This is a genomic window from Spirochaetota bacterium, assembly GCA_035477215.1.
Lineage (GTDB): Bacteria > Spirochaetota > UBA4802 > UBA4802 > UBA5368 > MVZN01.
This window is the reverse complement of sequence record DATIKU010000014.1, coordinates 173014-225683: the sequence shown is the minus strand read 5'-3', so window position 1 is coordinate 225683 and position 52670 is coordinate 173014. Positions and strand designations below refer to the sequence as shown.

Below are 52670 nucleotides of genomic sequence, written 5' to 3'. Positions count from 1 at the left end.
TCGGGGAGTACGGACATATCGTCGATCTTGCGGTCGATGAGCGATATCCCCTCGTAGAGTCCGAGAAGATCGCCGGCGTCGGTGTCGTCTTCATCGCCCACGCTTTTTAACTGCTCTGGAGACGGCCGGTCGGTGACGGCGAATATCACTTCCTCGGCCTTTGCGCGCAGGTCGGGAGGAAGCGACGCGACGATCCGGGCGGCGGTGCCGAGTACGAGATTGTCAAATTTTTCTGACGATATGTGCATTCAATAGGATCCGGCACATATACTGACACCAACGGCGGAGTCCTGTCAATTCGTTTTCGATTGCGGTTCCTGCACACCCAGGAAAACCGCAAGGCCCGCGAGAATGACCGACGCCGAAGCGATGAATAACACGGAATATCCGAAAAGGTCGATGACCAGCCCGCCGAGCGCGGGACCGACCAGGAGCGTCCCGTTCTGACAGGCCATGTAGAGCCCGACGAACCCGGCCGTATTCCCGCCGGGAAGGAGCCGCAGGAAGAAGGGATACGAGACGGCAAGGACCGCGCTGTACGAAGCGCCGGCGGCCACAAGGAAAGGTAGCGATGCGCTGTAGCCTCCGATCAATGGAGTAAAGGCCAGGCTTATCGCCAGCAGTCCGAGCCCGCAGGCAGTGACCTTTTTCATGCCGAAACGTATACCCAGAAGTCCCGCCGGGAGCGCCGACACGACAAAAGAGATGTTGAAGATAAGGAAGGCGGTGACCGCCAGCTCCGTCGATATCCCAAACACTTCGCGGTAGGCGATGATGAAAAAGGCGCTCACCATCCACAGACCCGTCCACCAGAGAATCATACCGGCATAGAAGCGAACGACCTCCCTTTGCCGAAAAACCTCCGGGAAGATACCACCGGCCCGATGTCGGATAGCTTCCCCGGTCCGTTCGCGAATCACCGCGAAGAGCACGACGTTGGCGAATATAATCCCTCCGACGGTCCAGAAAAACGGCCACAGCGGCGAGCTTTCATAAAAACGCGCCGCGAATAGCAGATAACTCAGGATTCCCGTGCCGCCGACCAGAAACATGACTCCGGTGGCCTTGCTGCGCTCTTCCGGGCGGAAGGTGTCGGCCAGCAGGGCGAAATACGGCCCCATTGCGGTAAAAAAGCCGGCGTAGGCAAGCACGAGCAGGGCAAGCAGCGCGGGCGTCGAACGAATGAAGGGTATCAGAAGCAACATGCAGCAGACCAGCGCCCAGCCGGCGGCGATAACCGGCTTTCGGCGACCCCACCGCGTCGAAATCCGGTCGGATACCATTCCCGAAACAACGGGAAGCACGATGCCGGTGATACCGGTCGTGGAAAGCATGATGCCGGTAACGGTGTTGGAACCGGCGAATTCCCGAAGGTACAGCGGCAGGGTTGCCCAGGTGAATCCCCAGAAGGTCTGCACCGCGAAAAGCCCCATGGCGAAACCGACCATGGGCCACAGTGGCGGGGAGGCTACTTTTCCCAAGGGGTGGCTTCAGATACCTGGCGATATGACCCGAGGCTTTCGCCGGCGGGAGGGAGCAATTTCCTATACATTAAAGTTTATTACTCAGCTGGTCATACAGCATTTTCGCTATTCCCACACTCGAGTTTTTCGACATGTTGAGCGCGTACTCGTCGTAGAGCATGTCCTCGAATATCTCCTCGGCGAAACCGCCGTTGAGCATCTCGCCCTTGTGCACTGTCTTGCGCATCTCTTTAAGCATCTTCGCCACGAAGAGCGATTCCATCTCGGTGCAGGCGTCCATGAGTTTCCGGTCGACCGCTCGTGGATGCGTCGCCCTGCCCTTCAGCTCTTCACGGCTTATCGTTTCATCGAGCACGTTCTGAAATCCCCGCGCCGCGCCTTCGGCGCGCCGTGAAATCTCTCCCGCGCGATCGTCCCTTCCAAGCTGCGCGGTTGCGCGCGCGTCTATGGCGTTTATCATTTCCGGTCACCTCACTATGAGTTCCGCATGGAGCGCGCCCGCGTCCTTGAGCGCCTTGAGGATCGAGATGATGTCCCTCGTCGGCGCGCCGATGAAGTTCAGCGAATCGACCAGATCCTTGACGGTCGACGAGGCCTTGATATGCGCCACCGAGGCTTTATCCGAACCCTTGTCCTTGCTCTTCTCGACCCGTATCGTAACGCCGTCCTTGCTCACCACGGCCTCGGAGATGCGCACATCGCCGCCCATCACGATGGTGCCGTCCTTCTCGTTCACCACCACGCGGGCGCGGTTGCCGGGCGTGATCTCGATGTTTTCCACCGTGGAGATGAACTCGGCGAAGGCCACGTTCTCCGGCAGGGACAGCCGTATCTTGCCGCCCTTTGCCATGGTCGGGTTCGCTCCCGGATACTTTTCCGCGATCGCTTTGATGATCTGATCGGCCTCGAAGAAGTCCCAGTTCTTCATTACGAGCGACACGCCGTTCTCCACCACTATTTCAGGTTCGATCTCGCGCTCCACGATGCCGCCGCTTATTATTCGCGCCGCGGTCTTCACACTTTTGCGCCCGCGCGCGGGCTCGTCGAACGAGAGCGTTCCCTGCGCTACCGCGTAAATGGCGTTGTCGGCGCCGCGAAGCGGCGACTGCACGAGAACCCCGCCCTCGAGCGACTTCGCGTCGCCGATCGACGAAACCGAAACGCTTATCTTGTCGCCCACCCTGACGAAGGGAGGGAGTTTTCCGGTAACGAGCACCGCGGCGGTGTTCTTAGACTTAATAATTTCATCCTCCAGTATGCCGACGTTTTTTAGAAGGTTTTTAAGCGCCGACTGGGTTAGCACCGACTGCGAGTCGCCCGTGCCCTGCAGGCCCATCACCAGGCCGAAGCCGAAGACCTGGTTTTCCTTCAGGCCGTCGATGAACGCTATGTCCTTGACCCTGACGGTAACCTCGGCATAAACCGCCGTTATGGCGAACGCACACCCGGCAAGGACAAGCAAGGCCGTCTTTATCAGTCTCATGGCTCAGCGCCCCATTTCCCGAAGCATCTTATTGAGGTAATCGACGATGATGCGCTGTTTCTCCTCTTCGGTGAGCGAGCTCGTCGCGCTCTCGTCCGGTCCCGGCGCGGGGCGGGTGATGTTGACGCCCGGGACCTCCTTCACCCCGCGTATGTCCAGCCGGAAGTCGGCGACGTCCCTGGAGTGTACGGTGCGCCCCTTCACCGATGCCGGATCGATTATGCCGCTCACGGCGAACTGGTTCGCCGCGCCGTTGAACGAGTACGAACGCACCCCGGCTATCTGGTACTTGCCGTCGTCCCTTCGCGCCGTTACGCGCGATCCTATAACGATCTTTAAATTGCCGCGGCCCGATACTTCGGTCTTGTCGGTATTTGTGATCTTTCGCTCGGAATTGACTTTTGGCAGGAAACCCGTTATACCGGCATCCGGCCTGGAGTTGAGGTTGAAGCTGTTGCTGTCCGCAAGCGCCATGGTGAAGCGCAGTTGCGAGATATCGTCCACCTGCACCGATATGATATCGCCCACCTGAAGGCTTTCGCCCGAGGAATAGATGTTCTTGTCGGTCCAGATGCTCTTCCCCGAGACCGTTCCGCAGACGAGAACGCCACAGAGGACGGAAAGTATCTTTATCCCGGTCGATAAACCGCTCATAACGCCAGCTCTATAAGGCTTTTCTGTACGACCCGCCCTTTGAGCGTACGGTTTCCCTTCAGCTTCACCGCGACCTCGTCGCCCCTGGCCCCGCCCTGGAGCGCGTTTCCGGAAAGCTCTATGATTATGCCGTTATTCTTCACGCGCACATTCACCGCATCGCCGGTGCGAACGAGCTGTTCGGAAACAACCGCGCTCCCTTCTTGCGCGGCGGGTTCTTCCCTGACCATACGGTTCACCCGCACAGCGTTGCCGTAAACAAGCACTCCCTCGCTCACCGCGGCGGCGAGCAGGTCCTCTACTTCGCGGCGGTCGACATATCCGTCCGAAAGGGCCTTCTCCGGAATGGCGAGGTTCAAAAGCATGTTTCTGATCCCGGGCGCGGCGTCAATACTCGCCACGTCGCCGAGTGCGGGCGCTTTGCTTAGCTCGGCGCGCGAAACGAGATACACGATGACGGCCGCGGAGGATGGAGCCGCCGAAGCGGCAATCAGCACGGCGACCGCCGTCGCGGTCAGGAGTTTACGCATGGCGCCTACCGCTTGAGCCCTATCGCCGTGGCGAGCATCGAATCCGAGGTCTGGATGGCCTTGGAGTTGATCTCGTAGGCGCGCTGGGCCACGATCATGTTTACCATCTCCTCGACCACCTTCACGTTCGACATCTCGAGGAAGCCCTGGTGGGTCTTCGCCATGCCGCCCATGCCCGGCTGGCCCGGTATCTCCTCGCCGGAGGCGGGAGTGGTCTTGAAGAGGTTTCCGCCTATGCTCGCAAGGCCGGCGGGGTTCACGAAGCGGTATATCTCGAGCTGACCGACATCGATCGGATCGTCCTCGCCGATGATCTTGACCGTAATCCGGCCATCCTGGCTTGTGGCCAGCGTCTCGTGAATGAAGTTGTCGGGAAGCACCACCGGAGGCTCGAGGAGATAACCGTTCGAGGTGACCAGTTGCCGGTTCGAATCGATCTTGAACGAGCCGTCGCGCGTGTAGGCGAAGGTGCCGTCGTAGAGCTGTATCTTGAAAAAGCCCTCCCCTTCAAGGGCGAGGTCGGTCTTGTTTTCCGTGGACTGCAGGCTCCCCTGATGGAAGAGCTTCTGTGTGGCCGCGGTCTTTACTCCATGGCCCACCTGGATTCCCGTCGGGACCTCCGACACCTCGGTGGCCGGGGTGCCCGCCATCAACAGGGTCTGGTAAATGAGGTCCTCGAACTCGGCCCGGTTCTTCTTGAAACCGGTTGTATTGACGTTCGACAGGTTGTTGGAGATGGTGTCTATATTGAACTGCTGGCTCACCATTCCGGATGCGGCTGTCCACAATGACCTCATCATACGAATCACCTCGCACGGTATAAAGGATCGCCCCCGGAACGGGCGGGCACGGTTTCGTCTCCTTTATTTTCGGCCGGTACGCGGCTTTTAAGAATTAAAATATTGACACACCGGGCAATTTTGGGCTACGATTACCGGGTTTCGCGGGCACATACGCCACCACATACATACGGCGTCCTGTCGAACCGCCCCATCCATCATGAAAAACGAGGAGCAGTGACCATGAACTACAAGAAGATCGTCGCCGTTATCGCGATCGCCTTTTTCGCGCTTTCGTGCAAATCCACCCCGAAAGACAAGGGCGCGGCAGGCGCGCCCGAGGGTACGAAAATCATCAAGGAATACTGGGAAGACAAGTCCCTGAAGGGCGAGGGCCCGGTCATGGGCAAGGAGAAACAGGGGAAATGGACCCTGCACCATAAGACATCGGGTGAAAAGCTCGGCGAGGGCGAATACCTCAATAACAAGCAGCAGGGAATGTGGACCTTCTACTACAAGAACGGCCAGAAGAGCACCGACGGCGAGTTCGTAGAGGACCAGCGGACCGGCGAATGGAAGGGGTATCACGAGACCGGCGAGCTGATGTGGAAGGCCAATTATGTTATCAAGGAGAAGACCGAGTCAGGATTCACCATGCCGATCGGAGGCATGGAGGGCGTCAAAACCTCCTTCTTTAAGTCAGGAAAGGTGTGGAAAGAAGAGGAGTTCCGCGACGGCGTGAAGAACGGCCGCTCGCAGGAATACTTCGAGGACGGCAAGCCGAAGGAGATCGCCTGGTACAAGAACAACCAGAAGGACGGCCAGGCGACCGAGTGGTATCCCAGCGGCAAGAAGAAGATGGAAGGCTCCAACGCCGCGGACGAAAAGACCGGCAAGTGGCGCTTCTACCACGATAACGGGCAGATGGCCGCCGACGCATCCTTCATGAAAAACAAGCCCGAGGGGGTCTGGCGCTTTTTCTCGCGCGAGGGAAAGCTCCTGAAAGAGGGCGCATACAGGGAAGGCAAGGAAACCGGGCTCTGGAATTTCTACGAGGGGTCCGGCCGCAAGGTCATGGAGCTCGCTCTTCTGGGCGGGATGGTAAGCGGCGGCGGAAACCGGCTGTATGAGAACGGCACGCTCATCGGCGAAGGCGACCTGCTCGGAATCCCCAAGGCCGTCTTCGACGTGATGAAGGACGGCAAGAGCGCAGGCACCATGGAGGCGGCGGAACCGCCCGCGGACGACGCGAAAAACAATACGAGCTTCCGCTGGTCGGGCAAATGGCTGGCCCTCAAGAAGAACGGCAAATGGACGGAATATTTCCCCGGAACCAGGACCGCGAAAATAGAGGGCACCTTCATGATGGACAAGCTGAACGGCCCGTACAAGGAGTATTATCCGAACGGAAAACTCAAGGCCGAGGGCGAATACATGACCGGCAAGAAGAACGGCGAATGGAAGTTCTATCAGCCCAGCGGCGCGCTCGATGCTGAGAATTCCGGCCGCTACATGCTTGACAAAAAGTCGAAATTTTAAGTCGGGATGCCCCGGCACTGTCCCCCGCTGACAACGGGGGACGGTAACCCGAAAAACATGATGGCCAAAATCGATTCAGCGCCACGGCCATCGATCGACCATTCCGGCGGGCCTCCACCGGTCGCTTCGCCTTCCGTACGGGGATGCCGTTTACTTAAAGTAGCGGACGGCGTTTCGGAACAAGGTCATCCCCTCGCTCTCTTCGTCCGGACGGGCCCCTTCCCTTTTAGCCTTCTCCCTTATATACGTCCAGTCATCGCGCTGGGTGAACAGGATGTTCCGCTCGGGATGGGGCATCATGCCGAGTATTCGGCCGCTCGCGTCCGATATCGCTGCGATATCGTCTAACGAACCATTGGGGTTGAACGGAAACTCCCCGTCCGCCGGCGATCCGTCGGGCCGCACATAACGCAGGGCAACGAGCTTCTTCTCCTCGATCGCCGCAAGCACCTCCGACGACGCGTAGAAGTTGCCCTCTCCGTGCGCAACGGGAACATGCAGGCGCTCCATTCCCTTTATAAAAACCGAGGCGTTTCCCGGACCTACGGCCAGGTCCACCCACCGGCACTGGTACCGGGCGGTGTTGTTGCGCTCGAGCGACACCTGGACGTCTCCGATAGTTTCGACCAGGGCCGGTACGATGCCGAGGTTCGCCATCACCTGAAAGCCGTTGCAGATTCCGAGCATGAGCGTGTCGCGCTCTATGAAGGAGCGAAACTCGTCCATGAGGTTGTTCTTTACGCGGTTGGCGAGCGCCTTGCCGCTTCCGGTGTCATCGCCGTACGAAAAACCGCCCGGAAACGCCACTATCTGAAAGTGCGCCATCATTGCCGGCGAGGCGATGATGTCGTTGATGTGCACGATGCGCGCGTCGGCGCCGGCGCGCTCGAAGGCGTAGCGCGTCTCCTCGTCGCAGTTTATTCCATATCCGGTGAGCACGAGTACGGCTGGTTTTGGCATGAACGTGACATCCCCTGTTGTTTTATGCGTCCAACGGCATACTAAAAATTCCTGAACGTCGCGCGATAACTCTCGAGGCAGCGGGCGACGTCGCTGGTAACGGCCGGTGCGCCGTCGCACCCGCGGATTATGATCGCCACGTCGCGCGTGACCCGCCCTATCCGCGCGCAGGGTAGGCCTGCGAATAGTCCCTCGAAGGCGGCGCAGTTCCCCGGCGCGACCGAAACTATAAGGCGGCCCTGCGACTCCGAATAAAGGATGACATCCTCGCGCAGGGCCTCGCCTCCGGGCACAAGGGCCAGGTCCACGTTCACGCCCAGCTCTCCCGCCATCGCCGAGCGCGCCATGGCAATGCCAAGCCCGCCGCGCTCCACCGACACCGACGAGGCCGCGAGTCCCCCGGCAAGCGCGCGTTCGAACGCGCCGTACAGCCGCGCATTGGCCGCGGCGTCCACGCGGGGCACCTCGCTTCCATACAGCGCGCCGCGGCGGTCGTTCATTACGGCCGTCATGGCCGTGTATTCGCTTCCCGCGGTTTCATCGTACGTATTGCCGATGACATAGATATAATCGCCGTCGAACTTGAAATCCATGGTCTGGCACAGCATGACGTCGCCGACGATCCCGATGGAGGAGACGAGGAGTGTCGGCGGCACGGAGATGCTCACCGGGTCGAAGTTTTCATCGAACCCCCGAAAGTCGTTGTACATGCTGTCCTTGCCCGAGATGAACGGCGTGCCGTAGGCGACAGCGTAATCGTAGCACGCCTGCGCCGCTTCACGAAGCTGCCACAGCCGCTCGGGATTGTCCGAATCGCACCAGCAGAAATTGTCGAGGAGCGCAAGCCGCTTCAGGCTTCCGCCCGCCGACACGGCGTTGCGCACCGCCGTGTCGATGGAGCAGGCGGCCATGCGATAGGGGTCGATCTCGCTGTACGATGGGTAAAGCCCCTGCGAGAGCACCACGCCCTTTCTCGAGCCCGGAATCGGCCGTATCACCGAGACGAGGGCGTTGACGCGGCCGCGGCCATGGAGCGGCTTGATGGCCGAATTGGCCTGCACCTCGTGGTCGTACTGCGTCGAGATGAACTCGAAGCCCGCGATATTGAGCCGCGAAAGCATCGCGTGGAATGCTCCGGTCATGTCGGCGGGTGCGGGAAAATCAGGGATGATCGCGGGTTTTGACGGCCGCGCCGTTTTCAGGTTCTTGCGCGGAAGCCCGTTGTGCAAAAAGTCCATGTCGAGGTCGAAGACCTTTTTGCCCCTGTAGGTGACGATGCCGCGCGGCGAGCCGGTGAAGCGGCCGATAATGGTGGCCTCCACGCCGCGGCTCTCCATGAGCGTAATGAACTCGTTGCATTTCTCCGGGGGCACGGCGAGCGTCATGCGCTCCTGCGATTCGCTCACCCATATCTGCCAGGGGGCCAGGCCCGGGTACTTCAGCGGCACCTTCTCAAGCTCCACCTCGAAGCCGCCGGCCTCCTTCGCCATTTCGGCGACCGAGCACGAAAGGCCCCCGGCCCCGTTATCGGTAATGGAATGATACAGGTCCTTTTCGCGCGCCTCTTTCACTATGGCATCGGACATCTTCTTCTGGGTGATGGGGTCGCCTATCTGTACGGCCGTGGCGGGGCTCCCCGAGTTGAGCGCCTCGGACGAGAAGGTCGCGCCGTGGATGCCGTCGCGTCCCACACGCCCGCCCGCCATGACGATGCAATCGCCAGGCATGGCCTTCTTTTCGGTCGAGGGCCTGCCGTTCACCTTCTTCGGCAAGAGGCCGATCGTGCCCACGAACACAAGGGGCTTGCCCTTGTAGCGGTCGTCGAAATAGACGAAGCCCTGCGGCGTCGGGATGCCCGAGCAGTTGCCTCCCACGTTGACGCCGTGGATAACGCCTTCCATGATTCGTCGCGGCGAGAGGAGTTTCGAGCCTTCGTCCTTCGCGCGGTACAGCGGCCGCTCGTCGAAGGGATCGGCGAAGCAGAAGCCGTAGCGGTTGGCGATGGGCCGGGCGGCCATGCCGAAGCCCATGGTGTCGCGGTTTACCCCCACTATACCGGTGATGGCCCCGCCGAAGGGGTCCAGGGCGCTGGGGCTGTTGTGCGTCTCGACCTTGTCGGAGACCACGTACTCGTCGTCGAACTCTATGCCGCCCGAGTTGTCCTCGAACACGGATACGCAGAAATCGTCCGCGCCCTTTTCGCGCCGCACGCGCATGGTGGCTTCGCGGATGAAGCGCCGGAAGACGCCGTCGTCGAGCTCGTCAAGGCGCGCGGCGAAGATGGTATGTTTGCAGTGCTCGGACCAGGTCTGCGCGATCGATTCGAGCTCGATGTCGGTCGGGTTGCGTTTTTCGTCCTCGCGGAAATAACGGCGGATTGCCTCGAGCGAAAGCATGTCGAGCGCGAGCGGCCCCCTGCGGCTTCCGTCGGCGTCGGGAATACCCTCCCTGCCCAGACGCCGAAGCTCGCCTTCGGAAAGATCCAAGCTCACCTCGTCCGCCTCGGGACGCTCATGGATATGCACCAGGGGAAGCGCCCGCCCCATTCCGCCCGCCAAGGAATATTCGGCCGCGTCGAGCGCCTTGATGCGCTGAATGAGCGGATTGTACAACTCCATACCGATGCGCCGTACCTCTTCCGGGGCGATCTCGCCGTCCAGGAAATAGCTTATCGAGGTAAAGACGGAGGTTTCGGGATCGAGCCGCCGCTTCAGTAAATCTTCTATCGATTCGCGCACGGTATGCGCGACGTTGTCGGTGACGCCGGGAAGAAAGCCGATCTCGAGCGCATGGCGAAACCGCGCCGGCACAAAGGGCTCGTTGATCGCGTACGCCTGGGTTACGGGGTTGGCGAGCATGCGGCCTACCGATTCGGCCTCTCCGCGCGAAAGCTCGACGTTGACCAGGTAGTTGTCGGTCGTCGTTACCGCCGACACGCGGCATCCGAGGCGCTCGAGTTTCGCTTTTAAAACCCCGCCACGATGATCATTTATTGTGGAATAGACTTCAATACGGTACCTGGATTCGCTCATTTTCCCCTCATGACACCGGGCATTTAACTCGTTACGTAAAAAATGTCCAGAATTTTATTTCTGCGCCCGTGTGAATTCATGTTGCAAGCACAAAGGAAAATAATTCCCCGGACGGCCCGCGGTTTTTTTAATTGACCCGGCTTGAATTCGGCCGTACGCTGAGAAACACTTCACAGGGGAGTGGGAGCGGTCCGCCCTTCCCGCCAAAGCAATCGCCGGAAAAAGTAAATAAGGAGGGGACGTGATGAAAACATCCGCATTCAAGTCGCTCAAGTGGCGCGAGTACGACGGCAACCCGATCATCGAGCCGCCGTTCCCCTCGCCCATCATCGCGGACCCGAGCTTTCTCACGCCGGCGGAATCGCCCGACGGCGCCTGGCATCTGTTCGCGCACTCGCTCATGGGAATACACCACTTCACCTCCGGCGACGGCAAAACGTTCACACGCCTTCCCGGTCTCGTCTGCGGGAGCGCGATGCGGCCCTTCATCCTCAGAGACGGCGACAGGTATTATCTCTATTATGAGCGGACACGTAAACACATTCTGTGGTTCTCGTGGCTTCCGATAAAATGGAAATCGCATATTGAATGCAGGGTGTCAGACGATCTCATGACATGGAGCGACCCTGTTGTGATACTCCGGCCCACGCTCGCCTGGCACCGCGACGCGAAGTTCGGCCAATCGGTCGGCAATCCCTGCGTGGTGAGGCACGGGAAGCGCTATCTTCTGTATTACAGCGCATCGCTGGTCTACATTCCCGACTGCGGGTTCAACGAGCCGCTCTACATCGGCGTGGCGGAGGGCGAAAGCCCCACCGGACCGTTCGTACCGCGCCCCGAGCCGCTCATCTCGCCCTCGCCGCAAAATACCTGGCGCAACCTCGGCGCCGGCGCCTTCAAGGTGGCGCGGCTGGAGGACGGATTCGCCGGTTTCGAAAACGGAATATACTGGAACGAAAAAACGAGGCACTCGGGCTCGGCAATACTCGTTTTCACCTCGAAGGACGGCATAAACTGGAAGCAGACCGTCGCGGAACCGCTGGTCAGGCCGGAAGGCGCCGGATGGAAGAAAAGTCATGTCTATGCGCTGGACGCACGGCCGCTGGATAAAAAAACGTGGCACCTTTATTACAATGCCCGCAGTGACTGGCACTGGACCCGCGGGCGTGAACGCATCGGGCTCCTCATCGGCTCGATTCCCAGCGAAAAAGCCTGACAGGGGAGCCCGACGTTAGACCCGCGCCGGGCGCACAAAAAGAAATGGCGCCGTAATGGCGCCATTTCAGGTTCAAACACCTTTAGCCGGTCGATTAATCAGGATGGGCTATACACTAAAGATATTATGACACAGACGGGGTAATCGACGTTCGATCTTCATGAGCTTCGTCCTGGTATCAGTATAGCGCGCTTGCGGGGCGCATCAAAAAAAAACGTCCGCGGGCGCCAAACCCCGTGTCGGCGGGAATATTTTTCTTGCAATAATCCGGTCTACCTTATTAGATAAAAGCGTCGCCGTCGGTCGCTCATTGACCGTCGAACCCGGACACCATCTCCAGCAATGCAAAAAAACCGGATCAGCATCCTCATCGCCGACGACGAGGAAAAGATACTCTCCCGTCTCGAGCGAATCCTCGTCAAGGAAGGGTATACGGTCGGCACCGCCTCCGACGGCGGCACCGCGCTCCGCAGGCTGGCCGGGGAGCGCTACGACATCGTTCTCACCGACATCAACATGCCCGATAAAAACGGCTTCGAGGTGATGGAGTTCATAAAGAACGAACGGATCGACACCCTGTCGCTGGTGCTTACCGGCTACGCATCGGTCGAGAGCGCGATCCGGGCAATGAAGCTGGGCGCCTACGATTTCATACAAAAACCGGTCGACGCCGAGACGCTCAAGCTTATCATCTACAGGGCCGCCGAGCGCGTCCTCCTCAAACGCGAGAACGAGCGCAACATGATCGAGCTCAAGAAACTCAACGACCTCAAGGACGAATTCCTCACGGTGGTATCGCACGATCTTCGCTCGCCCCTCTCGTCCATAGGCGGATATACCAACTACCTGCTCAAGAAGGGCCAGCTCTCGGACACCCAGCGGAGCTACCTGCTGATAATCCGCGAGATAGCGGACAACCTCTATTCGCTGGTAAACGAACTGCTGGATATTTCCAAAATCGAGGCGGGGATTATTCGGCTCGCCACGGAGGAGACGGACCTGACCGAGCTTATCGGCACAAGCATCAATAATTTCATACTGCTCGCCTCGGACAAGAACACGGCCATCCATTTCCACAACCTTCTCGACGACCCGCGCGCGGTTATCGACCGCATGAAGATACTGCAAGTGGTCAACAACCTCATAAATAACGCGGTCAAATTCACCGAAAACGGCGTCATCGATGTCAGCGCACAGCGGTCGGATGACGACAAAGCCATCGTCATCACCGTCCGGGACACCGGCACGGGAATGACGGCCGACACGCTTAAGACCATCTTCGAAAAGTATTCCTTCTTCAGCTCGGAGGGCACAAGGGGAGAAGGCGGCACCGGTCTCGGGCTTGTGATATGCAGGCGCTTCATTGAGCTGCACGGCGGGACAGTCGAGGCGGAAAGCGCCAAGGGCTGCGGCAGTGTATTTCGCGTAAGCATTCCACAGGAGAGAGGAAAATGAAAACGCGGGCGGGAATCTCAAAACGCTTTGTGATAGTAATCGCTTCGCTCGTTTCAGCGCTGGTGCTGATCCTCGCGGTCGCGTTCAACCAGGTGCTCCGCAGCAACCATTCAATAATCAAAAGGACGATCGTGAGCGGGCACGGGCGCCTGCTTCTCGACAGAGGCGAAAGCCTTGCCCGGGCGCTCGGACAAAGAAAGGCCGCGAAGACCGCCGAGCTTGCCCGGGAGATCAAGTCCCTGTGCCGGGAAGATGTTGACTGCCTTCACGCCATCGTCTTTACCCGGACCGCGGACGAGAACTACTTTCGCGCCGCCGAAATCATCCGGCAGAACCCGGCGGTCGAAACGGGTATCGCCAGGAATTCCGTCGTGCGCGAGGACGGAGAGGCCGGATATCTTAAAAAGGGCCTCTTCGAGCCTGCCGTCGACCCGCTTATCCGCGCTTCTACAGGAGCGTACTGGCAGAATGTCTACGTCCCCTTTTCTCTGGGGAAGAAGGAGGTGGTGCTGCAGTTCTCCTTTTCCTCGGCTGGACTGCAGGCGGCCCTGGACGAGTACACGGCGGAAATCGGCAGGATGAAAAAGATCGTCGCGCTGCTCGCCACCGCACTGGTGCTTGCGGTCTTCGGCGCGAGCTATCTTTTTATGCATAACTTCACCCTGCTCATCGAGGGGCTTTCGGCATCGATAAAGAAGGCCTCCGCCGGCGAGCTCGACGTAACCCTCAACGCCGGCGCGGACGAGGAACTCATGGAGCTCGCGACGTCGTTCAACAGCCTTGTCGGCGGGATGAGGGAACTCAAGGAGCGGGAAAAAATCCTTGGGGAAAAGCAAAAAATCCCGGAGGAGATGGAGAACAAGGACACACTCGGTGATATATTCAAATTCGGGGTCACGCTCCTCAAGGAGGGCAGGCTGGACGACGCGGCGGCGCTTTTCACCACGCTTACCTTCCTCAAGCCGGAAGGTTTCGGCAGCTATTTCAACCTGGGCGTGATTTATGCGCGCCGGAGGGAGTATGAAAAATCCATGGACATGTTCGAGCGGGCCCTGCAGGCGAACCCTGGAAACGAACTCACGATCCGGTATATGGAAAAAATAAGGAAACTGCAGTACGGCGATGAAACAACCGGAGACGAAGCTCCAGCTTAAGCTCGCCCGATTCCCCCTTCAGCCCGGCGTATATCTGATGAAAGACGACGCGGGCGGGATCATCTACATAGGCAAGGCGGGCTCGCTCCGGAAACGGGTGTCCTCATATTTCCGGAAGGCCGACCTGGACCCCAAGACCAGGGTGCTCGTAAGGAGCGTCGCCGATATGGAGTACATCATAACCGACTCCGAGGTCGAGGCGCTCCTGCTCGAAAATACGCTTATCAAACGGCATAAGCCGAAATACAACATACGCCTTAAAGACGATAAAAAATATCCCTACATAATGGTCAAGCTCGACGAGGAGTTTCCCCGGCTCGTGTTCACCCGCAGGCCCGCCCCGGACGGCAACCGCTACTTCGGACCGTACACCGACGCCCGGGCCGCAAGGCAGATGATCACCACCATCAACACCGCTTTCAAGCTCAAGACCTGCAACCGACCGCTGCCGCTGAAGGAGCATGAACGCTCGTGTCTCAACTATCAGATAAACCGATGTCACGGCATATGCCGCGGCGCCATGTCCGCGGAAGAATACAGCGCGATCATCGGAACCGCCATGCGCTTCCTCGAAGGTAACATCGACCCGGTCATCGACGACCTGAACTCCATCATGGACGGTTACGCCTCGCGACTGGAATACGAAAAGGCCGCTCGCATGAGGGACGCTATCGCTGACATCCGTAAAATCACCAGCGGACAGAAGGTGCTCGCTCCCGTCGGCGGCGACCAGGATTTCGTGGGGCTCGCATCAGGCGGCGACGAGGCCATAGTGCTCCTCTTCGAATTCCGGTCCGGGGCGCTTGTCGGTAGAAAAATCTTCATCTTTGAAAACGCCAGGTATTCCATGCCGGGCGAAATAATTCAGGCCTTCCTGGTCGAATACTACCGGGGCGCGGAGGTTCCTCCGCGCATCGTCGTTTCATCCGACATGGCAGATCGAAGCACCGTCGCCGAATACCTCACCTCGCTCGCTTCGCGAAAGACGGTCATATCGCCTCCCAGGACGGCCGACGAGCGGGGGATACTCCAGATGGTTCAGAAAAACATCGATCTGGTCGCAGCCGACCGGGAAGCGCACAAAAGGTTCGCCGACAAGGAGCGGGGACTATCTGAACTCGCCGACGCGCTCGGCCTCTCCGCCCCCCCCGAGGTCATCGACTGTTTCGATATCTCGAATATACAGGGTAATTACGCCGTCGCCTCGATGGTCGAGTTTCACGACGGCGTCCCCGATAAAAAAAATTACCGCCGGTTCAGGATTCGCGACCACGAAGGGGCGAACGATCCCGGCATGATACACGAGGTTGTGGGAAGGCGGCTCCAGCATCTGATGAACGAGGGGATTCCCTTCCCCGACCTGATGGTCGTCGACGGCGGAACCGCTCAGCTCTCCCGGGCCATGGAGGCGCGCGACGCGCTGGGAGCGCCTGTGGCGATCATCTCGCTTGCCAAGCGCCGCGAGGAGGTGTACTACGACCCTAAAGCGGCGCCGCTTCGGTTCGCCGAAAACTCGGCCGCGCTTAAAATTCTGCAGGCGGCCCGCGACGAGGCGCACCGATTCGCCATAGGCTATCACCGCTCGTTGCGTGACCGCTCCATGACCGCCTCGGTGGTGGATTCCATTCCGGGGATAGGCGCGAAAAAGAAGGCTCTATTGCTCAGGAACGTACCCGAGCCGGCGAAGATCCCGGAGATGACGATGGATGAAATCGCGCTTGTACCGGGAATCGGCGCGAAAACGGCGGAAACCATCTACCGCCACTTCCACCGCATGGAAGACGAACGATAACTCCGTCCCGGACTCATACTATCTTGAAGAGAATGGCCACGATGTCCGATTCCGGAGAAGCCAGGCCCAGGAATGATACGAAGCTGTCCTTTATCCTAGAGGTTATCTCCTCCGGCCGCTCCGACCGGTGTTCCTTTATTATGGTCCGGAGGTTGCCGATTCCGAAGGGCTCCCCCTTCTGGTTCTTCGATGTCACCAGGGCCCTGGAATAAATAAAACCGATATCGCCGCGCAACAGGTTGGTACGCCCCATCCCGTAGCTTGCTTTGGGATCGTAACCAAGCGGAATCCCCTCGGTATCGAGCGCGTCGAAATCGTTTTTATCGATGCGGTAGAGATCAAGCGGCGGAAAGCCCGCATTGGAATAAATGAGCCGCATCGAGCGCAGGTCGTAATACATATAATAGGCCGTAATCAGGCCGCTCTCCCCCGAGCCGTACTCGTAGACCGCGTTGTTCATCTTCTGTATCACCGAATACGCCGACGGGGCTTCCTCGATACACGACTGGAACGCCGAGCGCAGCACCACGGAATAGAGCGCGCTGTTGATTCCCACGCCCGCGATATCGGTGGCGACCACGCCGACACCGTGACTGCCGGGCCGCATGAAATCGAAATAGTCGATGCCCTCTCCGTAGCGCGGGATAACGAACGCGCCGAACTTGATGCCGATCAGATTGGGAAGATTCAACGGGACGGCCTTCGCGAGTATGTCCGAGGAGAGGTCCATCGTCCGGCTGATGAGCTGCTGGCGTTTCGATTCCTCATATATCAGGGCATTGGAGATGTGCGTGTTGCTTTCCGAGCGGAAGTAATCGAGCTTTTCGATCTCGTCGGGCTTGTACGAGGCCAGCGAGTCCTTATCGCCCAGGCAGAGTAGCCCCAGCACCCTGCGCTCGTGGTAAATTGGAATGACGATTCGTACGCCGCTTGCCGAGAAAAACTGCAGAAAATCGTCGCGTATCTCGGCGAAGCTCTTTTCATCGGTGTAAATCCTGTCTATGGGAAGCACCTCCTGGTTCCGTATAAACCAGCGGACCACCGGGGAGCCCCTCTCGAGCGGGGGCATCTCAACCGCCAATCCTTTCTGATAGGCGAGTTCATACCGCTTCGAATCGTTGTTAAATAGAATGAAATACGTGCTTTTTAAAAAGAGCGAATCGTGCAGGATATCCACCGAACGCTGGATTATGGTCGTAAAATCCTTCATGCCGCCGACATCCCGGATGAAGCTATCGATTATCGATTCGAACTCGTACTGTCGCCGCTTGAAAGCGTGGTCGATCGCCGGCTGCACGTAGACCGAAAAGAGAAGGAAGACGGCAACCACCACTCCCGCGATCAAAAAAAGCGGCGCCTCTCCGATCGACCAGATGTTCGAATCCCAGGCCCCGAGGATCAGGAATATAGGGATAAAGATCGCCATGGAAATTACGGTATAGGTGACCGTCTTGTGTACCGCGGTGGTGATGTCCATAACGTTATACGATATTATTGAATAGAAGAGCGACCCGAATGCGACGAACGAGGCGAGCGCCGGCCCCAGCACGTACAGGTCCGGATAATTGAAAAACCGCGGCAGGATGATCGAACAGACGGAGGCAGCCATTATCCCGATCGACGTTCCGACGAAAACAAAGCGCATCTGCAGCTTGAATATCCGAATGGTCGTCCTGAAGTATTTAATTATAAAGTTTGAGGTTCCGAGGAGCAGATATATAAAAACGGCCAGCGCATAAAAAGTATAGAAGAAATTAAACTCCCTGACGAGCTTTCCTTCTTTAAAGTATGCCGCGCTGATGTTCCAGTCGGTGAAATTGGCGATCACGCTGATGATGACGGTTGGAATGAATATCAAGACGATGTATTTGAAGGGGAAGCGTTTGTCCCCCTTCGGGAAAACAAGCGAAACGCCGAAGAGCGCGGTGAAAGTGAAGGCCGTCGCCGCCTGGGTGATTCTGTTTATCTCGGTAAGGAAGGGCGAGTCCGGAAACGCGTAGGTGATGAACATGGTGAAAAGGATTCCGAAACCCGAAAGTGTCAACACCGCATAGTAGCGGTGTACCTGGTCACGCCAGTCCTTGTACATCACGAACAGGGCCATGAAGGGCAGCAGGATGGACGCCACGAGCGACAAAATAATACTTATGGTAACCATAGCCTTCCCCGCTCGACAGATTTGCCCGGAACCGGCCCCGCGGACAGCCGCGCGAGCGGACCGGTAAAGCGATACAAGGACATTTCTAATGGATCGCGCGGGAAATTGCAATTAAATAAGAGGAATCGACCGGAATGCGCGGCCTCCTTATCTGAACAGAACCCTGAATCGAACGGTTCTGGACTGGTCCGCGGGCCTCTGGTGCATAAAGCCCGAGGATAAGATCAGGCTGTCCTGCATGCCGCCTTCAGTATAGCCGACCGCCGTGGCGAAACCGTGCATGCCCGTGGAGTAGGAGCCGTCACACTCGCGCTGAATATCATCGACGGAGCGCGAAGGGGCCTCCGCTTCGATATAACCGTCGGTTACCATGGTCACCCGCGCACGGTTTTTTCTGAGAATCGACATGGTCCTTCGCATATCGTACGCGCTGCCGATCTCCCGCGAAACCTCTCCGCTCCCGGCGTTCGTCGCGATCCTCGCGCCGCCCCGCCTCTCGCCTGACGGACCGTTTTGAAACTGGTCGATGCCCACCATAAAAATCACCATCGCCGCCACCGCTGAAGGAATCACCCGCTTGTAATAGAGGTGCTTTTTCCGTTTCCTTTCGCAGAGGAGAACCCGGGACATGGTTGCGCGGGCAAAATCATTCCCGGAGCGTATGCCGATCACGCGAAGGCATGAGACCATCCTGACCATGCGGCCAAGCAGCTCGAATTCGCGGCCGCACGCGGGACAGCCGCTCAAATGGTCCATGACCGATTCTTTCCGGGCGGCGCTCATCATCTCGTCGTGCAGGTCCGACAGCATTCCAAAAGTGATGTGTTCCTTCATCATAAGAGTCCCCTCTCAGCGAGACGTTTTTTCAAGAGTTCTCTTCCCCTGTGGATTCGCACCTTGACGTTTGAAAGATGTATCCCCAGTATCCTCGCTATATCGCCGTAGGCAAGCCCCTCGATATCCCTGAGCACGAGTATCTCCTTGTAATCGTCGGGAAGCGCATAGAGCTCCTCTTTCACTATGCGAAGCGTGTCCCCGGTGATGACGTCGTCCTCGGGAGTCTGGCGCTCGTCAGGGATGGGAATCTCGAACTCTTCCCCCCCCTCGGACCTGCTTAAGGCCACCAGCGGGAACCGGTCCCTTTTTTTCCGGTAGTTCTTGCAGTAGTTCACCATTATGCTGAACAGCCATGTGGAGAACTTCGCCTCCCGCCGGAACGAACGCAGCGCCTCCATCGCCATCAGGAAGACTTCTTGCGCGATATCGAGCGCTTCATCGTAGTTATAGACCCGGGAGTACGCATACCGAAAGATACGGTCCTGGTATTTCTCGATGATCGCGGAAAACGCCTCGATATCCCCCGCAAGCACTCTGTCTATTACTTCAAGGTCACTTTTATCCGACATGCCGGTATCCGGTGGGTTACAAAAAAATCAACCCCGTATCCTTATAAACCGGCGCTTTCCGACCTTGACTATGGCCTCACAGGGAAGCGGCAGTTCGAAATCCTCGCTCTCGACCTTTTGGTTATCCACATACACGCCGCCGCCCTTGATGAGGCGGCGGGCCTCGCCGTTGCTCGCCGCAAGGCCGGCGAGCACCAGGAGCTTCGCCATCCAGATCGAGCCCGTTGCCGCTTCCTCCGCGGGAACGGCGAATTCCGGGATTTCGTCCGGAAGGTCCTTGCGGACGAATATCTTGTTGAACTCCGCCTCGGCCTTCTCCGCGGTCCCGGCGTCGTGGAACTGGGCGCAGATCTCCCTGGCCAGGCGCACCTTTATATCGCGGGGATGGGCCGAACCGTCCCGCATCCCCTTCTCCATGGAGTCGATGTCGGCATAGGGGACGTCCGTAACAAGGCGGTAATAGAGAAACATGATCTCATCGGAGATGGACATCGCCTTGCCGAAAATCTCCCGCGGCGATTCGTTGATCCCGATGTAATTGCCGAGCGACTTGGACATCTTCTGGGCGCCGTCAAGGCCCACCAGCAGGGGAAGCGTCATGATCACCTGCGGTTCCTGGCCGTATTCCCGCTGAAGATCGCGGCCGACAAGAAGGTTGAATTTCTGGTCGGTTCCGCCGAGCTCGATGTCGGCCTTGAGCGCCACCGAGTCGTATCCCTGCACCAGCGGATACATGAATTCGAGGATGGATATCGGCTTGCCCTCTTTGTAGCGGTTGGCGAAATCGTCGCGCTCGAGCATGCGCGCGACGTTGTAGCGCGAGGTCAGATCCAGCACGTCGGCAAAGCCCATGGGCTGGCACCAGCGCGAGTTGAAATCGACCACGGTAACGGCGGGATCGAGTATTTTAAACACCTGCCGCTTGTAGGTCTCGGCGTTGGCGAGCACTTCTTCGCGGGTCAGGCGTTTTCGCGTCTCGGATTTTCCCGACGGGTCGCCGATCATGCCGGTAAAATCGCCGATCAGAAACACCACGGTGTGCCCCATCCGCTGGAAATGCCGCATCTTTCGAAGGAGTACCGTGTGCCCCAGGTGGATATCGGGCGCCGTGGGATCGAAGCCGGTCTTCACGATAAGGGGCTTCTGCTCCCTCTCCGAACGTTCCAATTTCCTGCGGAACTCATCCTCCGGGATTATTTCCTCCGTGCCGCGCATGAGAAGCTCAACGTCGTTATTAATCATACAGTTCATCCGTAAAGCGGTGATGTGCGGCGTTCGCCCGTGGCGCCCCTGCCGCCGGTTGCGGGAATAGAATGAAAACACTATACGCGACTGGGATGTCAACGATATTTGTTCGATATGCCGGTTTTTACGAAGGATTTGATTAAATACGCGCGGGGCCGCGGCCGGGCCCCACGCGGCAAGGATCAGTTATACGTGGCGGTGAGCATGATGCCAATTACGGAGCTTTTTACATCGTAGGCAGTGCTGTCACCCTTCACTTTGACCGTATCGCTTCCGCCGAATACAAACAGCGCCGCACCCAACCCCCAGTTGTCGGAAACCCACCACTCCTTGCCGATGGAGAGAGTGAGACCGCCGCCTGCCTCGGAGTCACCTTCGAGCGCAGCGCCATCGTATTCCGTCGCACTGAGGGAAAGCACCGGAGAGATGTAGATATTGTACGGCATCCAGTACCAGCTAATACCGATTCCAAAAGTCGAGACGGCAACATCGTTCTTCTTTTCCGCCTCGTCAACCGCTTTGGCCCATTTACTAATCTCGTCATATAATAGTTGCGTTATTATGAGACTGTAATAATATGTCCTGATGAAAAATGAAGATGCAAGAACATTTTCGCAAGATGCCCAGGAATTGTTACGGAAAAAAGCCGTAAAGATGATTATAAGAGGCGAAAAGCGGAAAGAAATAGCCGAGTTGCTCGGCGTCAGCACTGAAGCATTGAGAAAGTGGTTTTTCGCTTACAAGAACAAAGGAATAACTGGTCTCAAGAAACGCAAAAGAGGCCGTCGCCCAGGAGGAAAACTTAATAACAAAGAAGTGGCAATAATATGTAAGATGATACGAGATAAAGATCCCGACCAATTAAAACTGCCATTTTATCTTTGGACCGCTGAAGCAGTACGTGATCTAATTCATCGAAAGTATAATGTTTACTACGGTATACGACAGATTCAACGTTATCTTAAACAATGGGGTTTTACACCACAAAAGCCAAAACGAGTAGCCTATGAGCAAAACAGTGAAGAAGTTAAAAAATGGCTTACTGAGATATATCCGTCTATAGCGAAAGCTGCAAAACGTGAAAAAGCCCGTATTTATTGGGGTGATGAGATGGGATTACGATCTGATTACCAAGCTGGGCGATCGTATGCCGTAAAGGGGCAAACTCCAGTAATCAACGGGACAGGGAAACGATTTGGATGCAATATGATTTCAGCGATTACCAACAGGGGCGATATTGCATTCATGATTTTCAAAAAGAAATTCACGAGTCGGATGTTCATCAGATTTCTAAGGGGATTGGTTGCCGGGAACAAGAAAACGAAAATCTTTTTAATAATAGATTCACATCCAGTTCATCGCAGCAAAGTTGTTATGAAATGGGTTGAAGATAATAAAAAGTTGATTCGTGTATTTTTCTTGCCAGGATATTCTCCAGATTTGAATCCAGATGAATTTTTGAATCATGATGTTAAGGCAAATGCAGTTGGCAGGAAGCGCCCTGGTACACAGAAGAAAATGATGGGTAATGTTCGCAATCACCTAAATCGGTGTAAAAGAAAACCTGACCGGGTAAAAAAGTTTTTTAACGCGAAAAGCGTACGGTATGCGGCATGAAAAAATCACAACTGAATTACGACGCCCTTAGTAACTTTCGATTCCGGCATAACGCTCGCCCCGTTCTCGAGAAAAATGATAAAATTATCAAAGATGGCGTAGCCGAGCTGGAAATTGAAAGTTGTCGACGCACCACTGGTTTCAAAATCATCGCCCTGAAAATCCTCTATCACCGTGCCGCCGCTTCCAAATCCAAGCTGGGCACGCAAGAAAAAGCCATCATGCCGGTGAACCCCTTTTTTTTCGGATACGGCCGCCTCACCGGTCCCGCGGGACACAAGCGGCTTCTCGATCGGTTCGGCTCCCTCGTTCAGGTTTACAGTTTTTCCGCCGTCGTACACGATTTTCAGAATCTGCCCGCGGGGGAAAACGTCGAAGGGCTCGTCGCCCTCAGGATCGTATTCGATCGTCCGCTCGGTCACTTTGAGAATTTTACCGTGTATCACCTGGCCGTCGTTAAGATGAATCTCATCAGCGGCGAGAACCGGTCCCCACAGGACAATCAGAAAAGCGATCGCTGTTTTTTTCATGATTCACTCCGTATCATGGGACCGGCAGCCCGAGCATAAAACCGGTTTAAGATTTATCAGTCCAGCCTGACCAGCGCCACGGCCTGGGCGGCTATTCCTTCGCGACGTCCGGTGAAACCGAGCCCCTCGGTTGATTTCCCCTTGATACCTATCCGCTCGGGCGATAGTCCCCCGAGCGCGCGCGAGATCGCCGTCTTCATGGCGTCGACATGCGGCGAGATTTTCGGCTTTTCGCAGATCACGACCGAATCGATATTGATGATTTTTACGCCGCGCCCGGTGAGGAGTTCGAACACCTGTTTCAGAAGATCGAGACTGCCGGCGCCCTGCAGGGATGGATCGGAATCGGGGAAAAGCCCACCTATGTCTCCCAGCGAGGCCGCGCCCAGGAGCGCGTCGATAACGGCATGAAGCAGTACGTCCGCGTCGGAGTGGCCGAGAAGGCCAAGCGGGTAATCGAAGCCCACACCCCCGAGAACGAGCCTCCTGTTCTCCGCGAAAGCATGAACGTCAAAGCCGATTCCCACGCGCACATCCACTGATTACCCGGCTCCCGGCGATTACAGTTCAAAAACGTCCGAAAGCGAGCTCAGCTTGAGCACGTTCAGCACCTTGGTGCTGGCCTTTCGTATTTTGAGCGCCCTTCCCTTTTTCTTCTGGAGCTTGAGCAGGCTTATCAGCACACCGACGCCCGAGGAATCGATATATTCAACATTTGCAAGGTCAAGCTCGATGTCCTTCTCGGTCACCTGGCCGAGACCGAGGAGCTTTTCCTTGAAATCCTTGATGGTCATCATCTCAATGTCGCCGTTTACAATAACGCTCACCTGGGCGTCATTTTCTTTTACTTCGATGTTCATAGCACTTCCTCGAGGATATTTTCTCGCGATCGCAATCATTTCACCGTATCCGGAGTATTCACGGAAGTCAAATACAATTATTATCCGGGCCGCGAATATCCCGTTTTGCCTCGTCGGACTCGCTTTTACCATCCGAAATGCTTTTTATGAGCATCTGCGGTTTCCGTTCCCCGCGATACTCATTTATGGAAAGGGTATATAATAGATCCACCGCACCTTTTTTCGCCGCTTCCGCCATTTCGCCGGCCATTCCCCAGCCGACCGCCTCAATCCTTCCGGGGCCCTCTAATATGAACTTTCCGTGCGTTCGCCCCGCACCGATGGCCCTGAAAGCGGCGACACGAAATCCGCGCGACAGAAAAAGCGGCTCCTCGTTCCGGTGGCCGACCGGTTCGAAAATACGGAGGGAATCCACAAAATCAGTATTTATATCCGCAATCCTGTCCGGCCGGACATCAGCGAATACGGGAAGGTCCCGCTCTGTTCCGTGCAGCGGTGCGCACTCCAGTCCGGAGGCTATGGCGCTGCGGGCGTCGTCAAGCCTGTCAGTCCGGATCGAGAAGCCGAACGCCTGGGGATGCCCTCCTATTTTTTCGAAAAGCGACGACAAAGGAGCGACGCGCGAAAAAAAATCGAAACTCCCGCTCGCCCTTCCCGACCCCTTCACCACGTCGCGCCCTTCGGCAAGCGCGACCACGATCACCGGCCGCTTGAACGCGTCGGCGAGCCGGTTGGCCAGCAGGCCGCACAGGCCGTCGGGAACCTCGGAATCGCATACGAAATACATTCCGTCCCCGGCGCGGTGCATGCCGCCCGTACGACACTCTTCGTAAAGCCGCGCATACAGGACGGCAAGCTCGTCCTTGCGCCTCTCGTTCATATCGGTCATTTCGTCAATGACTTTCTTCAACTTGCTTTCTTCACGCTCAAGAAAAAAGCGGGATAGCAGGCGGCTTTTACCATACCGACCCGGCGTGTTGAGAAAGGGGGCTATCTTCCACGCCACGTCGCGCGCCGTCAATCCCCAGCCGTTTTTTTCGAGCAGCAGGCGCAGTCCCGCATGTTTCGTGTTGCCAAGCGCATCGAGCCCGTGGCGCACCAGTATCCTGTTTTCGTCCGTCAGCGGCATGATGTCGGCGATACTGCCCAGGGCCACAAGATCGAGCGACGATTTCGCGAATCCCGCCAGCGCGGTCGCGTTTCCGTAACATCGCTCTAGGAAAAGCCGGTTGAGCAGCCCGGCGCTGCTCGCATACAGGTCGGACCTTATCGAATAAGCGTCGCACCAGTCATCTATGGTAAGCGCCCGATCGGTCTCGCCCTCCGGTTCGATGAAACTGAGGAAGTGCTCGGCCGCAGCGCACCCCGCAGCGCGCAGATATTCAACGAAATCGCCGTCAAGGCCATGATGCAGAACTATATCGCAGTCGGCAAGCCCGATTGAGCCGGCATCCAGCGGCTTTTGAAACCTCCCGGACGACTCGATCACCATATTGCGTATTTTGGAAACGTATACCGCGCCATCCTCTTCGGATATGATCAGAAATCGCCGGTTGTAATCCGCCTCACGCGCATACAGCATCGCACAGCACAGCTTGAAGGCCACACCCACTCCCGCAAGCTCCCGGAAGGGATAGTGGCAGGTCTTTATTTTGGGATTGATTATAATCGCATCCGGCAGCACATCGCCGGGCTCGTGATGGTCACATATCAGTACATCCATGCCGAGTCCGCGCGCCCGGCAAACCTCGGCGACATCGCGGATACCCGAATCGAGCGTAACGAGGAGCGATACCTTTTCGGTGTTAAAATCCTCGACCGAACGCATGTTCAGGCCGTAATCTTCGTTTTCAACGGGGTAGCGTATCACACGGTCCGCCCGCGCGCCGATCGTATCGAGGAGCCTTTCCATCACCGCCAGTGCCGAAAGCCCGTCGAGGTCGGAATCGGCGAAGATGCCGATCCGCTCGCCGCCCATAACGGCCTTATCCAGGCGGACGACGGCATCCGCCATTCCTTCCATCAGGAAGGGGCTGTGCAGCATGGCCAGACTGGGATTGATATACGCATCAGTTTCCATCGCGTCCGAGAGTCCGCGACGAACGAGCAGCTGGGCGATCACCGGATCCAGGCCGAGCCTGAAGCACAACTCCGTGATGATATCCTGTTCCTCGCGGGGAGCTCCCATAAAAACCCGATCACCGCCTATCTGTTCTGTTCCGAGGCTTTTCTGGCCAGGTGATCGGCCTTATCGTTGAAGTTGCGCGTAACGTGCTCTATTTTGCAGCTGCTGAAGGCCTTTTTAAGCTTCATCGCTTCCTCGTAAAGGCCCTTTATATTCTCGTGGTTCACCTTGTATTCGCCTTTTATCTGTTTTACAACGAGCTCGGAATCGGTGCGAATCTTCAGCGTACGGGCTCTGAAATAACGTCCGATCCGAAGGGCGTGGATAAGCGCCGTGTATTCGGCATAGTTATTCGTCTGCACCCCGATGGGCAGTGAGACCTTGCCGACCTGCCGATTGTCGCCATCGTAAATTACGATTCCGATGCCGGCCGGGCCCGGGTTTCCCCGTGACGCGCCGTCGGTATACATAACCAGGGATGAGTCAAGCGGCACGGCAGACAGCTCCGCCCCGTCAAAAATCTCCCCGTCAGGGGTAATATCGGCCCCGGCCTCTTCCCTGGGCGCCGGAGATGGATCATCGGTCGGGTTCCTGCGCCGGATTATTATTTTCTTGCGCGAACGCGCCTTGTCGCTTGTTTCGAGAATGGCCCTCGCTTCTTCTATCACCGCGCAGACCTCCGCGACATCGACATCGGAAAGTTCCGCGATCTTTTGCACGCTCTTGCCTTCGGCCAGAAGCTGTAAAACCCTGTCAATACTCAGAAGCATATTCCCCTCTTAATTTTTAGCCCGGCGGTCCCTTCGCCGGCAGGCGCTTTCGAGGCGCCATGAAACCGCTTGCAACAATTACCGGGACCAAAGACTATCCGCTATGGATAAACCTTCCGCAATTGCTGCACGACACCACCCGGTCCGCCTTCGAAACGTCGCCCGCAAGGTGGACCGGCACCTGTACGCGGCACCCCTCACAGGTTTCCCCATCGATGCGCACGATGGCCTTTCCGTTCCCGGAGCCGGTGAGCTTCTGAAACTTCGGCCGCACGGAGGCGGAGAGTCCGGGGAGACCTTCGTCAAATTTTGCACGGTTTTCATCCATCTGTTTCCGGAAGCGTTCGATCCGTTCTTCGAGCATCGCGATATCCGCGCCGGATTGTTCCAAAGCGCCCGCGGCCTCTTTTCCCGCCTCCGCAAGCGAAGAGCTTTTCTCCTCGAGATCGTCCATGAGAAGCAGTATCTCCTCTTCGAGTCCGCCGCGCTCCGCCGATGCCATGGCGAGTTCGCTCTCAACGGCCGCGGCCTCGCGCTCGTTCTTCACCGCGTCCCTGCGAGTTTGAAGCTTCGCGATCTTTTCTTCCACGGAGGCGAGGTCGACCTCCTTCCGCCCGAGGAAGCTCTTCGCAAGCTTTATCGTTTCCTGCAGGGCAAGAACACGGTCATGGTTTTCCTCAAGCCGCTTCTTCCAGAACGTGATGGAGTTATCGCTTTTCTCGATTTCTTCGCGGCAGCGCAGCACCGTGTCCCAGTAACGCTGCAGTTCGATCATCCTGGCTATATCGTTGTTCATTTCCGGTCCGGCAGAAATACGCTGAAAGGATTGGTCTCCACGCGGGAAACGCAGGCCCTTATTTGCCCGGCAGTCGGCGTTTTTGTCAAGTAGTCTTGGATATCCGCACATAAAAAATCCAGCAAAATCCTTTCCGTGCCGTAATGACCCGCGTCGATGACCGCGACGCCGCGATCGAGCGCGATTTTTACGTCATGATAGCCTACATCACCCGTAAGTATGCAGTCGACTTCACATTCCCGCAGAATACGATCGATCGACCCGCCGGCGGCGCCACCGCTCACCGCACATCGCCGGACCGGTCCCGCACCGTTTCCCGCGTATACCAGAAACGGGAGCGCGAGCCGTTCGCATACGCGGTGCAGAAGCTCTTCGAGCGTGAGGGGAGGATTAAACTCTCCACGGGCTCCGAAACCGTATTCCTGTACTCCGCCGGGTCGTGGTGCGTCCGTTTGCACCAGAAGGCTCATTTCAGCAAGCCCGATCGCCGCCCCCAGCCGATCGAAGTATATCTTGTCCAGATTGGTGTGCGCTGAATACAGGCTCGTGCGACCCTCAATCAGTCCGAAAACCATCTCCGCGCGCGGCTCACCGCCGGTGAGGTTTCGAAGCGGACGGAAAAATATCGGATGATGGGTGACGATCAGGTTGCACCCCAGCGCCCGAGCCTCATCAATCACCGTGCGATCGCAATCGAGCGAGACAAGCACCCCCCGTAACTCTTCATCGGGGAACAGCACCTGCCCTCCCGCGTTGTCGTATTTTTCCTGCAGAGCGAGCGGGAAACGTCCGTCGAGAAAAGAGCATGCATCACGGACCTTCATCAATACCCTCCTTGGAACTTCATCCTGACCCGCCGCTCGTCCCCGAACTGGGAATGGCGACCGCCGTCTTTATTCACCCGTCACAGAATCAGCATCGCATCTCCGTACGAAAAGAAGCGATATCTGTTTGATACGGCCTCTCTGTACGCCTCAATTATTGAATCGTATCCGGCGAAGGCGGCAACCAGCATGAGCAGCGTGGAGCGCGGAGTGTGGAAATTCGTGAGCAGTGCGTCGACCGATCGCGGCACCATCGGCGGGTAAATAAAAAGGTCCGTCACGCCCTCGGCGGCCCGGTTGGCGCCATCATGGAAGGTGCTTTCAAGGACGCGGAGCGAAGTTGTGCCGGCGGCGATGATTCGACGCCGTTGGGAGCGGGCCCTGTTAATGACGGCGGCGGAGGCTTCGGGAAGGATGAAGCGCTCGCTGTGTATCCGGTGAAGCGCGATGTCTTCATGCCTCACGGGTTGGAAGGTCCCCCACGAGACAAAGAGAGTAAGGTATGCGAACTCGATGCCCCGCGCGGCGATATCCGAAAGAAGCTCCGTGGAGAAGTGGAGCCCCGCCGTCGGCGCCGCCACCGCGCCGCTCGCCCGCGCGTATACCGTCTGGTAGCGCTCGGCATCGAGCGCGGAATGATCCCGCCTGATATAGGGCGGCAGCGGCACCACGCCGATTGTGTTCAGCACATCGTCATCCAGCGCCACGCCGCTTTCAATCGTAAAATGGTCTTCACCCCGGGAAAGCACGCGGATCGTCACGGCTTCGTCGCCCTGTGCGCGGAGGGTTTCGCCGATTTTTATCCTCGAGGTTCTATCACAGATAGCCGTCCATCGAAGCTCATCCAGTCTTCCAGTAAGGATGAATTCCACGCGGGCGCCGCTCTGCCTGAGGAAATAAACGCGCGCCGGTATCACCCGGGCGTCGTTGAATACCAGCACATCCCCCTCGTGCAGGTATTCAACGATGTCCCGGAACATGCGGTGTTCAAGGCCGCCGCCACGCCGCATGACGAACAACCTCGACGCGTCACGCTCACTTACGGGTTCCTGCGCAATGAGCTCGTCGGGGAGATTGAAATCGAAATCGGAAAGCCTGTATGGTCGCTCGATCGTCATCGTGCCATCATGACACAGTGTCGCGGTTTTTTAACAACCATAATTTTACGGGGAATCGGATCAGTAGCGACGCTGTTTGTTCTGGGCAAGATTATTACCGGAGCCTGGTCGCGTCTTTTCCGCCATAATCATGAGCCTGGTTCCGCGATAATAATGCCGAAGAATATCGGCGTAGGCCGCCTTGCGTTCGGCCATTCCGTTCGCTCCCCACTGGCAGAGACCGACGCCGTGCCCCCATCCATGCCCCTTTAAAAGCAGCCCGTTCTTCGTTTTTACCGCCTCGAATAACAGGCTTTTGATTTTTTTTTCAGGGAAGAGCAGCCTGAAATCGTTACCGGAAAGCCGAACAACGCCATTCTTGTGGTCCACGGTGACGTGGCTTACCCGCCCGCCCTCTTTCCTGAACGCGATACCCGTCACCTGCCCCACACCGACATATTTTTTAGCAAGGTGAAGACGAATTTCATAAAGCGTGAGCATCTCCTCCCAGACAAAGTGGGGGGACTGAGCGCAATATTCGCATCGCACTTTACGCAGGTACTCCCTGCCAGCCCCCTTCCAGACCTTGTCGCCGTCGATGGTACTTCCACCGCATGTAGAATGGAAAAAGGCGAGGATCGGCTTGTTGTCAAGGGAGGCCACCTGACCGCTCGTGTCCCGCACCGCTTTGTTTGTTCGCTCTGTTTCCATTCCGGCGCCGCCGTAAACCTGAGAGCGGTTTGTCGCGTTGAGATCGAAAAGGGTATCGGTGCCGTTCATGATATGGTAATACGCGTAACTGCGGGCCGCAACCGCCTGGGCCCTCAATGCCTCGACGTTCCAGCCGCTCGATATTTCACAGGGCACAACGCCCGAGAGATACTCATCCATAGTCAACACGTTAATGACCAGGAGCCTCCCCATCCTCGAATGCAGCTCTATCGCGCCCCGGAACGGCGCTCCGTTAACCGAAAGCGGCGAATCCCATGATTCCACCACGACCGGCTCTTTAACCTTTTCCGGGTAGAAAAAAACGGACCGCCCCTTCCCGTCATAGTGCGTCCTCCTGTCCGACAGGCCGCTTATCTTCATGCGAGCGGGCGAGGCCACCGCGACACGCTTTGCTGTATTGAGCAGCAGCACGCGAACGTAACTCTTGTGCGCGCCGATTTCAGTGCTTTTTTTCAATAGAAATTCGCGGGAGGGCGCGCATCCTGCAAGAAAAGCGAGGAAAAGAACGCAGGCCGCCGCGGACATGACCGCGCGGCCGTTCGATCGGGGACGGCCTATATCTCTTCCCGACATAAGCGAACGTTTATCCCTTCGGATGGAATCGTCGGTGGATCTTTTGCATCTCTTTCCTGGCGAGATGAGTGTACACCTGGGTGGTCGATATATCCATATGGCCCAGAAGCTCCTGTACGGACCGTAAATCGGCGCCGTTTTCAAGCATGTGCGTGGCGAAGGAATGGCGCAGCGTATGCGGGGTTATATTTTTCTTAATCTGGGTGCGGTCAACGTACCCCTTCAAGAGCCTCCATACCGATTTCCTGTTGAGCCTGGAACCCTTTTTGCTGATAAAGACGAAATCGCTCAGGCGATCCCCGAGTATCTCGCCCCTGGAATGCTTCAGATATTTTCTGATAAGCCGCACGGCCTCTTCGCTTATCGGCACCATGCGCTCCTTGCCGCCCTTGCCCGTTATCGTAATGAACCTGTTTTCAAAATCCAGGTCATTCACGCAAAGCTCCACCGCCTCGGTAATCCGGAGGCCGCATGAATACAAAAGCTCGAATATCGCCTTGTCGCGGAGCTCAAACGGATCGCTTTCTGAAACCGAGCGAAAGAGCGTCTCGATTTCACGGATCGTCAGGAAATCCGGGAGTGTTTTTTCCACCTGGGGCGTACCGATACGGCTGGCCGGATTTTCGATACGCTCAACGTTCAGGGAAATGAAATTGTAGAACTGCCTGATCGCCGCCAGGGAACGGGCGAGGGTCCTGGAGGAATTGTGCTTCTTGTTTTTCTCGAATTTCAGAAATTGCTGAACATCCTCGTGGGTGGCGCTGAACATATCCTTGTCGGTCCGCGATAAAAAAGCACTGAATTTTTTCAGGTCGTAGGTGTACGAATAGATCGAGTTCGGCGACAGCCCCCTCTCGGTCTGCAGAAACCTCTTGAATTTCTTTATTGCCTGGATCTCTTTCAACGCTTTTCTCCTTGTCTTGCCGATTCGGCATTAGCTCGCGACACCCGCACCGGGGGCCTTACTGTTCCCCGGTTCTATGTCTCCACGAAGACGCCCAAACCGCCGGACTGCAAATTCATGCTTTATATATCGGACCGGGGCGGATTATGTCTTAACAGGGAAAAAAATAATTTATCGGGAAGCGGGAGTGCAAGACAGAGGGCTATTCGTAGCGAAGGGCGTCTATCGGCTTGAGGCTTGAAGCTTTTCGGGCCGGGTAATAACCGAAAAATATACCCACGGCACCCGAAAAGAGAAAGGAAATCGCGATGGAAAAAAGAGAAAAAAGGAACGACCATCCGACGGCGATGGTGATGATGAAGTATATGATGATGCCAAGTGTGATTCCGGCGATACCGCCGCCCGTGCTTAATGTCACGGCCTCAATCAGGAACTGCAGGAGTATGTCCTGCTTCCTGGCGCCGATCGCCATGCGTATGCCGATTTCGCGCGTCCGTTCGCTCACCGACACCAGCATGATGTTCATGATCCCTATACCGCCGACGATCAGCGAAATCGACGCGATGCCGGCGAGGAGAATGGCCAGCGTCTTCGCAATATACTCCGCCATCTCGAGTTTTTCGCGGCTGGTTTTGACGGTGAAATCTTCAGGCTGTCCCGGCAGTACCGATCTCTCTATCCTGAGGGAGCGGCGAATTTCACCGGCGGTTTTTTCCACCAGGTCCTCGGAATAGGTGGATGCGAAGATCTCGTTGAAATCCCTGCGTCCCTCTATCTTAAGCCCCGTCGTCGTGAACGGTAAAATGACGACATTGTCCTGATCGCGTCCCGAGAACGCCTGTCCGAGCTCTGAAAGTGAACCGATCACATGGAAGGGGACATTGTTTACAAGAATGATTCTGCCGACCGGGTTGGTATTCCCGAAGAGCGCGAGCCTGGCACTGTCCCCCAGTATGGCCACCTTCTCGTACGAGAGTATCTCCAGTTCGGTGAAATACCTGCCATAGGTGACCGGCCATTCCTGGATGCGAAAAAAATCGTTGTTGACGCCCCGGACCCGGCTTTCAAGGAAGCGGTTCTCATATTTCACGTTGATCGCTTTCCGCCCGGACATGGGTGTAATGTACTTTATATAGGAGGTCGTGCGCCGCAGGCGTTCGAGGTCCCGCTCGGTGAAGGGCCTTTCGGAGCTTATCGACATCGCGTTGGCACCGTAGGTGTATACTTTGTCCCGCACGGCCACCCGGGCGCTGTTTCCTATCCCCACCATCATGATGACCGATGCCACACCTATGATGATACCCAGGCTCGTCAGCGCGGAACGCATCTTGTTCTTACCGAGCGAGCGCAGTGCGGTAAGCAGAAGGTTGCTCATATTCATGTTGATTTCCCGCCCCGCCGGACGTTTTTTTTAATCGCGGTATCCTGAATAATAAGGCCGTCGCGGAAAACAATCTTGCGCCTTGTGTGGTCGGCGACCTCCGGTTCGTGGGTTACCAGTATAATCGTGATGCCGAGTTCCCTGTTTAGCCGGGTGAATATACCCATAATATCGGCGGTGTTACGGGAGTCCAGGTTCCCGGTGGGCTCGTCGGCGAGGATGATCGCCGGATCGTTGATGAGTGAACGGGCGATCGCCACACGCTGCTGCTCGCCTCCGGAAAGTCTGTTGGGGTGATGGTCTTCGCGACCGGAAAGACCCACCATGGCAAGAAGCCCCCGCGCCTTTTCGCGCACCTCCGAGGGCCGCGCCCCGCCTCGGTATATCATGGGAAGCTCCACGTTTTCCAGGGCAGACGTGCGCGAAAGCAGGTTGAACCCCTGAAAAACAAATCCGATCTTGGTGTTTCGTATTTCCGCTTTTCTGTCTTCGCCCAGGGAGGCCTGCTCCACGCCGTCGAGGAGATAACTCCCCGAGGTAAGCGAGTCGAGAAAGCCGAGGATATTCATGAAGGTCGATTTCCCCGAGCCGGAGGCTCCCATAATCGCAAGGAATTCCCCCTTATCCACCGAGAGCGAGATGCCCTTGATCGCCGGGACGCTGACATCATCGCTGATGAAATATGTTTTTACGAGGTCCCTGACCTCGATGACCCTGTCCATGGTTCCCCTGAGACATTATCACAGCTTGAACTTTTTTTCAATGCGCACAAGGACTTCATCATCGACCTTTATCTTATCGGAGGCTATTTCGGTAAACATGTCCCCTACAAGCCCCGTCTTGACGCCTATCTTCTTTACTGGAAGCTCATCGACCACGCGGCCCCTCTTCTTCCAGACGAACTGCCGATCAAAATCGCCCCTCGTCTCGACCGGCGAGACGATGAACGCCTCATTGTGCACCCGCAACACGTTTTCCTTTTTACCGACAACGACCGTGGCCGTCGCTGTCATTCCCGGTTTCAGCTTCATCTCGGAATTATCGCAGATCACTATGGCCTGGTACACAACGATACCCTGCTGCGTGGTCGGGTTAAGACGCACCTGGTCGATCTTACCCGCAAAGACGCTGCCGGGAAACGCGCTCACGGTGAAGGTCACACTCTGGCCCTTCGCGATCTTCCCGATATCGGACTCGTCGACATTTATGGTCAGGTACATTTTCCGTAAATCCTCGACGATCACAAACAGCGGCTTGTTGACGGAAACCACGTCCATAGGCTTAATGTCCATGGATATGACGACTCCCGAAGCGGGTGAAACAATACGGGCATAGCTTTTATTGCGCAGGGCAATTTCATATTCCACATGAAACTGGCGGTATTGCGCGGCGATCTTCTTATAATTGAGCTCGGCCTGCTCCAGGTCCTTTCTCGAAATAAGGTTTTCCTTGTAAAGGTCCTTTTTCGTATCGATATCGGCTTTCGCGCCCGACAGGTCCAGTCTCGCGCGTTCCAGCTGCGCCAGCACCCGGGACATCTCCTGGTCGATCTCGGTGGAATCGACGGTCGCGAGCAATTGTCCCTTTCCGACGACCTGGTTAAAATTCACCAGCACCCGGTTCACCACGCCGTTTATCTTGCTCATCACCCGATAGGAGTTCAGCACATCGAGGGTGCCTGTTACCGAAACCGTTTTTATCACATCCCCTTTGGTCACTTTTGCAAAACGGTAGACGACGTCCGAAGGCCCTGCACAACCACGAATAATCAGATAGATAAGGAGAACCGAAAGCGCTGCACCGCCGGCAATCGCCGCTTTTTTTCTGGGGATGAAGCTGCGAAAATTCACTTTCTGCATAGGTATTCCTCCTCGATACCAACGGTCTTCGACAAGCGGGCAAGGATGGTAAGATATTCGTAGCGCGCTCTCGCCGAAAACAACTCGGCGTCGAGAACCGCCGTCTGGGCGTCCTGAAGAGCCATCTGCGACCCGACACCGGCATCATAGCTCCTCTGTGCAAGCGCGAGGTGCTTTTCGGCGTTGATTTTCATCAGACGGGAGAGTTCAATCTGTTTTTTTATTTCTTCCATGCCCTGCACGTAATTGCGCAGAAGGGCCTTTACCCCAAGGAGAATCTGCTTCTCGCCGTATATCGATTTGCTGTATTCAGCTTCCGCGGCATTAACCCTGGCCGTTATCGCCCCCCCGGTATAGATCGGAATGCGGGCCTGTATACCGGCGTGAAATGTCGGCTCCCAGTTCGAAGTTTTAGCATTATCCTGAATTTTACCAAGACCCTCGAGGTTCTTGTTCTCGAAGCCAAGTGACGTCATCAGATCAACCCGCAGGCTTCCGGCCGAACGCTCCACCTCTATGTTGATGCGCTGGATCTCCCTGTTGAGCTTAGCTATACGCAGCTCCGGATGATTATTTTCCGCCAGGCTGTACAGCTCGGCGAAGGAGAAGCGTACCGAGGGAAGCACGTCGATTTTGAGCGTCTCGACGTCGATCTCCTCGTCCATCACCCCCAGCGCCGCCAGCAGTTCGGTCTTGGCGAGGTTTTCCTGGTTCCTTGCCTTTTCGTACTCGAGGGTGGCGGATGCAAGATCCACATCGGCCTTGGTGACGTCGAGGATGGGCCGCAGCCCGTTTCTGAAAAGAATAACGGTCGTCTCCTGCTTGACCCTGTATTTGTCCCGCAGCTTCTCGCGGAGCCGCACGTTCTCGATCGCCATATTGAATGCGTAATAGGCGGCTTTCGCATTAAAGACAATGGTCGACCGCTCCTTGATCTCGTGCATCTTGGACATGTCGATGGCGAGTTTGGCGGCCTCCTGTTTCTTGGAAATATTGGGGTCGATCAGGTTGTAGATCGCCGACGTTCCTGCAAAGATACCGATGGTGGTGTCCCTGCCGGGGACATTAAATCCCGACGATGAAGATTCGGGTTTAAGATACTCGGCGGTTTTAACCTCTCCGTTCACCTGAATTCTGTTGGGAGCTTTCGACAGGCGGTAGTTCGCCACCGCCTTTTTTTGCTCCTGGGCAAGGACCATCACCGCCGGATGGTTCTCAAGGGCGATCGTAACACAATCTTCCCTCGTCAGTTTCCTCGTTTCAGCATGTGACAAACCGGCGCAAAGAAACAGTACAGCACCGGCAAACGGAAGCAATCTCGCATTCATTCAGGCCTCTGCATCGGGACCGCTCGCCGCGGGGGCGTAAACTTAATTTCAACGGTTATCTGAATTCCCACGGAGAAAGGTTTTCTCAGCTTTATAAAAAATATCAAACGATATATAACCGGATAATCAGAAGGCATTAAAGCATCTGACGCGCACCACTGTCAATAATATATTATCGCATGCCCCGTTTCAGCGGTGCGGTATCTCTCTGTCGGGGGTTTTTCCAGTAGTGGTTTGAAAAAAAGTATTGACACTCGATTTTCATCAAATAGAAGGGTAGCATGTTGAGCTTGCTGGCGTAGCTCAATCGGTAGAGCAGCTGATTTGTAATCAGCTTGTTGGGGGTTCGATTCCTCTCGCCAGCTCACAGGTGAGGTTCCCGAGCGGCCAAAGGGAGCAGACTGTAAATCTGCCGGCGAAGCCTTCGAAGGTTCGAATCCTTCCCTCACCATCGAGAAACAACCAATAAAACGAGGCGGGGTCATTTAACCTCGCCTCGTTTTATCGCGATGGCCCTAATCTCATCCCGCCACGGCGTTCAGGTCCGACAGCATTCTGCTGATATCCGAGTCGTTCAGCCCATGGGCCCTGGCCCCCTGCTCGAGTGTTTCTATGGTCGCGATGTGGCACCCTATGCAATGAAGTCCATACCCCGCAAGGATTGGCCCGGCCTTGGGATGCTTTTTAATAAGCTCCCCGAACGTCATATCTTTCGTAATCGAATCCGCCATTTCATCTCTCCTGATGGTAAGGTTAGTAGGCAATATACCAACGAAGCGGCCATGTTGTCCATTTTTTTTCAGCGGTTAGAGACGCACGGCCGTGCGCCTCCAACCGCGACCGTGCGTCACGATGGACGATCAATCAAATATTTTCAATTAAGACCGCCGCGCCCATGCCACCGCCTACGCAGAGGGTCGCGATACCAAACCGAACATTCCGGCGCTTCATCTCATTCATAAGCGTGACGACAAGCCGCGCCCCGGTACAGCCTACCGGATGTCCAAGGCCGACGCCGGATCCGTTTACATTGACCTTCGTACGATCGAGCCCCAGGCCCTTTTCGCAGGCGAGGTACTGGGCGGCAAACGCCTCATTCGCCTCGATCAGACCGATGTCATCGAGTTTCATACCGGTCTTCTTTAAGAGCTTCTCGACGGCGGGGACCGGGCCGTATCCCATCAGGTGCGGTTCGACACCCACCAGAGCATTGGCGACGATCCTCACCACCGGTTTAGCTCCGAGCTCCTGCGCCTTCTTCGCGCTGGTGATCACAAGCGCCGCGGCCCCGTCATTCAATCCGGATGAATTCCCCGCGGTAACGGTCCCATTTTTATCAAAGGCCGGCTTCAGTTTGGCCAGACTTTCACGGCTTACATCGCGGCGTGGGTGCTCGTCGGTATCGAACATCTTCACCTCCCCCTTGCGTCCGGGAATGGGAACCGGTACAATTTCATCCTTGAATTTTCCAGAATCGATCGCGGCAAGTGCTTTCGAGTGGCTTTCAAAGGCAAGCTGGTCCTGCTCGTCACGCGAAATATTGTACTTCTTCGCGAGGTTCTCGGCCGTCTGGCCCATGATATAGGCCTCGCCAAGCAGGCCGCTGCCCGAGTGGAGCAGTTCCCACATCGCGTCGGTCATTTCACCGTGTGTCAGGCGTGCGCCCCAGCGGGCCTTTTTGAGTATGTACGGCGCGTTCGACATGGACTCCACGCCGCCGGCAAGCACGATCTCGGAATCTCCGCACTGGAGCTGCTGGCTCGCGAAAATTACGGACTGCATACCCGAAGCGCACTGGCGCTGAATGGTGACCGCCGGTACCCCGACCGGAATACCGGTCTTCAGCGCCGCGGTCCTGGCCGTGTTCGCCTCCTCCGAGGTCTGAATGCAATCCCCGAAGATTACGTCGCTGAGCTGTGCCCCCTCTACTTTCGCCCTGGCCATCGCTTCCTTCATTACAAGCGAAGCAAGCTCGTACGCGCGTACGTCGCGCAGGCTCTGCCCGAAACTGCCGATCGGCGTTCTGCAACCTGAAATAATGACGATATCCTTGTTGTCCATAGACCCATCTCCTTTTTTTGGAAAAGGTAATAAGTGGCCAAATATTATCAAGACAATTTTAATTATTATTACATTCGCCATTACATGTTGCATGACACTGTCTCCATCAGCACCTGGAAACACGCCATTAATAGGTTGAATTATATGCTTTATATTTTTAACCTTAACCGATTACAAAAACGCCGGAGATATATCATGAAAGACAGGCCGGGGAAAACGATCAAAACGGGCTTCGGTGACGAACCGGCCCGTCCCTCGATAGACTACTGCCGTTGCACTTCATGCGGCCTGTGCGCAAGGGTATGCAAGTCGTTCACCATTCTCGACGTGGACGGAAGGCCCGAAATATTTCCCGACAACGGCCTGGGCTGTATAGGCTGTGCGCAGTGCATGCTCGTCTGCCCGCGCAGCGCCATTTCGGTCACCGGACGCGGCGTCGACCCTGAATACTCATTTCCCCTGCCGAAAAAGAATGAACGCGCCTCCCTTGGCGCCCTGTATAATCTGCTGGCCTCGCGCAGAAGCGTGCGCGAGTTCAGCGATCGCCCCGTCGAAAAAGCATCGATCGAAAAAATTATTTCGGTCGCTTCGACCGCGCCCATGGGCCTGCCGCCATCGGACGTCGGGGTTGTCGCGGTGATGTCGACGGAACGCGTCTGGGAACTCGCCGGGGACATTTGCGGTATATTTAAAAAGTGGCTCATTTTCGACAACCCGGTAATAAAGACCCTCGCGGTTCCCTTCATGAAAAAGACCGACGCTGAAATGATGGAAGGATTTGTCATCCCGGCCTTACGCGCCATAACAGAGGCGCGGTCTGATACTACGGACTACCTCTTCTACCACGCCCCGTGCGTATTGCTGTTCCATCAATCGCCCTATGCCGACCCCGTGGACGGAAGCATCGCATGCACGTATGCGATGACCGCCGCGGAAGCGATTGGGCTGGGAAGCTGCATGATCGGCACCGTGTCGTTCGCAATCAACCGCGAAAAACGTCTGAAGAGAAAGTGGGGAATACCGGACAAAAACAGCGTGTCGCTGGCGATGATACTCGGATATCCCGCTTTCCGTTACTCCCGGGGAATACGCCGCTCCTTTGCCTCGGTACAGTACCTCTGACCGATGCGTAACTCGACAAGAAAAAAGGAGAGAGACTCCCGTCCCTCTCCTCGGTTTCACCGAAACTTCGCCGTTTTGGCTATTCTTCTTCCCGCAGGTTGTACTGTGCAACCGCGAGCTTTGCGAGCGGGATTGAATACGGATTACACGAAACGTAGTTCAGTCCCACATTGATGCAGAACTCGATATTCTCCGGGTCCGCTCCGTGCTCGCCGCACAGTCCCATCTTGATGTCCGGGCGGGTGAGCCGCCCGCGGAGCGCGGCGACTTCGATGAGCTCCTTTACCTGCTCGCCCAGCACCTGGAAAGGATTGTTGCGGATGAGGTCGTAGAGCGAGTAGCTCGGGAAGAACGAGTTGATGTCGTCGCGAGAGAGTCCGTACGTTGTCTGGGTAAGGTCGTTCGTGCCGAAGCTGAAGAACTCCGCATGCTGCGCGATAGCGCCCGCGCCGAGGGCCGCCGCGGGAAGCTCTATCATGGTCCCAACGCTGTAGTCGAGGTCCTCGACGCCATACTCCATGACCACTTCGTCCTTTATGTCCCGTATACCCTTGACGACCTTTCCTTCGATTTTCTTGCCGTTTTTGATGAACTTCAGCTCGTGCTCGGTCATGACAATCGGAATCATGATTTCGGGTTTGATTTTTATGCCCTCTTTTCTCAGCATGCAGGCCGCCTCGAAGATCGCGCGGCACTGCATTTCGTAGATTTCCGGATAAGTGATCGCGACCCGGCACCCGCGATGCCCGAGCATCGGGTTCATCTCCGAGAGCTCCTCGCAGCGCGCCATTATTTCGGCGGGCTTGGGGGCCTTTCCCCGGCCCTGCATGTGCCGTATAAACTCCTTCATACTCGCGTCCGTACGCGGCAGGAATTCATGTAAAGGCGCGTCGAGCAGGCGAATGGTTACCGGGAACCCGACCATCGTCTTGAAGAGGTCGTAGAAGTCCGAGCGCTGCATGGGCTTCAACGCATCCAGGGTTTTCCTGCGCTCATCCTCGGACTCGGCGAGGATCATCTCCCGGAACCTCATGATGCGCTTCTCGTTAAAGAACATGTGCTCGGTCCTGCACAGGCCGATACCAACGGCGTTGAACTCGCGGGCGAGCTTGGCGTCGCGCCCCTGATCGGCGTTGGCGCGAACATCGAAATCATCAATAAACTTTTCCACGATTTTAAGAAAGTCGATGAGCCCGTTTTCCTTTACGTTCGGTTCGATGAGGCCGACCTTCCCCAGATATATCGTCGGCGGTTCGTAATAGGGAACGTTGATCGAAACGTAGTCCCCTTCCTTTACCGTCTTGCCGGCCAGTGTGAAAGTAGTGCCGCGAATCCTCATGTCCGGCTGAACCATGGCGACCTTTCCCAAACTGCGAGCGACCACCGGGGCGTGTGAAGAGAACCCGCCCTCCGTGGTCATAACGCCCTTCGCGACCTCGATCGCCTTGACATCCTCCGCGTAACTTGAGGGCATCACCAGAATCAGGTTGGTGTCGCCCCCGTGCATGATCGCTTTTTTATATTCCTCAAGCAGCTTCGGCGTCGAGAAGAACACCCGGCCGATCGCCGCCCCGGGCGATCCGGAAATCCCGCCCTTGATGGTCTTGACGCCGCCGATCGTCCTTGGATCGATAACGGGGTGCAGAAGCTCGTTAAGCTGGGCCGGCTTGATATTGCCGACCACGTATTCTTCGGTCACGCTTTTCCGCTTGCATAGATCGAGCAGCGTTTTGATGTGCGCCTGGGTCGATTTTTCGTCAACGTCCCTTTGCTCAACCAGCCAGAAATCGCCTTCCTCGATGGTGAACTTGATCTCCCGGATCTCCTTGAACTTCTCCTCCACTTTCTTGGCTATGTCTGAGAACTTGTCGAAATACTTTTTATCGATCTTTGCAATATCCTTCGACTTGCTCTTGTCGATGTCGAAGGCGTTCTGGAGAAAGCTACCCTGGATAAGCGGGTCACCCGTAATGATATTCCTCGTATAGTAATTCCCCGAATAGGAATTGTTGCCGAAGTTGCCGTAGACCATCGCCTGCACCATGATGGAGAGTGAATCGTCCACATCGATCTCGGAGTCGCAATACCTGGAAGCCGCCCCTTTCAGTATAAGACCGAGCTGGTCGTACACGTCTTCGCTGTATTTGTCACCAAGGTACTTCTTAAAATTATCCACGGCCTTCTTTATGTCTTCGGCCTTCTGCTTCGCGCCCTTCGCGTCCATCTTGTCGAAGTCCGCGGCCTCCAGGCTGTATATTTTTGTCCCCACGCTCCTCAGTAAAAACCTGTATTCACCGTATGCGAAATCCAATCCGGTAAACTGTCCGAAGCCGGTCACCGTCTTGTCGTTGAGCCCTATGTTGTGTATCGAGGGGAAATACGGCACATTGAAATCCGAGCTTAAAACCACCTTGAGAAGGAGCGGCCTTTTCGCATCGCCGAATCCCTTTTTGGTTTCTTTTTCGAGGTGGTCTATATGAGTCTTTAAAAACTCCTTCAAATTTACCTGTGGCAGCTTCCTTGTAAGCTCCGAATCTATAATAAAGCCGGGAGCTATCGGGAGGCCCATCATCGCAAGCTCAACCGCGCGCCGTCCCCGAATACCGAGTCTTTTTTTAACTTTCTCATCAAGCTCTTTGAGGTCCTTGCTGAAATAAACTATGTTTTCCATTGTTCAATTCTCCCTTTTTATTGCTTTTCCGTTTCTTTTTTCAGTCTGCGTTACGTTAGAAAAGCTTGAGAACTTTGCCGACGCCAAGCTTGAGGAACTGTTCGAAACGGGGGCTTGCACCCTCGAAGAGGTACTTCTGCAGCTTGGAAACGTTACGGATATTCTCGCCCGAAGCCTGGAAGAAAATCAAACCGCCCGTCTTCACTTTGCCCCATTTAAAAAGGGTATTGATATCATTGATAAGCTCGTTCTCATAAAATATCCTTACTTCGATGTCCGGATGAGCGACCTTATAGCTTTCGATGATTCGTTTCCAGGCCTCCACGTTTCCATTATGGAAAAGCTCGTTGGTCACCTGGACGGAATACTTGGGAGTCATCCTTCTCTGTCCGGCCGCCGCTGCCGCCTGCACCACCGGCCTTGGCGGGGCCGCCTTGGGCGCGACCGTCTGGTCGATGAAGTCCTTGTTGATGAATACGTCCTTGCCGGCGATCATCTCCTCAATGGCCGCGATCGCCTCGTGCTCGATCTTGGAGTCTTTTTCCTCTTTCAGATGGCGCGCGTATATGACCATCGCCTGGTCTTTTGCCAGTTCGCGAACCCTGTCCCAGTGGGCCATATTCTTGGGATTAACAAGCGATATCTCCCCCGCCGGGGTGTAGTAAACGATCAGTATGTCCAGCGCCGTCCACTTGGCGGTCTCCCCGGCCAGCTTCGCGAAGTCGGTTACCTTTTCGTGAACATTGTATGAATCGTATGAATACCGGTACTTATCGCGGATCACCGCCCCGACGATCGGAAGAATCTGGTCTATCATGATCTCGTTCTGGTCGAGATCGGCGTTTATGACATCGGCGAGATTTCTTTTTGAATCGAGGTAATCGACGATCTCATTGACCTTGAAGAAGTGGTTCAGTGCCTTGTTGAAATTGCTCTTGGTCGCAAGCGAATAAAAAGCGCTTTCCATGGGTCAGACTCCTTGTGACAAATTTTTTCCCCGCAGCAAACCGTTATATGCCGGGCCGCAGCATCATCCGGACACACCGAACCATGCAGTGTATATTGTCCGCGGTTTTAAAATAATTGCAAGCATTTTGTCAACTGTCAGCAAATAATATCCCCACGCCTAAACCCAACTTTTCCCCTTAAATAAAGAAAAAAAGGGCACCCTTTCGGGCACCCTTTTTTAAATTGCGCTGTTACCGATTTTTACAGTTCTTTCAGACCGGAAGCCTTGCCTTTCGGCTTTAGACGGGGCGAAAGGTTTATGGATCCCTTCACTTCCGCGACTTCAGCAGCGTCGGCGGCCGTTTTATAAGCGGTCTCGAAAATATCTTCCTTGATCTCTTCTTCGCCGAAAGACTGCGAGATGTCCGAACGAACGGTCGACCTCCTTCTCTTGAACTGGGCGAATGCCGCGTCGGCGAATCCCTTCGAGATACCGTACAGGAACTCGTTCAGAACATTCGCCATACCCTTGAGCATGTACTGCTTCCTCTTGATCGTCGTAACGTCGACGTCGAGGATGAGCCCCGGCTGAATGTGGTGCGGGTTGATCTTGTAGGTGAATTCATTGAATTTCCTGTCAAGGAAGCTCAGGCGCTCGTCGAGGATTACGCGCTCGATCGGGTTCTGGTAGCCATGCATGTTCTGTAAAATCTCTCTGAGGTATTTCAACTTGCCCTTGAGGTTGAGTATCCTGTCCTCGTAGGTCCTGTTGTTCTTCTCGACGAAGCTGCCTTCGTTGTATAGCTCGCCGAGCTCGTTCCAGAGAACGCTGTTGGGATCGGCCTCTTCTTCCTTCTTTCCGCGTCTCCACTCCTTGCTCATGAGGCGGCTGCAGAGATCGTCGAAATCCTTCAGCGAACGGAAGCGCTTCTTGGACTCATAATGGGCATGCACAACGTCCCATGCGCGCAGAATCTCCTTCGTGAAGCCTTCCATCTGGCGGTCGAACTCGCGCTTCTCTTCGCGCAACTGGTTCTGGTCGTAGTAGGCCAGCCTGATGGCATAGCGCTCGTCGGGAAGGATCGTCCTGTCCATCTCCTCGTATTCCCTGATCTGGCATATGCGGGCGTTCTTCATGTTGTCGCACACTTGATAGCCGAGCTTCGAGGTGTCGAGGATCGAGGTAAGTGCGTTGATCGCGGTGTTGTAGCCGCGGTTACGGATATTTTCGGAGTCAATGATATGCTTGATGTTCTCTCGGATGTTCAGCGGATCGTACTCCTCGATGTCGATCTCGGCGCGGAGGCCTTCGATCTTGTCCAGGAACCTTTTGGCGAGAATGGTGTACCGGCGGGACTTCTCGTCTTCCTTGTCGTCGTCGGTATAGCTGTCGATCCTCTTGATCTTTTCGAACATTATCTCCGAGCCCGACAGTTCGCTCTTGCCCTGGTCGACCAGCTCCTCGGTAAGCTGCTGTACCTGCTTGTCGATGAGGTCCTGGATGTGCTTCTGGATGGCGTCTTTAAGGAGAGACTCGACGGTTACCTGGTAGTGGTAGATCGGGCTCACCAGCTCGCTGTCGAGGATGTTGATCGACAGTTTGACGTCGTAAACGAACTTGGGCCGAAGCTGATTGTCCTTGAAGATGCACTTGATAATTGCATAGGCGTTTTCACCGCGGACAAAGGCACCGACGTCGGTCTTCTGTCTCAGTATGGCGTTGGTCTCATTTTCGAGGTCGTTCATGCCGCGCTGGATATGGCCCTGAAGGTGCCCGTACATATTGACCATCGACTTCTCGATTTCGCCGGTGTTGAACTTGTCGGCGCCCCCGATCTTGTCGAGAAGCTCGATCATCTCGCGGGAAGTATAACGGGCCAGTCCCTTGGCCTCTTCCTTGTCGACGAAGTCGCGAACCTTCTTTAAAAATTCGTCTTCCATGGTGACCGTGTAGCGGTTGGCCATGTTGACGTACGCCTGGTTGACGTAGTTGTATATTTTCTCTTTCAGCCCGCCCATCACGTCAAGCCTCGAGAGAACCTCTTCGGGAAGTTTGTTCATGATGGTATTTAATACCTTGTCCGATGTTTCATCAATGACAAGCTTCGATTCCGCGATCTTATCGCGCCCTTCCTGAGCGATCGAATTCCGCGACCCGACCGCGCTCGGCTCGGTAGGATGAAATTTATTCGGGCTCTTGGGTAATTGAGTTATCGACATGTAAAAACCTCCTTTTTTCTGCTGCGGACTTAGTTAAACCGCCCCCGCTCGAATTAAAAACACTTATATAATAACACGCTCTTCACCCGGGGGGATTCTCGTTTCACTACGGAAAGCCGCCGTGAGTGTATCAGCGCTTCATGCGATGTCAAGGCTTTATTTTAAATTAAAATAAAATTTTTTATTAAAATACAGCCCTTCTCCATCCGTCAATCGATACTGTACTTAAACGTATAGTTCGCCACCTTGAATACGTCCCCGTCTTTCAGGTATTCACCCTGCACCCCGTTCTGGAACTCTATGGTATAACTGTTTCCCCACTGGAGCGCACATTTTATCACGCCCTTGTCGCGGCGCGCGACGACCCTGAACGGCTCCGCAATCTCGATGTCCCTGATGTTTACCGTAAGGCCGCTTCCGCGGCCGATGCTTATTTTCCGGCCCTCCTGCCGCGAGAGATTGATCGTGTTGATATACGGATCGAGGATGGTGTTGTTCCAGTAATCCAGCACGCCGCTCACCCGGAGCCCCAGGTAACGGCGCACCAGAATCAGCACAACCAGCGCGACCAGAAGCGCCAGGGCGCCGAGAAACCAGGGACTCGAGAGGAAGGTCTTTTCATTCTCGCGCCGCTCGGCGGACATGTCGCGGACATCCCGCATCAGCTGCTTCTCGATGACCTTGCCCGGAGCATCGGTCGCGTCGACGACCCTGGTGTACGGTGAAATGTTGTCTTTTATGTCCTTTTGGGCTTTTTCAATCATCCTGCCGGTTTTGATATCCCCGAGATTTACGAGGAAAATAAACCAGTCCTTGTTATTGTACTGCTTGGCAATTTTCTTGATATCGAAGCGTTCGTGACGCCGCCCGGGAGGAGGATCATCAAGCGCGTCGGTCAGGACCACGATAACCCTCTGTCTGCCCTTCTCCTTTTCTTCGAGGCTCTGAGCCGTCTTGAATACGTTCCTAATCATCTCCTGCGTGTAGGTCCAGGCCCCTTTCGCCTCAATCACCGAGACATACTTCTTTAAGATTTCCTTGTCGTTTTTGTCATGGATGTAGACAATCGGATAGAGCTTTACTTCCGTATCGAAGGTGATGAAGGTGAAGCTGTCACCCGCCTCGAGCTGATCGATGAACTTGTCCAGGCCTTCCTTCACTCCCGCCATTATGTTCCGGCCGCCGCTGCCGATCATGCTCATCGATGTATCGAGGACAAGGATCATGTCTTTCTGTTCCCTGGCCTCGCAGGCGCCCGGCATTACAAGAATTGAGGAAAGAAGGCCCGCGAAGAACAGCCCCCGCAGGGCGCCCAGTCTCTGTTTTTGCTCTTTCACTCTTTACCGCTCCTTACCGAGGGTGTTGTTATACGCAGAGAAAACCTGACCGCTATTAGGACCAATAGCCTATTAATAATTTCAGTTTTTGTCAAGAATAATTATCGTCAATAAAATTGACGGGATGTGCGATGGGCCCCGGCGGAGCGGACATTCCACCCGGCCGGCTGCCCGGGGAAAAATCCTTCGAAAAATCACCCGGTTTTTATAAAATCGGTCAGTATTCCGCGTACTTTTCCGTATATTTTACATAGTTTCTGAGATCCAGGGTCTTTCCACGCTCCATGTCGAGGTATTCGTGCATCAGGATGTAGAACCACATGAGTGTGGCCGCACCCGTCTCGAGCGCGATGAAGCTCCTTTTTTCGCGCCAGTTTTTAACGACAAGCCCCTTGTTAAGGATCATCAGAACGTCGAACTCGAGGATATAGTCGACACTTTTTGAAACGTAGTAATCGACGATCGTGTCCTTTACATCCTCCAGTCTCATACCGCCCCCGCCGCTGATAATGAATGCGGGTATTGCCGGAACGTCCTGCCGGTCCTCCGTGAAGATGTTGACCTTTTTGGCCTGTATCACCTTGTTGAGGCCCCCCTGGAGGCTCTCCCTGCCGAAATCGCCGCAGACGTGGAAGGTGCCGTATACCAGTTCGGAGGGTACGTATCCGCCCATCAGCGCGGACATGTCCCTGCACAATGGGCGGAAGGTGATAAAATCGACGCCTTCGGGAGAGTATCCGCTGGGATCGATTATTCCGAGTGTGCCCACATCAAGCTCAAGCGGAACGATCCCCTCGATGGTCTTCATCAATCCATGCATGTCAATTTTGCCGTCAGCGCCGGGATCGGCGGATTTGACGGATTTGGGCGTTGCCTTCCCCTTCGCCTTCACCTGCGTTTTAGCCCGGCCGCCGGAAGGGGTTTTTACGAGTTGTTTCTGCGCATCTTCAAAATATTTAGTGAACATTTTTTCCTGTTTTTGAGTAAAATGAGTGTCCGCCTGCGTGTGCTCAGTCTCTCCGGCCGATTGCTCGGCGTGATGGCGGCTTTTTGCCAATCACCCCGCTTTCAGCGGGGTGATTGCCATCATCTACAGTTCCGCGACATTTTCAAGTTCAATTTTTTCGACGTTCATGTCGCCTCCGTATCCATAATCCCCGGCGACCTCCTCGTCGCTCTCCCCCCTGGCTGAAGGGCTCTTCCCCGTGGAGTCCTCGGGCGGGACAGAATCATCCTCATCTCCTTCGTCCGGAACTTTTTTACCCTCGATCCGATAGAGAAGCTCTTTCGTGCTCATGCTCTTCCATTCCCGGGCCGTGGCGGCGTGCTGGCCCGTTGGATAATTTCTCAGGTAGGTCTGAAACTCCCGAGCGGCCAGGTCGAAACGCTTGCCGAGGAAATACGCGTACCCCTTCTTTATCTGCGCATCCTGGTCTTTGTGATAAAAGGAATTCCCGAGCGTGCGATTGAACCACGATATGGCCGTATCGAACCTGCGCAACGCGAAGCTGCTCTCGCCGATCCAGTACATCGCGTTTTCGGCGAGGCGGTCTTCCGGGAAGTTTTTCAGCACCCTGCTGAAAAACGAAATGGCCCTATCGTAGCTCCCCTTCCCGAACGCGTCGAGGCCGCTCCTGTACGCCTGGTCCCTGTAGGCCGAGCGGACGTCGGAAGCATACTGGCTTACCGCGCCGTAATAGCGCAGGAAATTCTCGTAGGTGTCGTAGGCGTCGTCGTCCATGCCCAGGCGCTTGAAAACGCGGGCCTTGCCGACCAGGGCCTCCTCGTTGCTCCCGTTTTCGGCAAGGGCTATATCGAACATCCTCCCGGAACGCTGGTACTCGCCGAGACGCAGATACGTGTGGCCGAGCTCCGAATAAATGCGGCTGCGCAGCTCTTTGTTATAATTGGCGTTGAGCAGGCCATAAAGCTGATTGATCCCCTCCTCGTTGTACTGCTTGAGCACGTTGAGGCGGGCCAGCCGTATCATCACTTCCTTGCGAAGATCGGCCGAGAGGTACGGATGGTTGTTCTTGATAAGATAGCTGTATTTGAGAAATGCAAGCCGGTTGAGGCCAATGCGTTCGTAACACTGCCCTATCAAATAGTAGGCATCGGGAATCAGCCGCGACGAGGGATACTTCGCTATCACTTTGGTGAAGATATTGATGGCCTGGTTGATCGAGTCCTTGTCTCCCCGCTCGTAAATCATCTTCGCTTCCACCATCATCTCGCGCGCCTCGCGCTCGGGTTTCAGGAAGTTTTCGTTGTATACGAAAACGCCGACCCCAAGTACCACAAGCAGCATGCCGACAATCAGTTTCGGTTTCATCAGTGAATCTCCTCACCTCGTATATGGCGCCACGCTCCCGGAAAGCGCGGACCGGGGGCGAAAGGGGCGTTATCGCAGCCCGGCGCTCAACGCGTCCTCGAAATTGCGTACTCACTCCAGAACTTCGCCTCTCTGGAAAAATGCTTTTTCACGTCGGGCATCAGAAAATAATCGATCGCCTTCCTGTACTGCCGCATCTCAACGAGCGAACGCCCGATGAAAAGGCGCGCCTTGGCGACCTCGGTCTCATTGTCGGAAGTGCGTACGACATCTCCCAGTTTTTTTGCCGAGGCGGAGTACTTCTCCTTGAAAAATGTTTCGCGAAGTATAGCGTCGACCGTCCCGGTCTCAACGGGAATTGGACGTGCGATCTCCTTTTTCGCCGGGGGCGCGATTATTACGGGCGGCTCCTTTTGCGCAACCGCCTTCCGCCGCGCCGCGACCGGATCGATGGTGCAGTTCTGCCCCTGTTTAATGGTGTTCTCTATGGAAGAATCCTGAAAACGAACAAATACGGCGTAATAATGTACGTCCCTACCCGGATTATTGTCGATATATTCTTCCACACCCGCCCGGACAACGCCGAGCTGCGTTGCAAGCGCCAGCCGCTGAACGTCCGTAATCGGCCTGTTGTAACGGTATACCAGGTATTCGACCGAACCGGATCCGACACCCTTCCAGGTGAGTCTGATCGATCCATCATCCCCGGGAATGGCCTTAAGCCCCGACACCGTGGCTTCGGAGATAAAGGCCACATACACTCCCTTTGTCATATAGCTCTGGTCCGGTGTGAGCTGGAAATCTTCGTTTCCCGCAATGTCCCTGGTGGTGACGGCATAATAATAGTTGCCGGTAGCCTGGATACCCCGGTCCGTATACGACTCACGCCCGTCGGTGATGGTCGCGACACTGTCGGCGCTCTTCAGGCGCTCGGGCGTGGACAGCGGCTGCGTGCCACGATAGACGGTATAGGTGATCCCCTGGCCGGATACGCCTTTCCAGCTTAACGCCACATGTGTCTGGTTTATCGCCTGCGCGTGGATAAGCGCGACCTGGTCGGGAAGGACCGGGCGCGTCGATATCGGCTCATCTCTTTCCATTACGACGGGATTTACCGTATAATTGACGTCGGGATAAACCTCGACATCGTGGGACATTACTTTCTCCCGCGCGAGCACGACGTAGTAGTAACGGCCCGGCGGAAGGTTGGTATCGATGACGCTCGAACCCGGCGCGGCGGGAACGATCTTGATCGAGCGCGCCGCGACCGCCTTCCCGGCGGTGTCGGGTATCTCCATCGAACGACCGACGATAAAATCGTTCGGGGCCGTGGGATCCGCGTCCCAGCTTATCCTGATAGCGCCCCTCACCCCGGCCACGGGCTGAGCCTTTATGTTGGTCGCAATGTGCGGTGGGAACTCGCTCCCGGCCCTGGCCGGCGCCACCGGTTCCGTTTTCTCCACGCGCGCCGGCGCCTCCTTGTCGAGGAGGAAGGCCGCTTTGGCGCCGGTGCTCAAGACCAGGCACGCCGACAGGGCCACCGTCAGCGCTGAAACCGCAATTTTCAGGTTTTTTATCATCGTCATTCGATTCGGTACCGCCCGGGAATATGCTGTCTTAATTTTCGGAAAAAGGCGTACGGGTCTTGACATTTAATTTCTACCTGTTTATACGCCCCGACGACTCTCCGCGCACAAGCCGCGCTATTTCGGCCACCGTGGCGAGGTTGAAATCGCCCTCGATCGAGTGCTTGAGGCACGAGGCGGCCACGGCGAACTCCAGGGCCTCCTTTACGGTCGGAAGGGACGAAATACCGTAGATGAGACCCGCCGCGAAGCTGTCGCCGGCGCCGACACGGTCGACGATGTCGTTTATCATGTATTTCGATGAAAGCGTAAAGTCCTTCCCGTCGAAGCAGCACGCGCTCCAGCCGTTGGCGTCGGCCGATACGCTCTCCCGGAGGGTGACGGCGATGAGGGCAAGGTCCGGGTACGCCGCCGCCACGGCGCGGGTAAGCTCCTCGTATCTCCTGGCGTCCAGTCCGCCGCCCTTCACCTCGAAGCCCCCTATCCCGAGCGACTTCTGGCAGTCCTCCTCGTTGGCGATGAGTACGTCGGTATGGCGCGCGATTTCGGGCATTATTTCCCGCGCGGCTTTGCCGTATTTCCATAACTTCGCCCTATAATTGAGGTCGCAGGAAATGACCGCACCGCGCTTTTTGGCCTCGGCAACCGCGCGCAGGCCGAGGTCTGCGGCGTTTCGCGAAAGAGCGGGCGTAATTCCGGTGATGTGAAACCAGCCGCATCCGGCGAAAACCCGGCCCCAGTCCACATCACCGGGATTGAGATTGTTGATCGCGGCGCCATCCCTGTCGTAAATGACCGCCGAGGCGCGCTGGTTCGCGCCCTTTTCGGCGAAATAGATGCCCATGCGGGCGTCCTTTACCAGGAAGATGCAGCCGGTGTCCACCCCGAAGCCGCGGAGGTCGCGCACCGCCGCGCGGCCGATCTCGTTGTCGGGGAGTGCCGTGACAAAACGCGCGGAATGACCGAATATGGCGAGGCTCGCCGCAACATTGGCCTCCCCGCCCCCGAACCGCGCCTCGAAGTGCGGGCTCTGCAAAAAGCGTTCCTTGCCCGGGGGCGATAGACGGAGCATGAGCTCTCCCAGCGTCACGCAGGTCCCGCCGCCGCTTTTTTTCATGATTTCGTCGATTCGCATGTGATGCACCTCTCAAACGGTTATACCATGGTAAAGTTATTGCGTAACCGGATAACGATCCATCCGAAAGCGGGGGGAAGGGCGATGATCCGGGGATTCGCGACAGTTCTGCCATTACGATATGCATTACCGGTAAACTGCAAGTCACGGGTCTTCTCCGCCGCAGGCCGCTGTAAGCCGATGGTCCTTCACTTGATTCACCCGGTATCAAGTATCTATACATACCCGCTCGTCTCGCGGATGCCGCGACGGTAATCGAGCCTTAGCCGGTGCGCGCCGTGCCCGATCACGATTTCATCCGGGGGAAACTCCGCCCGGCAGTACGGATTATCGTAGCGGCGATAGCCCCCGGTGTTCACCGTTACGCCCCTGTTCCTGACGGGGCCTTTCCAGCCAAATTCGATAATTCCCCTCGAGGGCGATTCGAACCGCACCCGGGCCCCCTTGAAGGATATCGCGCTGTTTGCCATCACGTCAACGAACGTATCGAAACCGCCGTTGCACCGTGCGTCGCCCATTTCGCATATCCAGATGTTTCTCGCCCCCTCCGCTATGAGCTCGCGCCCGGCATCGGGCCCCTCGCTTTGCCAGCGATACCCGTTTTGAGAATGCAGCGCGAGGTACGCGCCGCCCTTCCGTGCGAACACCCAGCCGGCACGCTCGCGCACCTCATCGAAGCGGTCGCGCGGCAGCCACGCGTGCGTAAAGAACAACCGGTCGGTATGGTAAATCCCCGGGCGCCGGGGGACGTTGTACGCGCACAAAAGCACGTTTTTGATCAGCGCCGCGCGCGGAAGCCTGCCCGAGCCGGTCCAGTAACCAATGGAGCCGTCCTCGTATTTGCCCGGATGCGTCGTAAAACACACCGCTTCACCGCCAAGGCTCGCCTGCCATATATGCTGCTGGTCGCCGCCGTAGCCCGGACGGTAGTCCTGAGCACAGCTGAGCATGTACTCGCGCGTTTTATAAGTGTAG

The 52670-nt window shown here is 56.2% G+C and carries 46 protein-coding genes and 2 tRNA genes (1 of these 48 running past the window's edge); 9 read left to right on the top strand and 39 right to left on the bottom strand.

The window, feature by feature from the left end; translation table 11 throughout:
* The 7 genes from VLM75_03035 to flgG all read right to left on the bottom strand — a co-directional run.
* Nucleotides 1-248 (bottom strand): metallopeptidase family protein (locus tag VLM75_03035; GenBank protein HSV95891.1); only part of this gene is annotated, 248 nt, incomplete at its 3' end.
* Nucleotides 249-293: 45 nt separating this feature from the next.
* On the bottom strand, nt 294-1481 hold the full coding sequence (locus tag VLM75_03030) for an MFS transporter (GenBank protein ID HSV95890.1): 1188 nt from the start codon (nt 1479-1481) through the stop codon (nt 294-296).
* Between the two features lie 70 nt (nt 1482-1551).
* Nucleotides 1552-1944 carry a rod-binding protein gene (locus tag VLM75_03025; protein HSV95889.1) on the bottom strand — a complete coding sequence of 131 codons (393 nt, stop codon included), beginning with the start codon at nt 1942-1944 and terminating at the stop codon, nt 1552-1554.
* Between the two features lie 6 nt (nt 1945-1950).
* Nucleotides 1951-2967, bottom strand: coding sequence for a flagellar basal body P-ring protein FlgI (locus VLM75_03020; protein ID HSV95888.1), 1017 nt, complete (start codon nt 2965-2967; stop codon nt 1951-1953).
* Between the two features lie 3 nt (nt 2968-2970).
* On the bottom strand, nt 2971-3621 hold the full coding sequence (locus VLM75_03015; GenBank protein ID HSV95887.1) for a flagellar basal body L-ring protein FlgH: 651 nt from the start codon (nt 3619-3621) through the stop codon (nt 2971-2973).
* A complete protein-coding gene (locus VLM75_03010; protein HSV95886.1) occupies nt 3618-4151 on the bottom strand; it encodes a flagella basal body P-ring formation protein FlgA in 534 nt (177 codons plus the stop codon). Before VLM75_03010 ends, VLM75_03015 begins: the two co-directional genes overlap by 4 nt.
* Nucleotides 4152-4156: 5 nt before the next feature.
* Complete coding sequence (gene flgG / locus VLM75_03005; GenBank protein ID HSV95885.1) at nt 4157-4951, bottom strand: flagellar basal-body rod protein FlgG; 795 nt, start codon at nt 4949-4951, stop codon at nt 4157-4159.
* Nucleotides 4952-5173: 222 nt separating this feature from the next.
* Here flgG and VLM75_03000 point away from each other — a divergent pair, with 222 nt between their 5' ends.
* Nucleotides 5174-6469 (top strand): toxin-antitoxin system YwqK family antitoxin, encoded by a 1296-nt coding sequence (locus VLM75_03000; protein HSV95884.1) that lies wholly within the window; start codon nt 5174-5176, stop codon nt 6467-6469.
* A 150-nt stretch (nt 6470-6619) separates the two neighbouring features.
* Here VLM75_03000 and VLM75_02995 read toward each other — a convergent pair whose 3' ends face one another.
* Nucleotides 6620-7429 carry a phosphoribosylformylglycinamidine synthase subunit PurQ gene (locus tag VLM75_02995; protein HSV95883.1) on the bottom strand — a complete coding sequence of 270 codons (810 nt, stop codon included), beginning with the start codon at nt 7427-7429 and terminating at the stop codon, nt 6620-6622.
* Between the two features lie 41 nt (nt 7430-7470).
* Nucleotides 7471-10461, bottom strand: a complete 2991-nt coding sequence (locus tag VLM75_02990) for an AIR synthase-related protein (GenBank protein HSV95882.1) — start codon at nt 10459-10461, stop codon at nt 7471-7473.
* Nucleotides 10462-10705: 244 nt separating this feature from the next.
* Between VLM75_02990 and VLM75_02985 the strand changes: the two genes are divergently transcribed.
* The 4 genes from VLM75_02985 to uvrC all read left to right on the top strand — a co-directional run bounded on the left by VLM75_02985 (nt 10706) and on the right by uvrC (nt 16078).
* Nucleotides 10706-11677: a family 43 glycosylhydrolase gene (locus VLM75_02985; GenBank protein HSV95881.1), complete on the top strand. Its 972-nt coding sequence runs from the start codon at nt 10706-10708 to the stop codon at nt 11675-11677.
* A 342-nt stretch (nt 11678-12019) separates the two neighbouring features.
* Nucleotides 12020-13132, top strand: a complete 1113-nt coding sequence (locus VLM75_02980; GenBank protein ID HSV95880.1) for a HAMP domain-containing sensor histidine kinase — start codon at nt 12020-12022, stop codon at nt 13130-13132.
* Nucleotides 13129-14286: a tetratricopeptide repeat protein gene (locus tag VLM75_02975; protein HSV95879.1), complete on the top strand. Its 1158-nt coding sequence runs from the start codon at nt 13129-13131 to the stop codon at nt 14284-14286. Before VLM75_02980 ends, VLM75_02975 begins: the two co-directional genes overlap by 4 nt.
* Complete coding sequence (uvrC, locus tag VLM75_02970) at nt 14255-16078, top strand: excinuclease ABC subunit UvrC (protein ID HSV95878.1); 1824 nt, start codon at nt 14255-14257, stop codon at nt 16076-16078. Before VLM75_02975 ends, uvrC begins: the two co-directional genes overlap by 32 nt.
* Nucleotides 16079-16091: 13 nt before the next feature.
* Here the strand turns inward: uvrC and VLM75_02965 are convergent, their stop codons facing one another.
* The 5 genes from VLM75_02965 to VLM75_02945 all read right to left on the bottom strand — a co-directional run bounded on the left by VLM75_02965 (nt 16092) and on the right by VLM75_02945 (nt 21333).
* Nucleotides 16092-18236 carry a SpoIIE family protein phosphatase gene (locus VLM75_02965; protein ID HSV95877.1) on the bottom strand — a complete coding sequence of 715 codons (2145 nt, stop codon included), beginning with the start codon at nt 18234-18236 and terminating at the stop codon, nt 16092-16094.
* Between the two features lie 147 nt (nt 18237-18383).
* A complete protein-coding gene (locus VLM75_02960) occupies nt 18384-19073 on the bottom strand; it encodes a zf-HC2 domain-containing protein (protein HSV95876.1) in 690 nt (229 codons plus the stop codon).
* Nucleotides 19070-19642: a sigma-70 family RNA polymerase sigma factor gene (locus tag VLM75_02955; protein ID HSV95875.1), complete on the bottom strand. Its 573-nt coding sequence runs from the start codon at nt 19640-19642 to the stop codon at nt 19070-19072. The genes VLM75_02960 and VLM75_02955 overlap by 4 nt, the downstream gene beginning before the upstream one ends.
* 27 nt (nt 19643-19669) lie before the next feature.
* Complete coding sequence (gene tyrS, locus VLM75_02950; GenBank protein HSV95874.1) at nt 19670-20884, bottom strand: tyrosine--tRNA ligase; 1215 nt, start codon at nt 20882-20884, stop codon at nt 19670-19672.
* 185 nt (nt 20885-21069) lie between these two features.
* Complete coding sequence (locus VLM75_02945) at nt 21070-21333, bottom strand: hypothetical protein (protein ID HSV95873.1); 264 nt, start codon at nt 21331-21333, stop codon at nt 21070-21072.
* Between the two features lie 139 nt (nt 21334-21472).
* On the opposite strand from VLM75_02945, the gene VLM75_02940 reads away from it, so the two are divergent.
* Entirely contained in the window at nt 21473-22504 is a 1032-nt protein-coding gene (locus tag VLM75_02940; GenBank protein ID HSV95872.1) for an IS630 family transposase, read from the top strand.
* Nucleotides 22505-22509: 5 nt separating this feature from the next.
* Here VLM75_02940 and VLM75_02935 read toward each other — a convergent pair whose 3' ends face one another.
* From VLM75_02935 to VLM75_02870, 14 genes are all read right to left on the bottom strand, one after another.
* Nucleotides 22510-23034, bottom strand: coding sequence for a hypothetical protein (locus tag VLM75_02935; protein ID HSV95871.1), 525 nt, complete (start codon nt 23032-23034; stop codon nt 22510-22512).
* 56 nt (nt 23035-23090) lie between these two features.
* On the bottom strand, nt 23091-23567 hold the full coding sequence (gene ispF, locus VLM75_02930) for a 2-C-methyl-D-erythritol 2,4-cyclodiphosphate synthase (GenBank protein HSV95870.1): 477 nt from the start codon (nt 23565-23567) through the stop codon (nt 23091-23093).
* A 27-nt stretch (nt 23568-23594) separates the two neighbouring features.
* Complete coding sequence (locus VLM75_02925; GenBank protein ID HSV95869.1) at nt 23595-23894, bottom strand: STAS domain-containing protein; 300 nt, start codon at nt 23892-23894, stop codon at nt 23595-23597.
* Between the two features lie 67 nt (nt 23895-23961).
* The gene (recJ, locus tag VLM75_02920) at nt 23962-26082 is read right to left on the bottom strand and encodes a single-stranded-DNA-specific exonuclease RecJ (protein HSV95868.1); all 2121 of its coding nucleotides are present in this window, start codon (nt 26080-26082) and stop codon (nt 23962-23964) included.
* Nucleotides 26083-26099: 17 nt separating this feature from the next.
* A complete protein-coding gene (locus tag VLM75_02915) occupies nt 26100-26789 on the bottom strand; it encodes a ribonuclease HI family protein (protein HSV95867.1) in 690 nt (229 codons plus the stop codon).
* A gap of 94 nt (nt 26790-26883) precedes the next feature.
* Nucleotides 26884-27585 carry a C4-type zinc ribbon domain-containing protein gene (locus VLM75_02910; protein HSV95866.1) on the bottom strand — a complete coding sequence of 234 codons (702 nt, stop codon included), beginning with the start codon at nt 27583-27585 and terminating at the stop codon, nt 26884-26886.
* On the bottom strand, nt 27582-28409 hold the full coding sequence (locus VLM75_02905) for a Nif3-like dinuclear metal center hexameric protein (protein ID HSV95865.1): 828 nt from the start codon (nt 28407-28409) through the stop codon (nt 27582-27584). Before VLM75_02905 ends, VLM75_02910 begins: the two co-directional genes overlap by 4 nt.
* An 80-nt stretch (nt 28410-28489) precedes the next feature.
* Entirely contained in the window at nt 28490-29527 is a 1038-nt protein-coding gene (queA, locus tag VLM75_02900) for a tRNA preQ1(34) S-adenosylmethionine ribosyltransferase-isomerase QueA (protein ID HSV95864.1), read from the bottom strand.
* 60 nt (nt 29528-29587) lie between these two features.
* Nucleotides 29588-30811, bottom strand: coding sequence for a SpoIID/LytB domain-containing protein (locus VLM75_02895; GenBank protein HSV95863.1), 1224 nt, complete (start codon nt 30809-30811; stop codon nt 29588-29590).
* 10 nt (nt 30812-30821) lie between these two features.
* The gene (gene xerD, locus VLM75_02890) at nt 30822-31715 is read right to left on the bottom strand and encodes a site-specific tyrosine recombinase XerD (protein ID HSV95862.1); all 894 of its coding nucleotides are present in this window, start codon (nt 31713-31715) and stop codon (nt 30822-30824) included.
* A gap of 202 nt (nt 31716-31917) precedes the next feature.
* Entirely contained in the window at nt 31918-33096 is a 1179-nt protein-coding gene (locus tag VLM75_02885) for an ABC transporter permease (GenBank protein ID HSV95861.1), read from the bottom strand.
* Complete coding sequence (locus VLM75_02880; GenBank protein ID HSV95860.1) at nt 33093-33818, bottom strand: ABC transporter ATP-binding protein; 726 nt, start codon at nt 33816-33818, stop codon at nt 33093-33095. The genes VLM75_02885 and VLM75_02880 overlap by 4 nt, the downstream gene beginning before the upstream one ends.
* 18 nt (nt 33819-33836) lie before the next feature.
* Nucleotides 33837-34955: an efflux RND transporter periplasmic adaptor subunit gene (locus VLM75_02875; GenBank protein HSV95859.1), complete on the bottom strand. Its 1119-nt coding sequence runs from the start codon at nt 34953-34955 to the stop codon at nt 33837-33839.
* The gene (locus VLM75_02870; GenBank protein ID HSV95858.1) at nt 34943-36283 is read right to left on the bottom strand and encodes a TolC family protein; all 1341 of its coding nucleotides are present in this window, start codon (nt 36281-36283) and stop codon (nt 34943-34945) included. Before VLM75_02870 ends, VLM75_02875 begins: the two co-directional genes overlap by 13 nt.
* Nucleotides 36284-36575: 292 nt before the next feature.
* Here VLM75_02870 and VLM75_02865 point away from each other — a divergent pair.
* Nucleotides 36576-36648, top strand: a tRNA-Thr gene (locus VLM75_02865).
* 4 nt (nt 36649-36652) lie between these two features.
* Nucleotides 36653-36734, top strand: a tRNA-Tyr gene (locus tag VLM75_02860).
* Between the two features lie 70 nt (nt 36735-36804).
* Here the strand turns inward: VLM75_02860 and VLM75_02855 are convergent.
* Nucleotides 36805-37014, bottom strand: coding sequence for a DUF1858 domain-containing protein (locus VLM75_02855; protein ID HSV95857.1), 210 nt, complete (start codon nt 37012-37014; stop codon nt 36805-36807).
* A gap of 133 nt (nt 37015-37147) precedes the next feature.
* Nucleotides 37148-38344 (bottom strand): acetyl-CoA C-acetyltransferase, encoded by a 1197-nt coding sequence (locus tag VLM75_02850; GenBank protein HSV95856.1) that lies wholly within the window; start codon nt 38342-38344, stop codon nt 37148-37150.
* 195 nt (nt 38345-38539) lie between these two features.
* Here VLM75_02850 and VLM75_02845 point away from each other — a divergent pair, with 195 nt between their 5' ends.
* Complete coding sequence (locus VLM75_02845; GenBank protein ID HSV95855.1) at nt 38540-39466, top strand: nitroreductase family protein; 927 nt, start codon at nt 38540-38542, stop codon at nt 39464-39466.
* Nucleotides 39467-39545: 79 nt separating this feature from the next.
* On the opposite strand, the gene VLM75_02840 is transcribed toward VLM75_02845, so the two are convergent.
* From VLM75_02840 to VLM75_02800, 9 genes are all read right to left on the bottom strand, one after another.
* Nucleotides 39546-42137: a putative PEP-binding protein gene (locus tag VLM75_02840; protein ID HSV95854.1), complete on the bottom strand. Its 2592-nt coding sequence runs from the start codon at nt 42135-42137 to the stop codon at nt 39546-39548.
* Between the two features lie 55 nt (nt 42138-42192).
* Nucleotides 42193-43104: a hypothetical protein gene (locus tag VLM75_02835; protein ID HSV95853.1), complete on the bottom strand. Its 912-nt coding sequence runs from the start codon at nt 43102-43104 to the stop codon at nt 42193-42195.
* A 242-nt stretch (nt 43105-43346) separates the two neighbouring features.
* The gene (gene cfpA, locus VLM75_02830) at nt 43347-45305 is read right to left on the bottom strand and encodes a cytoplasmic filament protein CfpA (protein HSV95852.1); all 1959 of its coding nucleotides are present in this window, start codon (nt 45303-45305) and stop codon (nt 43347-43349) included.
* Nucleotides 45306-45514: 209 nt separating this feature from the next.
* On the bottom strand, nt 45515-46642 hold the full coding sequence (locus VLM75_02825) for a vWA domain-containing protein (GenBank protein ID HSV95851.1): 1128 nt from the start codon (nt 46640-46642) through the stop codon (nt 45515-45517).
* A gap of 217 nt (nt 46643-46859) precedes the next feature.
* Nucleotides 46860-47609 carry a hypothetical protein gene (locus VLM75_02820; GenBank protein ID HSV95850.1) on the bottom strand — a complete coding sequence of 250 codons (750 nt, stop codon included), beginning with the start codon at nt 47607-47609 and terminating at the stop codon, nt 46860-46862.
* Nucleotides 47610-47732: 123 nt separating this feature from the next.
* On the bottom strand, nt 47733-48974 hold the full coding sequence (locus VLM75_02815) for a tetratricopeptide repeat protein (protein HSV95849.1): 1242 nt from the start codon (nt 48972-48974) through the stop codon (nt 47733-47735).
* Nucleotides 48975-49060: 86 nt separating this feature from the next.
* Nucleotides 49061-50560, bottom strand: coding sequence for a hypothetical protein (locus tag VLM75_02810; protein ID HSV95848.1), 1500 nt, complete (start codon nt 50558-50560; stop codon nt 49061-49063).
* A gap of 73 nt (nt 50561-50633) precedes the next feature.
* Nucleotides 50634-51695, bottom strand: a complete 1062-nt coding sequence (locus tag VLM75_02805; GenBank protein ID HSV95847.1) for a sugar kinase — start codon at nt 51693-51695, stop codon at nt 50634-50636.
* A gap of 215 nt (nt 51696-51910) precedes the next feature.
* On the bottom strand, nt 51911-52670 hold the final stretch of the coding sequence (locus VLM75_02800) for a hypothetical protein (GenBank protein ID HSV95846.1). Its footprint extends 1292 nt past the window's final position; only the last 760 of its 2052 coding nucleotides appear in the window; its start codon lies beyond the right edge, outside the window; its stop codon occupies nt 51911-51913.

Bases quoted from the DNA above. Each gene is read 5' to 3' on its own strand.
- VLM75_03025 (HSV95889.1), bottom strand. From the start codon at position 1,944: ATGATAAACGCCATAGACGCGCGCGCAACCGCGCAGCTTGGAAGGGAC.
- VLM75_03020 (HSV95888.1), bottom strand. From the start codon at position 2,967: ATGAGACTGATAAAGACGGCCTTGCTTGTCCTTGCCGGGTGTGCGTTC.
- VLM75_03015 (HSV95887.1), bottom strand. From the start codon at position 3,621: ATGAGCGGTTTATCGACCGGGATAAAGATACTTTCCGTCCTCTGTGGC.
- VLM75_03010 (HSV95886.1), bottom strand. From the start codon at position 4,151: ATGCGTAAACTCCTGACCGCGACGGCGGTCGCCGTGCTGATTGCCGCT.
- flgG (HSV95885.1), bottom strand. From the start codon at position 4,951: ATGATGAGGTCATTGTGGACAGCCGCATCCGGAATGGTGAGCCAGCAG.
- VLM75_03000 (HSV95884.1), top strand. From the start codon at position 5,174: ATGAACTACAAGAAGATCGTCGCCGTTATCGCGATCGCCTTTTTCGCG.
- VLM75_02995 (HSV95883.1), bottom strand. From the start codon at position 7,429: ATGCCAAAACCAGCCGTACTCGTGCTCACCGGATATGGAATAAACTGC.
- VLM75_02990 (HSV95882.1), bottom strand. From the start codon at position 10,461: ATGAGCGAATCCAGGTACCGTATTGAAGTCTATTCCACAATAAATGAT.
- VLM75_02985 (HSV95881.1), top strand. From the start codon at position 10,706: ATGAAAACATCCGCATTCAAGTCGCTCAAGTGGCGCGAGTACGACGGC.
- VLM75_02980 (HSV95880.1), top strand. From the start codon at position 12,020: ATGCAAAAAAACCGGATCAGCATCCTCATCGCCGACGACGAGGAAAAG.
- VLM75_02975 (HSV95879.1), top strand. From the start codon at position 13,129: ATGAAAACGCGGGCGGGAATCTCAAAACGCTTTGTGATAGTAATCGCT.
- uvrC (HSV95878.1), top strand. From the start codon at position 14,255: ATGAAACAACCGGAGACGAAGCTCCAGCTTAAGCTCGCCCGATTCCCC.
- VLM75_02965 (HSV95877.1), bottom strand. From the start codon at position 18,236: ATGGTTACCATAAGTATTATTTTGTCGCTCGTGGCGTCCATCCTGCTG.
- VLM75_02960 (HSV95876.1), bottom strand. From the start codon at position 19,073: ATGATGAAGGAACACATCACTTTTGGAATGCTGTCGGACCTGCACGAC.
- VLM75_02955 (HSV95875.1), bottom strand. From the start codon at position 19,642: ATGTCGGATAAAAGTGACCTTGAAGTAATAGACAGAGTGCTTGCGGGG.
- tyrS (HSV95874.1), bottom strand. From the start codon at position 20,884: ATGATTAATAACGACGTTGAGCTTCTCATGCGCGGCACGGAGGAAATA.
- VLM75_02945 (HSV95873.1), bottom strand. From the start codon at position 21,333: ATGCCGTACAATATCTACATCTCTCCGGTGCTTTCCCTCAGTGCGACG.
- VLM75_02940 (HSV95872.1), top strand. From the start codon at position 21,473: ATGAAAAATGAAGATGCAAGAACATTTTCGCAAGATGCCCAGGAATTG.
- VLM75_02935 (HSV95871.1), bottom strand. From the start codon at position 23,034: ATGAAAAAAACAGCGATCGCTTTTCTGATTGTCCTGTGGGGACCGGTT.
- VLM75_02925 (HSV95869.1), bottom strand. From the start codon at position 23,894: ATGAACATCGAAGTAAAAGAAAATGACGCCCAGGTGAGCGTTATTGTA.
- recJ (HSV95868.1), bottom strand. From the start codon at position 26,082: ATGGGAGCTCCCCGCGAGGAACAGGATATCATCACGGAGTTGTGCTTC.
- VLM75_02915 (HSV95867.1), bottom strand. From the start codon at position 26,789: ATGCTTCTGAGTATTGACAGGGTTTTACAGCTTCTGGCCGAAGGCAAG.
- VLM75_02910 (HSV95866.1), bottom strand. From the start codon at position 27,585: ATGAACAACGATATAGCCAGGATGATCGAACTGCAGCGTTACTGGGAC.
- VLM75_02905 (HSV95865.1), bottom strand. From the start codon at position 28,409: ATGAAGGTCCGTGATGCATGCTCTTTTCTCGACGGACGTTTCCCGCTC.
- queA (HSV95864.1), bottom strand. From the start codon at position 29,527: ATGACGATCGAGCGACCATACAGGCTTTCCGATTTCGATTTCAATCTC.
- VLM75_02895 (HSV95863.1), bottom strand. From the start codon at position 30,811: ATGTCGGGAAGAGATATAGGCCGTCCCCGATCGAACGGCCGCGCGGTC.
- VLM75_02885 (HSV95861.1), bottom strand. From the start codon at position 33,096: ATGAATATGAGCAACCTTCTGCTTACCGCACTGCGCTCGCTCGGTAAG.
- VLM75_02880 (HSV95860.1), bottom strand. From the start codon at position 33,818: ATGGACAGGGTCATCGAGGTCAGGGACCTCGTAAAAACATATTTCATC.
- VLM75_02875 (HSV95859.1), bottom strand. From the start codon at position 34,955: ATGCAGAAAGTGAATTTTCGCAGCTTCATCCCCAGAAAAAAAGCGGCG.
- VLM75_02870 (HSV95858.1), bottom strand. From the start codon at position 36,283: ATGAATGCGAGATTGCTTCCGTTTGCCGGTGCTGTACTGTTTCTTTGC.
- VLM75_02855 (HSV95857.1), bottom strand. From the start codon at position 37,014: ATGGCGGATTCGATTACGAAAGATATGACGTTCGGGGAGCTTATTAAA.
- VLM75_02850 (HSV95856.1), bottom strand. From the start codon at position 38,344: ATGGACAACAAGGATATCGTCATTATTTCAGGTTGCAGAACGCCGATC.
- VLM75_02845 (HSV95855.1), top strand. From the start codon at position 38,540: ATGAAAGACAGGCCGGGGAAAACGATCAAAACGGGCTTCGGTGACGAA.
- VLM75_02840 (HSV95854.1), bottom strand. From the start codon at position 42,137: ATGGAAAACATAGTTTATTTCAGCAAGGACCTCAAAGAGCTTGATGAG.
- VLM75_02835 (HSV95853.1), bottom strand. From the start codon at position 43,104: ATGGAAAGCGCTTTTTATTCGCTTGCGACCAAGAGCAATTTCAACAAG.
- cfpA (HSV95852.1), bottom strand. From the start codon at position 45,305: ATGTCGATAACTCAATTACCCAAGAGCCCGAATAAATTTCATCCTACC.
- VLM75_02820 (HSV95850.1), bottom strand. From the start codon at position 47,609: ATGTTCACTAAATATTTTGAAGATGCGCAGAAACAACTCGTAAAAACC.
- VLM75_02815 (HSV95849.1), bottom strand. From the start codon at position 48,974: ATGAAACCGAAACTGATTGTCGGCATGCTGCTTGTGGTACTTGGGGTC.
- VLM75_02810 (HSV95848.1), bottom strand. From the start codon at position 50,560: ATGACGATGATAAAAAACCTGAAAATTGCGGTTTCAGCGCTGACGGTG.
- VLM75_02805 (HSV95847.1), bottom strand. From the start codon at position 51,695: ATGCGAATCGACGAAATCATGAAAAAAAGCGGCGGCGGGACCTGCGTG.